Here is a 55,858-nt window from a genome sequence, read left to right as displayed (position 1 = left end):
CGACCTCGAAGGCTTGCGCGACGACAAGCTCGCCGCGAAGTGGGAGACGATCCGCAACGTCCGCCGCGTCGTCACCGGCGCGCTCGAGCTCGAACGCGCCGCCAAGAACATCGGCTCGTCGCTGGAGGCATCGCCGGTGATCTATGTCGCCGACCGCGACATGCTGGCGACGCTGTTCGACGTCGATCTCGCCGAAATCTGCATCACCTCGAATTACGAGGTGCGTGAGGGCGAGGCGCCGGCGGCCGCGTTCCGTCTCGATGCGGTGCCCGGTGTCGCGGTCGTCGTGGAAAAGGCGGTCGGCACCAAATGCGCCCGCTCCTGGAAGATCTCCCCGATGGTCGGCGAAGACGCTGAATACCCCGACGTCACCCCGCGGGACGCGAAGGCGCTGCGCGAATGGAAGGCGTTGGGCGTGGCGGTCTGATCCCCGGCATGACCCCGCTCGGCGCCGGCATCTTCGCGGCCGTGGTCACGCTCGTGGCCGATCAGGCCTCGAAGCTCTGGCTGCTGAACGTGTTCGACCTCGCCCGTCGCGGCGCGGTGAGGGTGACGCCGTTCTTCGACCTGGTGCTGGCCTGGAATATCGGCATCAGCTTCGGCTGGCTCCAGAACGACAGCCAGGCGGCGCAGCTCGCGCTGATGGCGGTCAAGACCCTTTCCGTGGTCGCGCTGGCGATCTGGATGGCGCGCTCGCACACCCTGCTTGCAACGATCGCACTGGGCCTGATCATCGGCGGCGCCATCGGCAACGGCATCGACCGCGTCGCCTACGGCGCGGTGGTCGATTTCGCCCTGTTCCACATCGAGATCGGCGGAAATACCTATAATTGGTATGTGTTTAACCTCGCGGACGTGGCCATCGTTGCTGGGGTGGCAGGGCTATTGTATGATTCCTTCCTGGGGGTACCCGCCGCAAAAGCGCCCTGATCCCGGCCGATACGGACCGGCAGGTGGAACCCGCGTTTTGCGAAGGTCAGGCCGCGTTTGAGCGGCAATCTGCCACAATATGGAACAGGTACAGCAATGCGCAGCTCGAAGACCAGCGGTTCGATGGTTCGAGACCCCCAACGGGGGTTCTGGCAGGCGTTGAAATTGTCCGCTGTCGCGCTCGGCATCGGTCTCGTCATGTCGGCTGGCGCGGCCCGCGCAGGTGACGACGACGATGAAGATGACGGGATGACCTTCGAAGAGAAGATCATCGACAATCTGATGTCGGGCATCGGCGCCAAGAGCATGGAGAAGAAGGGAATCGAATACCGCGAGCGCTCGCCGCTGGTCGTGCCGCCAAAGCTCGATCTGCCGCCCCCTGCGACCGAGGCCAAGGCTGTCCCGAACTGGCCCAAGGACCCCGAGGAAAAGCGCCGCAAGGAAGCCATTGCCGCGCGCAAGAAGGCGACCAAGGAAACGGAGAACTGGCAGGCGGCCCGGCAACTGACGCCGGCCGAGATGAAGGCCGGCCAGGTCGCCGCAGCTCCCCGGACGAGCAACGACCCGATCCAGCCGGGCACCAACGGCAACCCATCGCTCAGCCCGGCCGAGCTCGGCTTCTCCGGTGGTCTGTGGAACATGATGAAGGGCGGCAACGCCACCGAAGAGAAGAAATTCACCAGCGAGCCGCCGCGCCAGTCGCTGGTCGAACCGCCCCCGGGCTATCAGACGCCCTCGCCGAACTACTCCTATGGCGCCGGACCGGACAAATCGCGGCGGACTTATTTCGACATCATGTCGGGCAAGGACAAGGAACAATAGCGTTCCTGTCCTGCCGCGTTGTTCTGCAGAAGCGAACCGAGTGCCGCCGGGCTCGTGTCCGCACGATGCCGGTCATGATTGCTTATCAGTAACTTGCCTACGCGTTGAGTTCTCTGCTTCGTGACGCGAAGCCTCAGCCGCACGGTGTACCATGCCGTGCCTCCGAGCCGGACATCCGGACCTCGGCCTTTCACTAGGGATCATGATGTCCGCAAACCGATCGGCTGCCTGCCTCCTTGCCGCGCTGCTTTCGACCAGTGTTCTGACGGCGGGCGTGGCCCTTGCCCAGACCACGGTCACATCGGCCCCGCCCGCCAGCTTCACGCTCGCCAACGGCATGCAGGTCGTGGTGATCCCCGATCACCGCACGCCCGTGGTGACGGAGATGATCTGGTACAAGGTCGGCTCGGCCGACGAGACGCCGGGAAAGTCCGGCCTTGCCCACTTCCTCGAACACCTGATGTTCAAGGGCACCTCGAAGCATGCCGTCGGCGAATTCTCCCAGACCGTGCTTCGCGTCGGCGGCAACGAGAACGCCTCGACCTCGGTCGACTACACCAACTATTACCAGCGTGTGCCCAAGGAGCAGCTGCCCACCATGATGGAGTTCGAGGCCGACCGCATGACCGGCCTCATCCTCAAGGACGAGAACGTGCTGCCCGAGCGCGACGTCGTGCTCGAAGAATACAATATGCGCGTCGCCAACAATCCGGACGCGCGGCTGAACGAGCAGATCATGGCCGCGCTCTATCTCAATCATCCCTACGGTCGGCCCGTGATCGGGTGGCATCAGGAGATCGAGAAGCTCGATCGCGAGGATGCGCTCGCCTTCTATCGACGCTTCTATGCGCCGAACAACGCGATCCTGGTGATCGCCGGCGACGTCGACGCCGCCGATGTCCGCCCGCTGGTCGAGCGCAATTTCGGCTCGATCCCGGCGCAGCCCGCCATCCCCGCGCGGCGCGTCCGTCCGCAGGAGCCCGAGCCGGCTGCCCCCCGCACTGTCACGCTGGCCGACCCGCGCGTCGAGCAGCCGAGCATGCGGCGCTATTATCTCGCGCCCTCGGCGACCACGGCTGCGGCCGGTGAAAGCGCGGCCCTCGACGTGCTGGCCCAGCTGATGGGCAGCGGCAGCAATTCCTATCTCTACCGCGCCCTCGTCGTCGACAAGCCGCTCGCGGTGTCCGCCAACGCCAGTTATTCCAGCATCTCGCTCGACCCGACGCAGTTCGCGATCTCGGCCTCGCCGAAACCCGGCGTCGGCTTCGCCGAGGTCGAGCACGCGGTCGACGAGGTCATCGCCAAGGTCGCGCAGAACCCGATCCGCGCCGAGGATCTGGAACGCGTAAAGACCCAGCTCATCGCGGAAGCGATCTACGCCCAGGACAACCAGGCGGTGCTGGCACGCTGGTATGGCGGCGCGCTGACCACGGGCCTGTCGATCGAGGACATCAGAAGCTGGCCCGACCGCATCCGCGCGGTCACCGCCGAGCAGGTTCGCGCGGTCGCGCAGAAATGGCTCGAGAAGAAGCGCTCGGTGACCGGTTATCTGATCAAGGACACCGCGACTACCAAACGCGAGGAGAAGCGTTCGTGACCTATCCTTTCCTTCGACGCGTTGCTTTCTCCCTGGCCACCGGCGCGGCACTCGCGCTCGCCGCGGTCTCGCCCTCGCAGGCAGCCGCAAAGATCCAGCACCTGGTCTCGCCGGGCGGCATCGAGGCCTGGTTCGTGCAGGACGCAACCGTGCCGCTGATCGCGATGGAATATTTCTTCGCCGGCGGCTCGGCCCAGGATCCAAAGGACAAGCCGGGCGTCGCCAATCTGGTCGCCGACCTTCTCGACGAGGGCTCCGGCGATCTCGACTCCAAGACCTTCCATGAGCGGCTCGACCGCCGCGCCATCGAGCTCTCCTTCAGCGCCACCCGCGACACCTTCCGCGGCAGCCTGCGCATGCTGCGCGACAACAAGGACGAGGCCTTCGACCTCTTGCGGAGCGCGCTGACCTCGCCGCATTTCGACACCGCCGATGTCGAACGCATTCGCTCGCAGGTCATCTCGGGCCTGCGCCGCGAGACCACCAACCCGACATCGCTGGCAAGCCGCAATTTCCTGGAGGTCGCCTTTGGCGATCACCCTTACAGCCGGCAGAGCAACGGCAACCTCGATAGCGTGCCGACCATCACGGTTCCCGATATGAAGGATTATGTCGGCCGCGTGCTAGCGAAGGAGGGGCTGAAGATTGCAGTCGTGGGCGACGTCGACCCGGCGACCCTCGGCAAGCTGCTCGACCACACCTTTGGCTCCCTGCCCGCCAAATCCAACCTCACGCCGGTCCCGGACGTCGAGGCCGCCAAGCCGCCGCGACGCGCCTTCGTCACCCTCGACGTGCCTCAAACCGTCATCACGTTCGGCGGCCCCGGCGTGAAGCGCAGCGACCCGAACTTCATGGCGGCCTATGTCGTCAATCACATCCTCGGTGGCGGCGGTCTGTCGTCGCGGCTCTATCGCGAGGTGCGCGAGAAGCGCGGACTGGCCTATTCGGTGTTCGAATCGCTGCTCTGGATGGAGCATTCGGCGGTGTTCATCGGCAATACCGGCACGCGCGCCGACCGCGCCGGCGACACCATCGATGCGATCGAAAAGGAAGTGCGCCGCATCGCCGAGGAAGGCCCGACGCAGAAGGAGCTCGACGAGGCCAAGTCCTACCTGAAGGGCTCGCAGATGCTGGCGCTCGACACCTCCTCCAAGCTGGCGCAAGCGCTGCTGCAGTACCAGCAGGACAAGCTGCCGATCGACTATATCGAGAAGCGCAACGCCATCGTCGATGCCGTGACGCTGGACGACGCCAAAGCCGCCGCCAAGCGCCTCTGGGGCCAGGGGCTGCTGACCGTCGTCGTCGGCCGCGCCCCGCAGGCCGCGGCGCAGCCGGCCGCGGCTCCGGTGACGAAGTCGAACTGACGTTCCTCTCTCGTTTGCTGAAATGGCCGGGCACCCCGGCCATTTTGCGTTCCAGAAGCACCATTGCCGAACGCAGACGTCCGCGATATGTCCGGACATCACGAATGGTGCTGCCATGCTGCGGATATCCCGCGATCTCGTCATCGACGAGGACGACATCGAGATCGGCTTTGTCCGCGCCTCCGGTCCGGGCGGGCAGAACGTCAACAAGGTCGCGACCTCCGCGCAATTGCGCTTCGATACCCGGAAGCTGACGCTGCCGGAGGATGCCGCGTTGCGCCTTGCCCGGCTCGCAGGGCAACGCATGACCAAGGACGGCGTCATCGTAATCCAGGCCCAACGCTTCCGTACCCAGGAACGCAACCGCCAGGACGCCATCGACCGGCTTACGGAGATGCTCGGCGAAGCCATGGTCCGGCCGAAGCCGCGGCGCGCGACAAAGCCGACCTTTGGCTCCAAGCAGCGCCGGCTCGAGGGCAAGAAGCGCCGCAGCGACGTCAAGTCGAAGCGCGGCGGCGGCCGTGGCCTCGAGGACTGAGAGAGGCTGCCCGGTGGGCTCCGTATGTCATGTGGGTAGTTCGGACCTGGCCCATGCAATCGGCCGCTTGAGCGACTAGATTGGCCGCCTGAACGCCGCCTCGAGTCCCCTTCATGCCCGTCCGCCAATTGCCAGAACAGGTCGTCAACCGCATCGCCGCCGGCGAGGTGGTCGAGCGCCCGGCGAGTGTGGTGAAGGAACTGGTCGAGAACGCGATCGATGCCGGCGCCAGCCGGATCGACATCTTCACCGATGGCGGTGGGCGGCGGCGGATCGGCATCACTGACGACGGCGGCGGCATGACGGCGAAGGATCTCGCGCTCGCGGTCGAGCGTCACGCCACATCCAAGCTCGATGACGAGGATTTGCTGCAGATCCGCACCCTCGGGTTCCGCGGCGAGGCGCTGCCCTCGATCGGGTCGGTCGCGCGTCTCTCCATCACCACCCGCCATGCCAGCGAGCCGCACGCCTGGGCACTCTCAGTCGAGGGCGGCGAGAAATCCGAGATCATGCCGGCGGCGCTGGCGCACGGCACGCGGGTCGAGGCTGGCGACCTCTTCTATGCGACACCGGCACGGCTGAAATTCCTGAAGACCGACCGCACCGAGGCCGAGGCGATCCGCGAGGTGGTCCGGCGCCTCGCGATGGCGCGGCCCGATATCGCTTTCACGCTCGCGGGCGAGGAGCGCGCGCCGGTGACCTGGGCCGCCGCGCTGCCTGGCGCGGCGGGACGCCTGACGCGGCTCGGCGATATCCTGGGGGCAGAATTCCGCAGCCACGCCATCGAGGTCCATGCCGAGCGCGACGGCGTCGTCGTCGCCGGCTATGCCGCGGCCCCTGCGCTGACAAAGGCCAATGCACTCGGGCAATATCTCTTCGTCAACGGTCGCCCGGTGCGTGACAAGCTGATCTTGGGAGCCGTGCGCGCGGCCTATTCCGACTATTTGCCGCGCGACCGCCATCCTGTGCTGGCGCTGTTCGTCACGCTCGATCCGCGCGAGGTCGACGCCAACGTGCATCCGGCCAAGACCGAGGTGCGCTTCCGCAACGCGGGCCTGGTGCGCGCACTGATCGTGCACGGATTGAAGGACGCGCTCGCACGCGAGGGCCGGCGCACGGCCGCCAACAGCGGCGATAGCGCGCTGTCCGCATTCCGCCCTGCCTTCACGCCGCGTCCCGCGAGTTGGGACTGGCGGGCCTCGCCATCTGCCCCCGTCGCGCCGATGCCGTCCTTCGAAGGCGCCGCGGCGCCTGCCTTCGCCGAGCGCGCTCAAGCCGCCTTCGACGTCGGTGCGCCCAGTGCGGACGTACGGATCGAGTCGCAGCCCGCCAGCGATCTCCTCGACCGTCCGCTCGGCGCGGCGCGGACGCAGATCCACGAGACCTATATCGTGTCGCAGACCCGCGACGGGTTGATCATCGTCGACCAACACGCCGCACATGAGCGGATCGTCTATGAGCGGCTGAAGGCCTCGCTGGCCGCGAACGGCGTGCAGCGGCAGATCCTCCTCATTCCCGAGATCGTCGAGATGGACGAGGCCACGGTGGAACGCCTGCTGGAGCGTAGCGAGGAACTGGCGTCGTTCGGCCTCGCCATCGAATCCTTCGGCCCCGGTGCAGTCGCGGTGCGCGAGACCCCCTCACTGCTCGGCAAGACCAACGCGGGCGGGCTGCTTCGCGATCTCTCCGAGCACATGGCCGAGTGGGACGAGGCGCTGCCGCTGGAGCGTCGCCTGATGCACGTCGCCGCCACCATGGCCTGCCACGGCTCCGTGCGCGCCGGCCGCCGCTTGCGGCCCGAGGAGATGAACGCCCTGCTCCGCGAGATGGAGGACACCCCGAACTCCGGCCAGTGCAATCACGGCCGGCCGACCTATGTCGAGCTGAAGCTGTCGGATGTGGAGAAACTGTTCGGGCGGCGGTGACCTTCGAAATTACGGCCGCTTCAAAAACACGAACTCCGTGTCGTCATAAGCGCGACGCTCCAGTTCTTCGAAGCCTTCGGGCGTGACGAACTGCGCAATCTTAGCCTCTTCCACGATGAGCAGCGCCCCCGGCGTGAGCCAGCCGCCGTCGCGCAAGCTCGCCAGCGCCTTCTCCGCAAAGCCCTTGCCATAGGGTGGATCGAGGAACACCAGCGAGAAGGGCTCGACGGGATGCGCGGGGCCGAGATCGGTCGCATCGCGGCGATAGACTTTTGTGACGCCACCCAAGCCCAGCGTCTCGACATTGTTGCGCAGCAGCGCCCGGGCTTCTGCGCCATTGTCGACGAACAGCGTGAACTTCGCCCCGCGCGACGACGCTTCGATGCCGAGCGCACCGGTGCCTGCGAAGAGATCGAGCACGCGCGCATCTTCAATCGGATCGTCATAGGCATGCACGAGGATGTTGAACACGGACTCGCGCAAGCGGTCCGCCGTGGGGCGGATGTCGCGCGAGGACGGTGAGGCCAGATTGCGCCCCTTCAATCGACCGCCGACGACGCGCATCTAGATGTCTCCGTCATGCCCGGGCAAAAGCGCGAAGCGCGCCTTCGCGCAGATGTCCCGGGCATCCACGTTCTTGAGCGGTGAACGTGAGCAAGACGTGGATGGCCGGGTCAAGTCCGGCCATGACGATCTGCTGCGGAGCGTCAGGGTCGTTTCAACCATTCGACGTTACTCGCCGTCCTTCGGCGCCAGATCGCGCTTGCCGTGATAGCCGCGCTTGGGACGGCGCGGCGGGCCGTAGCCGCTGGCCTCGGACTCGTTACGCTCGCGCGCCTCTTCGCTACCGGTGCGTTGCACCAGCACGCGGCGGCCCTTGCGGTCGTTGATCACGCCGCGTTTGGTGGCAGGCTTCTTTTCGCGCGGCGGGTCGTCGCCTTCGGGCGAGAGCGATTTCTGCGGCACGTCGAACTGGGCACCCGACTTTTCGATGATCTTGTCGCCGAGCTGGTCGCGAAGCACTCGCGACTTGATCTCCTCGACCTGGCCTTCGGGGACCTCTCCGAGCTGGAACGGACCGTAGGACACCCGGATCAGCCGGTTCACCTCGAGCCCGAGATGGGCGCAGACATTGCGCACCTCGCGGTTCTTGCCTTCGCGGATCGCAAACACCAGCCAGACATTGGCGCCCTGGTCGCGCTCGAGCGTCGCTTCGATCGGACCGTATTTGACGCCCTCGACCTCGATGCCGTTCTGGAGCTCGTCGAGCTGGGCTTGGGTGACGTCGCCATGGGCGCGAACGCGGTAGCGGCGCAGCCAGCCGGTATCGGGCAGCTCGAGCGTGCGCGCGAGCCCGCCATCATTGGTGAGCAGCAACAGGCCTTCGGTGTTGAAGTCGAGCCGGCCGACGCTGATCAGCCGCGGCAGGCCTTCCGGCAGATTGTCGAACACGGTCGGACGTCCCTCGGGGTCGTCATGCGTGGTCATCAGCCCGCGCGGCTTGTGATAGAGGAACAACCGCGTGCGCTCGCGCTCCGGCAACGGCTTGCCGTCGACCATGACGACGTCGTTCTTGGTGATGTCGAGCGCGGGCGAGTTGATCACGCGGCCATTGACGGTGACGCGGCCCTGCGTGACCATTTCCTCGGCATCGCGGCGCGAGGCAAGCCCCGCACGCGCCAGCGCCTTGGCGATGCGCTCGCCGGCCTTCTTCGGCTTGGCCTCTTCTTCCCGGCGCGGACGCCGGTCGAAATCGCGATCGCGCTCGCGATAGGCGCCGCGGCCGCCGAACGCGGGACGTTTCTCGAAGATCCTGCTGTCGTCCTCGTTTTCGCGCCGCGGACGATCGCCGGAACGAGCGTCGCTGCGGGGATGCTCGTGCCAGTCGGAGCGACCCTCGGAGCGCTCGCGCGGACGATCGAACTTCGGACGGTCGCGGAACGGACGATCACCCGACGGACGGTCGTCGCGTGACCGCGAAACGCGCGGACGGTCCTCGCCGCGGCCACCATCGCGACGGTCGTCGCGCTTCTGCCAGGGCTTGTCCTCGCCTCGCTCACGACCACCAAAATCTTTGCGCGGCCCACGATCCGGTGCACCACGCGAAAACTTTCGCTCGCCATCGAACTTGCGCTCCGGCCGATCACTGCGCGGCGCGCGATCACCGCGATCGAAATTCGGACGGTCGCCGCGCGGCTTGAAGCTGCGCTCGCCACGATCCTCACGCGGCCCGCGATCAGGACCGCCCCGCGAAAACTTCCGCTCGCCGTCGAACTTGCGCTCCGGACGGTCGCCGCGCGGCGCATAGGGGCGCTTGTCGCCGAACTTCTTGTCGCCCGACCGGCCGGCGGGGCGGGACTCGTCACGATCGCGGCTGCGCGGCGGACGATCGTCGCGGCCAAAAGCCGGGCGATCCCCGCGCGGCTTGAACGGCCGCTTCTCGCCATCACGCGAGGAGCGATCGGAAAAGGGGCGGTCGCCACGGGGCTTGAACGGGCGCTTCTCGCCGTCGCGTGACGAACGATCGGAGAACGGACGGTCTTCACGCGGCTTGAAGGGACGGTCGCCACGCGGCTTGAAGCTGCGCTCGCCGCGGCCCTCACCACCACGGTCGTCGCGCTTGAATTTCGGACGCTCGCTGAAATCGCGGCGCGGGGCATCGCCCTCTTCGCGGCGGCGGAACGGACGATCGCCACGATCAGCGCGAGGCGGCGGGCGGCTGTCGCGGTCGCCACGAGGCGGGCGGGCGTCGCTCCTGCCCTCAGGGCCGCGCTTGGCGAATTTCTTCTCAGGGCCACGCGGCTTGCCGGACCGGCCCTTGGGCGGTCCCTTGTGCGGTCCCTTGGGAGGGCCTCGCCGGCCGCGGGAATCGTTGTCTTTGTCGCTGTCGCGAGGCATTGATAATCTCACTCAGGGGGTGGCCAGAAAGCATTGTGCGCGCTCGTTTCGAGCCGCATGCTCAGGCGAAATCGGTAAGCACTTCTGCTGAAGGCGCAGCTACTAGCAGGTTTCTGGCGATGATACGAGGCTTGAAAGCCCCCTCTTTCATGGATTTGGCGCTCAGAACGGCCGAAAACGCCGGAAAGGCGGGCGAAGTTCCGATCGGATGCATCGTGGTCCGCAATTTCGAGGTCATCGCCACCGCGGCGAACCGGACGCTGACCGACTACGACCCCACGGCTCATGCCGAGATCATTGCGCTGCGCGAAGCCGCCAAAAAGATCGGCAGCGAGCGTCTTGTCGACTGCGACCTCTACGTGACGCTGGAGCCCTGCACCATGTGTGCGGGCGCGATCTCGTTTGCAAGGGTGAGGCGCCTCTATTACGGCGCGGCCGATCCCAAGGGCGGCGCGGTGGAATCAGGCGTGCGGTTCTTTGCCTCGCCGACCTGCCATCACGCGCCGGATGTCTATTCCGGCGTCGGCGAGAGCGAGGCGGCGCGGCTGCTCAAGGAGTTCTTTCGGGAGCGGCGCTAATCCGCGAGGAAGAACTCGCGCAGCGCCCTTGCGGTGACGTCCGGATTCTCCTCGGTGAGGAAGTGGCCGGAATCCACCGGCATGCCCACGACGTTGGTCGCCCATTGCCGCCAGATATCGAGCGGCGTCGCGGCGGCTTGGGCCACGCCGGCATTGCCCCACAGCGCCAGCATCGGAATGGTGATCTTCTTGCCGGCTTCGAAATCGGCCTTGTCGAGGTCGTAGTCGAAATAGGCGCCGGCGCGGTAGTCCTCGCACATCGCATGCACCCGGGCGGGATCGCGAAACGGGGCGATGTAATGTTCGAGCGCGCGCTCGTCGATGGCGTCTAACGTCCTGAACTTGGTCTGGCTCGCCATCTTGAAGCGCAGGAAGAACTCGCCGTTGCTCGCGATCAGCGTCTCCGGCAGCGGATAGGGCTGCGCCAGGAAAGTCCAGTGATAGATCTTCAGCGCGTAGGCGCGGTTCATCCGCTCCCAGTAATTATAGGTCGGCAGGATATCGAGCACGGCGAGCTTCGACAGCCGGCCGGGATGGTCGAGCGCGAGGCGGTAGGAGACGCGGCCGCCGCGGTCGTGGCCGGCCAGGGCAAAGTGCACGTGGCCGAGGCGCTCCATCACTTCCACCATCGCCTTGGCCATCGCGCGCTTGCTGTAGGGGATGTGCAGCGCGTCGCTCTCGGGCATGTCGGACCAGCCATAGCCCGGCAGATCGGCGATGATCAGCGTGAACTTATCGGCCAGTTGCGGCGCCACCTGGTGCCACATCACATGGGTCTCGGAGAAGCCGTGCAGCAGGAGCAGCGGCGGCCCGCTGCCGCCGACGCGGGCGAAGATGCGGCCGAAGGAGGTGTTGATCCATTCGGAGGCAAAGCCCGGATAGAGGTCGGCGAAATCGGACATCTTTTTTGCATCCTTATTTGGTCGGTCCAAAGGTCGGCCCGACAACAAAATGTCGAAAACAACCCCATGCACAGTAGCGGTATTATCGACGGGGCGGCTAACCCCAACGGCTGGTTGCATATTCTGGAATGTGGATGTGGCGGCGCGGTGGCACCAATCCATTGAGATGTCGGATGGGCACGCCTTGCGCGCCGTCCGGGAGCACGGCTCAAGCCTTGTCAGGCCCAAGGCTTGTCAGACCCAAGCCTCGTCAGCCCAAGTCTTGTCAATCTAGGGGCTTGTCAGCCCTTGGCCTTCTCCGCCTCCACCGCCTGCCAGCCGATGTCGCGGCGGCAGAAGCCCTCCGGCCAGCTAATGCGGTCGACGGCCTGGTAGGCGCGCGCCTGCGCCTCCGTCACGGTCTTGCCCAGCGCGCAGACATTGAGCACGCGGCCGCCATTGGCGAGGATGGCGCCGTCCTTCTCAACGGTGCCGGCATGGAAGATCTCGACGGTGTCCACCTTCGCCGCGTCATCGAGCCCCTCGATCCGCGTGCCCTTCTGGTAGTCGCCGGGATAGCCGTTCGCCGCCATCACCACGGTGAGCGCGGAGTCCGGATGCCAGCGCAGATCGAAATTCTTCAGCTGCCCGTCGCAGGCGGCGAGGAAGGCGGGCACGATGTCGGACATCATGCGCAGCATCAGCACCTGGCACTCGGGATCGCCGAAGCGCACGTTGAACTCGAACAGCTTTGGGCCCTGCGTCGTCAGCATGATCCCCGCGTAGAGAATGCCGCGAAACGGCGTGCCGCGCTGCTTCATGCCCGCGACCGTCGGCAGAATGATCTTGGCCATGATCGCGTCGTGGACCGCAGGCGTGACCAGCGGCGTCGGCGAATAGGCGCCCATGCCACCGGTGTTCGGGCCGACGTCATGGTCGAACACGCGCTTGTGGTCCTGCGCAGACGCCAGCGGAATGGCGGTCTCGCCGTCGCACAGCGCGAAGAAGCTGATCTCGCGGCCCGGCAGAAACTCCTCGACCACGACTTCAGCGCCGGCCTCGCCGAAGGCGCCCTCGAACATCATGGCGATGGCGTCCTCGGCCTCGCGCACGGTCTTGGCGACGACGACGCCCTTGCCGGCGGCAAGGCCGTCGGCCTTGACCACAATCGGCGCGCCCTGGCTCTGGACGTAAGCACGCGCATCGGCAGCATTGGTGAATCGCTCATAGGCGCCTGTGGGAATGCCGAACTCGGTGCAGAGCGCCTTGGTAAAGCCCTTCGAGCTTTCGAGCTGGGCGGGGATCCTGTTCGGCCCGAACGCCTTGATGCCGGCGGCGGTGAGGTCATCGACGATACCGGCCGCCAGCGGCGTCTCCGGGCCGACCACGGCGAGATCGACCGCATTCTTTTTGCAGAAGTCGATCACGGCGGCATGGTTGGCAACGTCGAGCGCCACGCATTCCGCTTCGCGCGCGATCCCGGCATTGCCCGGCGCGCACCAGAATTTGGTCACCAGGGGAGAGGCTGCGATCTTCCACGCCAAGGCATGTTCGCGGCCACCGGAACCGAGCAGGAGAATGTGCATCGAGGGCTCGAAATGAGGGTTTCGCTGGGGCGGAGGTCGCATGAATCGGGGTGAGGCTCAAGGGGGCTGAACGCCGAACTCACTGCCATTCCCAGGGTGCGACAAACCCTTTTTCCTTCTCCATCTTATGGGGAAATCACAGGTGAAATAGCGTAGTATTTCCAACGTACCGGCGTGCCGGTGTATTGCAAATGACGAAAGGGAAATTCTGCAGGACGCCGCTGCGGGACGCGCTTTTCTGGCGCATGTTATCATTCCCCGACGAACGAACACTAGCAACCTTGGGGGAGCCAAACCTGGCCCTGCAGGGCTTTGCTTCCGAGCGCAGACCTCTTCGTGAGCAAATACTATGAATTTTGGACGTTTAGGCGCTTCAAGTTCTCCGCGAAAGGCGGTTCAGCCCGTGACAAAGTATCTCTTCATCGATGGAGCATGTCTCAGAACGACCATCGAGGAAATCGGAAAGCGATATGCTCCGGGTCAACTTCTGCGCGTAGATTATGATCGCTTGACGGGCGGTTACGACAAAGTCTTCTACTATGACGCTCTCCCCGCGAAACGCAGCGGCGAAACCGACGAGGATTTCAGCATTAGGCGGGACGCGGCGATTTCATTTCATGACCAACTGGGATCGCTTGATCGCTTCCATGTCTATGAGGGCGACACTCGAAGGAGCCCGTCTATTCGTAAACAGGAGCAGAAAAAAGTCGACGTTATGATAGCAGTCGACATGCTGACACATTCGTTCCGGCGCAACATGCAACACGCGAGCCTACTGACTGGCGACTTAGATTTTAAGCCATTGCTAGATGCATTGGTAATAGAAGGAATGTCGGTTACGCTGTGGTTTCCACCACATAAGACGAACAAGCAACTAATTGCTGCGGCGGATCAGCGACGCCAGCTAGACATCCAGTCGATTTATCCGGCCCTGCGACCCGCGAGTAAGGCTTTGTTTTACATTCCGTCCGGAAGTGGTGAGCCATCGCGCGGCGACATTGGACGAGTACTTCATGTATCGAACAGTGATAATGGAGAGTCAAAAATTGTTTGAATGCCAGGATCGCACCTATGTTTTAGCGACGCCTAATCCGAACCCGGGCTACTGCACCTATTGGACGCACCTCGATCTCACCATTCTGAAGCATTTTGCTTTCGATGTTTTGGGCCTCGCTGTCCCTGATGCGGTCACGTAAGCAAATTCTACCCTCTCTATGAACGCTCGCGCTGTTGAGTGGCGCAGCGTCAGCTCAACAACGACTCGGTGGCAAGTTTGGAAATTACGGTGACAGCGCACCCAAGGTCCAAAGGCAAAGCATCAGTTGACATGGTTTAGTGCACTGTCACCGTAGTCCTAATAGAATAGCCCTGCACTTTCAGAAAACCGATCGCTGCGCCGCAGTGTCCCAATTACTATGCCTGCTCAGGCGGCCCCGGCAAAATGCCGCCGAACATCTCTGCGATGGACTTCCGGGGTTTCTTCTTTTCAGCCTGGCGCTCCTTAAATTCTTCGTGGCGATCACTGAGGTCGTAGACATATTCCGTAATCGCATTCACGAAAACCTGCAGATCCTCAGCATCCTCGCGCGAAACGGTGATATCCTCTGGATGAGCGACCAAATTCCGAATCGCGTGAAGACTCTGGCTCCATTCGTAAAGTCGTTCATCGATGATTTTTCGATCATGCAATTGACGGACGCCCTCGCCGAGCATCAGGTATTTCTTCCGACTTGGGGTATGCCCAGCCGATTTTTCTGCCTTGTTGTCTTTCGGCTCTAGAACGTCACGGCACAGCGCTTCGAGAGCGCGTCCAAGCATCATGCAAGCAGCAATGTACGCACCCACTTGGAGCGATAGATCAGCTTCGAGCAAGGATTGGCGAAGCGTTCTTGGAATACGGTAGCTCGTAAACGCCTTTGGCGGGTTTGGGTGAACTCTGACAACATCGCCGAATACGTCATATTCGGATCCCTCGCACCCAATGAATTGGAGTTGCTCTGAGCGCCCCACCAAAATGATTTTACAATGCGGGCATTTGCCGACGGAGATCCGGTGACCATACGGCTCTCCTGCGTCATCATCGAAGTATGAACTATCGACGTGAACTCCGCCCTCGGCTCCTACTCTGGCTTTGCAGCGCGGGCAATCGATGATGAAAGTTGTCATGAGGTAATCAGTTTACCCTTCTTTGGTTGGGAGTGCCATCAAATCGAGAAGCGTGAGCTCGGCTGCAGGAGGCGAGGCCTTGACCGTCTTGATCGTGGATTTACGAGCAGGGCGTTGTGGCCTTGCCTTGCGCTCTAACTTTAGCGTCTTGGGATCATCGATCGATACCTTGCGCAGCTTCGCCTTGTCGTGCCAGCTAAGCGGAATATGCCAGAACGCGGGTGCTTTCCCTCTCTTGATGCGGTTCGCGATGTCTGGCCAGTGATGGATCAAAAGAGAGCACTTACGGAAGAAATCCCACTGACTCCATTTTCCGTCGAAAAAGAAAACGAGCATGCCTGCTTGAACTAGCGCGAGCCTCTCGTGCGGCACATATCTCATTTCCATATCGCCTGAGATAATCACACTGCCGCCGGCTTCGGCAAATCTCTTGATCCAAGGCGCATCATTCTTCTTCAGGTAGTCGGAATCGCTTGGCTTGGGGGTATACTGAGTCGCACTAGTTATCTCAAACGCTCCAATCCTCCTTTTCAATTGGCGCTCGTTGGCGAAAGTCTGGAAGACTTTGACCATTGCAATCGGAACGTTCTCGTCAAAAGCAATTTTCAAGCGGCCTTACGCAATTCTTTCTCAAATCTTACAGCTTCACGGACCTGTCGCTCGGGTACTTCAAAGATATCAGCTACAAAAGCGGCACTCCCTTCAACCTTTGCCGATTGGGCCAAGGTGGAGGTGGGAATACGGCTGGCTCTCAATATCGGCCGACCAAAAGAGAATCGCGGGTGGACAATGACGTTGGGAGCGATCTTTGGTCGTGGTCGCCACCATACGGCGTCGCCTTGAGGATCATAAGTAACGTCATCCTTCAACGACTTCATCACGACCGCCAGCATCTCAAAATTCTTCGTCCGGAGATCGTAGATGCTCACTCCATTGCGCCGGGCGATTTCGGCGACCACCTTCTTGCCGTCCGTCTTGAAGACTGTATGCGTTGCAAATGGGTGCGGGTGCTCCAGCGTCTCCTTCACCTCATCCATAATCTTGCGGATTTCGCGCAGGCCGACCCCGGCACTTGCGAAGGTCGCTACAAAGCGCAATTCCATCAGATTTGTGAAACTGACGGCAACCTTGCCGCCGACGCGGCCAAGTTGATTATCAATCACGGCCACTTGCTTTCCGGTGTGGCCCTCGACCCAGACGCGGACAACGTCCTGCGGCGCTTGCACAAGTTCAGCGACCTCGGGGATCGTATAGATGCCGGTTTCCAACAGGTCTGGTTCGGAGTTCTTCCTCATTGGCGAGATATGCACCCGATTGCGAGTAATTTTGTATGCACTAAATCTAACCTTGTTGGCAATTCAGCCTTAGGTCTGATGCAACCTAGCATGACGCTCTAGTGTACGCTGCGTCGTTTCACAAACCCAGGTCCGAACAAGCCTTTGAATTTGCTGGCGGGGGGTCAACCCTGCTTCCCCGCAATGATCGCCTGCAACGTCGCCACGTGCCGCGCGAACGCGCCGCGGCCGGCGGCGGTCGCGGTGACCGTAGTCTGCGGCTTCTTGCCGACGAAGGCTTTTTCCACCGAAACGTAGCCCGCCTTGGCCAGCGTCTCGATATGCGCGCCGAGATTGCCGTCGGTGGCGCCGGTGAGCTTTTTCAGCCGGGAGAACTCCAATGCGCCGGTGCCCGGCAGCGCGTTCAGGGCCGCCATGATCTTGAGCCGCAACGGCTGGTGAATGATATCGTCGAGCTCGGCCATCAGATCCGCCGCATCCAGAGCCCGCCGAGGATCAGGCCACCGCCGTTGACGAAGGCCATCCAGAGCGGAAACGCGTCGCCGATATAGAAGAAGCCGATCAGCGTCAGCGTGGAGATGCCGACACCGATCGCCATGAAGGCATAGCCGAACCAGAGACCCGCCAGCGTATAGAACAGCATGAAGTAGAGCGGCCAAAACGTGCCCAGCTGGCGCGGACCGAAATGGCCGATCACGCTGGTGCAGAGATAGCCGAAGGCGAAGAACAGCACGAACAGCAGCAGCAGCCTGACCTCGAAGCCGCGACCATGGGCGTGGCGCGGCGGATTGAGCAGGCGGAGCACAACCATACCGACGACGCCGACAACATCCACGGCAACCCAGGCGTAGACCGCATAGACCGGCCAGAGCCAGGTCACGAGATTGCCCGCGAACACCAATAGGCCCCACCAGACGGCAGCATAGCTCGCCAGCTCGTAGAGCTGGGATTGCTTCACGCGCTGGACGATGTCGTCGATATCGGCCAGCGCTGCGGAGGCCTCCTTGCTGTCGATCATGTCGTCCCTTTCAGTCCCTGGGCTATCTCGTATGACGCTCGGGTGAGACCTGAGCGCGCGCCTCGTCCTTCGAGACGACCGCTACGCGGTCTCCTCAGGATGAGGCTTCGAGACGACCGCTTCCAGCGGTCTCCTCAGGATGACGCTCGGCTGCATCAGTCCCCATTGGAGCGACCGCCGCAAACTCCGCCCTCATCCTGAGGGCCCGCCGCAGGCGGGCGTCTCGAAGGATGGCCGCGAGTTCGGTAACAGCTGAGCGAGCGCCTCGTCCTTCGAGACGACCGCTGCGCGGTCTCCTCAGGATGAGGCTCAGCTGCGCCACGGGGAAACCGCTCCCATCTGCGCTTGGCTTGCCATCAGCGGATCGCATCATGACTGCCCTGCCCCGCGCGTTGCCACATCATCGGCGATGATCGAAATCGCCTTCGGATTTGTCACGATGCCCATGTGGTTGATGCCGTCGATGATCTTGACGTCGACCGACGGCTTCACCGCCTGCACCACTTCCGCGTATTTGTCCGAGATCATCATCTCGTCCTCGGCGCCGCCGAAGATCGTGATCGGCCGTGTCGTCGCCGGAAGATCGAGGCGATAGCCGCGCGTCGCGAAATTGCGCGTCAGGCGGTCTGAATAGGTGGCGACGAGGTACTTTGCCGAACTCGCCGGCACGGCGAGAGCGAGCACCGGAAGCTGCGCGCAGCAATCGATGCCGAGCTTGCGCAACGCGGCGAGGCCGAGGAAGCGCGGCAGGTTGAAATTGGCCCAGCCGCCGGAATGCGGCTTGTTGGTCGGCGCGTCGTAGCCGAGATAGGGCGCCAGCAACACGGTGCGCACGAACATGTCCTGCATGATAGGGGTCGCGGCGAGGCGCAGCGAGAAGCCGGCACCGGCGGAATGGCCGATCAAGGTCAGCGGCAGCTCCGGCGCGGTCTTGCGGATTTGAGCGACGAAGTCGACGAGGTCGTCTTCGAGCTGACCGACATAGCCGATGTCGCCGCGCGTGCCGGAGCCGCCATGGCCGCGCACGTCGAGCGCCCAGGTCTCCACCCCACGCGAGGCGATCGCATGGGTCAGCGCATGGTTGACGGTGCCGCTGGAGCCGGAGGAGCCGTGGATGAAGATCGCGCCACGGCCGGTGGCGGGGCTCCCGGAGCCATTCCCGTTCCGAGGGGATCGGAACGGGGCTCCGGATTCTTGTTTTGACGCGTTTTCTTCACGCGAACCGGCTTCCACTTCGCTCGAAAACGCTTTGGCCGCGTAGTGGCGGAAACCGATCCAGGTGCCGTCGCGGGCCTGGAAGCGCTCGAGCGGGGGCAGCGTGGACCAGTCGATGCCCTTGGCGGAGTCCGAGACCGATCGCATCTCCGGCGGCCGCTCCAGCGGCGTTGCGATCATGGCCGCCAGGAGCAGCGCCACGGCGCCGACCGCACACAGGGCCCATTTCAGCCCGTTCAACACGCCGCGCAGCAACCGGATCGCCATGACGCACACTCCCATGGATCTACATCGATAGAGAACTCTATAGTACAGAGTACCCTTGTGGGCAAGCTCTGCGGGTTCGAGCTCGGATCACCTCTCCCGAAGGGAGAGGTCGGATCGCAGCGATGCGATCCGGGTGAGGGGTTCTGGTTTCACGGAGTGCCTTGCCCCCTCACCCGGATTGCCGGGCGCGCATTGCGCGCCCGGCAATCCGACCTCTCCCCGACGGGGAGAGGTGATCCACGAACCGCCGCCGAACATCATTTCATTGCGCTTTGAATGGCGCCGCGCCGCGAAAATCCTTAACGTCGGGTCTGACCCCAAAATGCCGAATCGTTTGCCGATGCCGCCTGCCGAACAACTGAACAACGCCCCCGAATTCACCGTGTCCGAGCTCTCGCAGTCCCTGAAGCGGACGGTTGAGGACACTTATGGCCATGTCCGGGTCCGCGGCGAGATCTCGGGCTTCCGCGGGGCTCATTCCTCCGGCCATTGCTATTTCGCGCTCAAGGACGAGAGCGCCAAGATCGAGGCGGTGATCTGGAAGGGCGTGCACGGCCGCATGCGCTTCAAGCCGCAGGAGGGGCTGGAGGTCATCGCCACCGGCAAGCTCACGACCTATCCGGGCTCCTCGAAATACCAGATCGTGATCGAGGCGCTGGAGCCGGCCGGCATCGGCGCCCTGATGGCGCTGATGGAAGAGCGCAAGAGGAAGCTCGCCGCCGAGGGCCTGTTCGACGAGGCGCGCAAGCAGCTGCTGCCGTGGCTGCCCGAGGTGATCGGCGTCGTGACCTCGCCGACCGGCGCCGTGATCCGCGACATCCTGCACCGGCTGGAGGACCGCTTTCCCCGCCACGTGCTGGTATGGCCCGTCAAGGTGCAGGGCGAAGGCTCGGCCGAGCAGGTCGCGGCCGCGATCCGCGGCTTCAGTGCGCTGCCGGAGGGCGGCAGGATTCCGCGCCCCGACGTCTTGATCGTCGCGCGCGGCGGCGGCTCGCTGGAGGATCTCTGGTCGTTCAACGAGGAGATCGTGGTTCGTGCCGCGGCCGAGAGCATGATCCCGCTGATCTCCGCGGTCGGACATGAGACCGACATCACGCTGATCGATTTCGTCGCCGACAAGCGCGCGCCGACGCCGACGGCGGCGGCCGAGATGGCGGTGCCGGTGCGCAGCGATCTCTTTGTCGAGGTCGCCGATCTCGGGCGCCGCACCCGCGCCTGTTGGCAGCGCGGCCATGAGAGCCGTCGCAGCGAGCTGCGTGCGGCCGCGCGCGCGCTGCCGGCCGCCGGGGATTTGCTGGCGATCCCGCGGCAACGGCTGGATTCGGCAGGTGCGTCCCTGCCCCGCTGCCTCAAGGCCAACACCCATGCGCATTTCCGCCGGTTTACCGCGGCGAGCGCCAAGCTGACATTGCGGGTGCTGCACGGCCAGATCTCGCAGGCCGATCATCGCCTCACCGTGTGCGGGGAGCGGCTCGGCCTGTCCGCGCGCTCGCTGCTGCGTCGGCGGCGCGACCGCTTTGCCGGGCTGGAGGTGCGCTTGCGCGCCTCGAAGCTCTCCAACGCACAGGCGCAGCGCAACGCCCTTGCCCGCCAGCGCGAACGCACGCATCGCCTTAGCGAGCGCGCCAGCCGCGCGCTTGTGACGTTGCTGCAGCGTTTCGATGCCCGCGTCGAGAACAGCGGCAAGCTGCTCTCCGCGCTGTCCTATCGCAGCGTGCTCGCGCGCGGCTTTGCGCTGGTGCGGGACGAAGCCGGCCATCCGCTGCATGCAGCCGCCAGCGTCGGGCCGAACGCGCGACTCGAGATCGAGTTTGCGGATGGACGTGTTGCGGCGACCGCGGATGCGGATCGGCCTGCGCCTGCGGCAAAGCGCGCGCCGTCGCAAGCCAGGCCAGCCGCGCAGGACGCCAAGCCCGCGCCGAAGCGCGTGGGCAAGCCGGTGGATCAGGGTAGTTTGTTTTAGACGCGAGGGCGGCTCAACACTCTCAGTGTCATTCCTCGCGAAAGCGAGGAATCCAGTACGCCGCAGCTCCTCAGTGAATCACTGACGTCTCGGCGTACCGGATCCCCCGTCAAGCCGGGCGATGACAGCGAATGTGTGGAACGAGCGATCCCATTCTCGCAATGACGGTGTGGAGACAGCGCCTTACCGGCAGGACAATCCCGCCTCGATCGTGGTCCAGAAGCCGCAATGTTCCGGCGCGCGTTGCGGCGCGCCGGCATGGGCTTCGAACAGGAAGATCGCGACGGTGAAGACGATCAGTGCGGAGGAGAACAGGACGATGGGGTTGCGCATGGAAGATGCGTTTAATCGACATCGTGGTCGAATCATGGCGCCGTCGGGGGCTGAAACCACCGCCGCGCACGATCCGTAGATTGACCGTCGGCCATTATCCGTGCAGGGCGGTGGTCGATGCGGGGCTGTCCGCTGTTGTTCCTGGGGCGGCCCCGCCTTCGCTCTATCGAGCTACGGCGCGGCGAGCCCGCTCATCCGAAGCTACGGTGCGGCGAGCCCGCTCATCCGAAGCTACGGCGCGGCGAGCCCGCTCATCCGAAGCTACGGCGCGGCGAGCCCGCTCATCCGAGGCTACGGCGCGGCGGGCCCGCTCATCCCAGGTTACCGCGCCAGCCACTCCGCGACTTCTTTCTGCGACTGCGCGCGTCCCTCTGCATCCGTGCCGAGATGGCCGCGCTCGGGCGCGGCGGCATCGTTGCTGCCGGCAGCAGCATGCAGCGGCGTGTTGGCGCGGTCGAAATCGTGATAGGCGCCGGGATAGACCACGATGCGCGCGAGCGCGCTGCGGCCGTGCGCGCCCTCGACCATCTGGCGGCACGCCGGCGGCGACGAGACGTCGTCATCGGCACCGATCAGCACCAGGGTCGGCACCCGCGTGCTCCAGCCGAGCCCGGCGGAAATTCGGCAGTCCGGATAGAATGCGATCGCAGCGCGAAAATCGGGCCCCGGATCGCGCGCCACGCTCTGCGGGCGCACGGCCCAGAGCAGCGTGCTCGCGCCATTGGCCCAGCCCATCAGGCTGACGCGATCGCGCGCCACCCAGGACTGCTTCATCAGCCAGGCGCGCGATGCTGCGACATCGGTGACGCGCTCCCGCCGCGCCTTGACGTGGGTCTCCTTGACGCGGCATTGCGGCCCGAGCTCGCGCGAGCCGTAGCTGTCGGGCAGCAGCACGGCATTGCCGGCCTTGAGCAGCCGCTCGGCCCAGTCGCGATAGCGCGGCAGAACGGGATCGGAATGGCCACTGAGCCCGCCGCAGCCATGCAACGCGATCACCGCCGGAAACGGCCCCGCACCTTCAGGCTTGTAGAGCTGCGCATGGAGGACGCCGGACGCCAGTGGAATATCGACCGGCTGCGGCGCGGGCGCGGCGCGCGCGGCCGAGATCAGCAGGGTCAGGAACAGGGCGGTCAATCGAAGGCGCATCGGACTCAGCCGTAGGAGGTACCGGAACCAGCGATCCTTCACGCAAGCACTATCACGCGGAAACGGCGGCAAAACATCACAAAGCGGTGGGTTTACCGGGCGGACAAGCCGCCCTATCTATGTTAGATCCCGTCCAACACATCGTGCCCTCCAGGGTTTCCCTGGAAGCGGCCTTCCACGGAGACTTTCGACCGTGCTGAACAAGTTCGGCCCCTCGGGCCATGGCGAAGCGCAGGTGCAGTATCTCGACGGCGACTTCCGCGTGATCTCGCCGGGGACCTTCGTGCGCTGTGCCATCACCGACACGCGGATTCCGCTCGACGAGCTGAAATACTGGAGCGTGGATTTGCAAGAGGCCTACGCCACCCCGGGCGCGGTGCTCGAGCGGCATTACCCCGGCGCGCCCAAGCCGCAAACGTGAGGCCGCAAGCGCGCGGTTACTGTTGCTCCGCGCCATCCGCGCCCACACACGTTTTGATGAAACTCTTCCTGGTCTCGCCGACGACCTTCTGATCGATCGCCTGCTTCAGGCAGTCGAGCCGCGCCTGCGCCAGGCAAAGCTGTAGCTGATCGCGCTTGTCCTGCCCTTTCAGATTCTGCGTCGAACTGAGGCACGTCACCCGCTTGGTCGCGGGAACCGGCACCGCCGCGCCTGGAGCAGCGGGCGGCGTCGTCTGTGCAAGCACGGGCGCAACAATCAGACACACAAGGCTGCCGGCAACGGCGGCGGACGGCAATTTCATCGGATTCTCCTCAGCGTCTGAAAACGATAGGAGCTTGCGATGAATGGCGCCTGAATATCCTCGTTGCCCTGGCGAAAGCCAGGACGACAGTGGGTTTTTAGCGGCTTGAAAAGCGCCGCTCGCGCGCCTTGTAGAGTTGATCGCTGATCAATTGCCGGAGCACAGCCGGCTCATCGAACTCGAGCTGGACGGCGAACGGCACGATGCCATCGGGCACGCCTTCGCGGCCGTGCAAACGTGCGAGGTCCTTTTCCGTCGTCACCAGCGTGAGCTGCTCGCGCCGGGCATCCGCTACGAGCGCAGCGATCTCCTCGCGCGAGAACATGTGGTGGTCGGCAAAGGGTCGTGTGCGCGCGACGTCGATGCCGCCGGCACGCAGGCTGCGAAAGAAGCGCTCGGGATCGCCGATGCCGGCGAACGCGAGAACGCGCTTGCCGAGCAGCTGCGACAGCGAGGCCGCATCCGGTTTCAGCCGCGCGCGCAGCTCCGGCTTGTCGCGCTTGGCAAGCTCTGCCGCAACTTCGTTGGCGGCACGACCATCGCCGATCAGCACCAGCGCATCGGTGCGCGCGAGCTGGGCCTTCAGCGGCGCGCGCAACGGACCGGCGGGAAATACCTCGCCATTGCCGAGGCCGCGCTCGCTGTCGATCACGATCAGCGAGGCGTCCTTGAGCAGGCGCGGGTTCTGGAAGCCGTCATCCATCAGGACCACGGTGGCGCCTTGCGACTTCGCCAGCGCAACGCCGTCGAGACGGTCCCGCGCGACCGCGACCGGGACGTCGCGCGCCATCATCAGGGGCTCGTCGCCGACATCGGCCGCGGTGTGGCGTGCGCGATCGACCATGACCGGGCCTTTCAGGTGTCCGCCATAGCCGCGGCTCAGCACCACCGGCGTCTCGCCGAGCTCGCGCAACAGCTTGGTCAGCGCCAGCACGGTCGGCGTCTTGCCGGCGCCTCCGACATGGTAGTTGCCGACACAGATCACGGGAATGCCGGCGTCCGCGCCTTTGCGCAGCATGCGCCGTTCGGTGAGCGCGCCGTAGAGCAGACCCAGCGGCTGTAACGCGTATGACGTGAGGGAGCGAGGCCGGTACCAGAAGGCCGGCTCACGCATTGGCGGCCCCCATCTCGATCCGCAATTGCAACAGATAGGGCTCGAGCGCGGTCATGGTGCGCTCCAGCGCGCCGCCGAGCTGCGCGACCACACCGGCGCCTGCGCCCTGCATCTTGTCGCGCATGACGGGATCGGCCAGCAACTGGCCGAGTTGCTTGACCAGCGCCTCCTGGGTGTCGGCCTGCCGCGCCCCGCCGCTGCCGTCGAGCGCCTCATAGACGTCGGCGAAGTTGAAGACGTGCGGGCCATGGACGATCGCAGCACCCAACTTGATCGCCTCGATCGGATTCTGCCCGCCATGATGGATCAGCGATCCACCCATGAACACGATGGGCGAGAGCCGATAGAACAGGCCGAGCTCACCCATGGTGTCGGCGACATAGACGTCCGTCGTCGCGGTCGGCAGCTCCTCGCGCGAACGCAACGCCGGCTTCAGGCCCGAGGCCGTGATCAAGCCTGATATCGAGGAGCCGCGATCGGGATGCCGCGGCACGATCACGGTGAGCAGCTGCGGGAAGAAACCGACCAGGCTGCGATGCGCCGCGACCAGCTTCTCGTCCTCGCCCGGATGGGTCGAGGCCGCGACGATGATCGGCCGCCCGCGCGTCACCGCCATCAGCCGCTCGAGCTTGGCGGGATCGGCGGGTGGTGCCGGCACGTCGAGCTTGAGATTACCGGTGGTGACGACGTCGCGGCCGCCGAGCGCGGAGAAGCGTTCGGCATCAATCTTCGACTGCGCCAGGCAAATGTCGAACCGCGACAGCAGCGCCGAGATGGTGCCGTGCATGCGCTGCCAGCGCGGGAAGGAGCGCTGCGACATCCGCCCGTTGATCAGCACCATCGGCACCCGCCGCGCTGCGCCGCCGAGAATCAGGTTCGGCCACAAATCGGATTCGATGAACAGCGCCAGCGACGGCTTCCAATGGTCAAGGAAGCGCGCGACATAGCGGGGGGAGTCATACGGCACGTATTGATGAATGACGTCGGCCGGAAAGCGCTTGGCGACCACGGCGGCGGACGTGACGGTCCCCGAGGTGAGCAGGATGCGCAAATTGAGGTCGCGCAAACGCTCGATCAGCGCCGCTGCGGCCAGCACCTCGCCGACACTGGCACCGTGGATCCAGACCAGCGGGCCATGCGGCCGCACGTCCCGGGACAGGCCCCGCCGCTCGCCGACGCGCGCGGGATCCTCCTTGCCCTGCTTGAGCCGACGCTTGATCAGCGCAGGCGCGAGCGGCACCAGGCCGGAGGCGAGGCGCCGGTACATCCGCAGCGTGATCGGCAGCGCAATGGGCAGCGATTTAGGCATCTTGGGGCCCCGGGCGGCCGAGTTGCGCGTAAGCGCGGCGGGTCGCCTCGTTCAACGTCTCTTCCAGCTCCAGCCGCAGCGCTTCCATCGTGGCGGCGTCGGCATCCGGTGGAACGTGGATTTCCTTGATGCCGACCAACGCGCCCCGCCCGAATGGCAGATTGATGGTGGTGCGGTCCCAGTTCTTCAGCCGGACGAAGCGGCTGGTCGCCATCGCGAAAGGCATGATCGGCCGCCCCGATTCCCGTGCCAGCATGATGATGCCGAGCCCTGCCACGCGCGCGCGCTTGGGGACATCGGCGGTCAGCGCGACATTACAGCCGTCCTGAAGCGTTCGCACCATTTCCTTGAAGGCGCCGACCCCGCCCTTGCGGTGGAACGCGCCGCCATGATCCCCGGAACCGCGGATCAGACCGATGCCGAGCCGCTCCACCGCGATGGCGTTGAACTCGCCGTCACGGTGACGGGAGATCAGCACCTTGGCCCGGTAGGCGTCCTTGTTCTTGATGAAGGGGGTGAGAAAATGCTGGCCGTGCCAGAAGGCGAAGATCGCCGGGATCTGCGGCTCGACGATGTCATAGACCTCAGGCGGATCGAACGTGAATTTGTTGGTGCGCCAGACCAGACGCAGATATTCGGCCGCCAGAACCCCGACGGCACGCTGAAACCAGCTGCTTCGCAGCGTATTGCGAAGCAGTTTTTTCAACGCGCCGGTTCTTGATTCGGGTCGAGCAGCCGGTGGAGATGGACGATGAAATAGCGCATCTGCGCGTTGTCGACCGTGCTCTGCGCCTTCGCCCGCCAGGCGGTGTGGGCGGTGGCATAATTCGGATAGAGGCCGACGATCTCGACGTCGTCGAGATTCTTGAAGATGTTGTGCTCGAGATCGACGAGCTCGCCGCCGATGACGAGGTGAAGCAGTTGTTGCTGGGCACTATCTGGCATGGCTTCTGTTCCTAACGGGCTGCCCGGCAAAGCAGTGTTCGACAAGCACGACGAAAGCGCCTTAGGCTATGGGACGTTTTCGAAAATGCGCGACAATGCCCGCATGACGATCGCGTCCCGCCGCCACCAGCACTCCGTGCGCCACTTCCCGGCGGTTATAGAGGATGGGTTCTCCGGAGAGATCGCTCATCCTACCACCCGCTTCCTGCACGATCAAATCGGCCGCCGCAAGGTCCCAATCATGGCTGTTGCCGCCCGCAAAAGCCGCATCCAGCGCGCCGTGGGCGACCCGGCACAGCCGCAGCGCAAGCGAACCGATTCGCGGATGCAGCTTGATCTCGCGGCCTGAGCTGTTGAGCCGCTCGACCATCGGTTTCGGGCCGGCGACGCGCGCGAAGTCCAGCTCGGATCCGGCCGAAGCCTGCACGGAAGTGCCGTTGAGCGTGGTGCCCTGGCCGTGTGCGGCGAAGAAGAACTCATTGCTCGTCGGCGCGAACACCGCGGCCAGCACTGGCGTGGCATCCTCGACCAGGGCGACGCTGACGCACCAATCCTGGTGGCCATTGAGATAATTGCGCGTGCCGTCGATGGGATCGACGATCCATGTCAGCCGACGCGACAGACGGGCCAAGTCGTCGGCGCTCTCCTCCGAGAGCCAGCCATAATCCGGCGTCGCCGCGCGCAGGCGTGCTTCGAGCAGGTCGTTGACGGCGATGTCGGCTTCCGACACCGGCGAAGAGGCGCCCTTGGTCCACTTCTTCAGCTCGGTGCGGAACATCGACTGCGCCAGCGCACCTGCTTCTCGCACCGTGTCTTGCAGCAGCGCCGCGTCGCGCGTCAGGATGGTTTGGCCCGGAGAGTTCGCCTCAACGTCCGCCAAGCGTCAAACCCTCGATGCGCACCGTCGGCGCGTTGATGCCGTAGCGGAACTCGAGATTGTTCGCCGGCTGCATCGACTTGAAGATCTCGAACAGATGGCCGGCGATCGTCACCTCGCTGACGGGATAGGTAAGCTCGCCGTTCTCGATCCAGAAGCCGGAGGCGCCGCGGCTGTAATCGCCGGTGACGCCGTTGACGCCGGAGCCGATGAGGTCGGTGACGTAGAAGCCTTGCTTGATGTCGGAGATCAGCTCGGCAGGGCTCGGTGTGCCGGGCTCGAGATGCAGATTGTAAGGCCCCGGTGACGGCGAGGACGAGACGCCGCGATGGGCGTGACCGGTGGTGGTGAGGCCGAGCTCGCGCGCGGTGGCGCAGTCGAGCAGCCAGGTCGTCAGCACGCCCTCGTCGATCAGCGCGATCTTCTTCACCGCGACGCCTTCGGCATCGAAGGTCTGCGAGCGCAGGCCGCGCTTGCGCAGGGGATCGTCGACGATGCGGATGTTCTTCGCAAACAGCTGCTGGCCGAGCTTGTCCTTCAGGAAGCTGGTCTTGCGCGCGATCGAGGCGCCGTTGATGGCGCCGACGACATGACCGACCAGGGAGCCGGCAACGCGCGGATCGAACACCACAGGCACCTTGCAGGTTTCGACCTTGCGCGGATTGGAGCGCGCCACCGTGCGCTCCCCGGCGGAGCGGCCGACGACCTCCGGTGACAGCAGATCGGCGCCGTGCGGCGCCGAGGTGAAATCGTAATCGCGCTCCATGCCGGTGCCTTCGCCCGAGATGGCGGTGGCCGAGATGCCCTGGCTGGAGCGCAAATAGGAGCCGTGGAAGCCGGTCGAGGTGACCAGCACCATGCCGCCGATGCCCGCGGACGCCGAAGCGCCGCCGGATTTGGTCACGCCCTTCACGGCGAGGGCCGCCGCCTCGGCTTCGAGCGCGCGGCGCTCGAGCTCACTGGTGGCGGGCACATCGGGATCGAGCAGGTCGAGATCGGGGAAGTCGCGTGCGAGCAGCGCGGGATCGGCGAGGCCGACATATTTGTCGTCGGGCGCCACGCGCGCCATCGCGACGGCGCGTTCGGCGAGCTTGGTCACGGCATCGCCGCTGACGTCGTTGGTCGAGACCACCGCCTGGCGCTGGCCAACCAGCACGCGCAGGCCGACATCGTCACCCTCCGAGCGCTCGGATTCCTCGACGCGGCCATCGCGCACCTCGACGCCTTGCGAGACGCCGCGCACCGCGACCGCATCGGCCGCGTCCGCGCCGGCGCGCTTGGCCGCCTCGACCAGCCGCTGCGCGAGATCGGAGAGCGCGGACTGGTCGAACAGGTCGCGACTGGCCTGCGACGATTTTTGGGACGAAAGCGTCGAGCTTGCGGATGGTGAAGAGTTCACGAACGAAATCCTGTTGGGGCGGGGTTCGGACCGGAACCCACAGATGTGCCCTAATGGCGCGGACTTCAAGCATTTTCAGCCTGCCAAAAGCTCAGATTCGCAGCTTGCGCGCAACGTCTCGTCAATCATGCGCGCCAAGCTCTTGTCAATCATGAGCAGCAGTGACGGTGGGTTAACCAGCCTTTTTAAGCGGTTTCGGAAAGCGGCGCGCTAAGGTCCTCGCATCGACCGGGAACATAATCCCGGCGGGGAGAACGAAAGCCGTGAGGCGTCAAACAGCAACATGCGGGGTCGCTCCCGCCGGGTCGAGCCGCTCTCTGCGGCTCGACCCACTTTCCCTTCCGGTCCGCTTCGATGCGCACGATCCGCGCGCCGACGGTCATGTCCGGCAGATCGAGCTTCATCGCGAACGTGTCGTGCTGCGCCGTGCCGTCCGCGGCATGCAGATGGCGATCAACGTCCGCGTCAGCGACTTCACCGGTGTCGCGTTGCGCGGCAATGACGAGGCGCAAGCCCTCGTCCTCGTGCATCGCGATCCCTCGCTCTCCGTGCCGCTGCTGGTCGGCGCCGACGGCGAAGAACTCTCGAAGGCCTGGGCGGTCTGGAGCGAGCTCTTCGCGCTGCCGCAGCTCGACGAAGGTGCGCGCAAGCCCGCGTCCCGCCGCCGCCGCGCCAATGCGATCCGCGCCCGCCGTCCGAAATTCCTGATGCGCCGCCGCGCCGGTATCGCGCGAGAGCTGCCGGTTCATCGCGAAGAACGCGAGATCATCGCACGGGATTGAGCGGGGTTAGACCGTCCGCATCACCGCGTCCGCGAGCAATCCCGCAAACAGCAACAGCCCCGCATCCCTGTTCGAATAGAACAGGCGCTTGCACAGCTTGGGATCGCCGATCCTCAGCCGCACGATCTGCGATGCCAAATGCGCGGCGAAAGCGGCGAGCCCGAGCCAGGCCGGCCAACCCGCATCGGCTGAGGCCAGCGCGACGCCGATCAGCATCACCGAAAGCCCGTAGAACAGGATCAGCGCCTGATGCGTATGCGCGCCGAACAGGCGCGCAGTGGACTTGATGCCGATCAGCGCGTCGTCCTCGGCGTCCTGATGCGCATAGATCGTGTCATAGCCGATCACCCAGGAGATCGCGCCGGCATAGAGCACCAGGGCGGTGACGTCGATGCGCCCGAAGGTGACGGCAAATCCCATCAAGGCGCCCCAGGAGAAGGCAAGCCCGAGCACGATCTGCGGCCACCAGGTGATGCGCTTCATGAAGGGGTAGATCGCGACGATCAGAAGCGAGGCGATGCCGGTCAGGACCGCGAAGCGGTTGAACTGCAGCAGCACCACGAGACCGATCAGCGCCTGTGCGATCATGAAGACCAGCGCCTGCCTCGTGGTCACCTGGCCCGAAGGCAGCGGCCGCGAGCGCGTACGTTGGACCTTGTCGTCGAGGTCGCGGTCGGTGATGTCGTTCCAGGTGCAGCCCGCGCCGCGCATCACGAAGGCGCCGATGAAGAACAGCACGATGGTGAGCGGCAGTCCGCGGACGTCATGCGCCATGCCGCTCGCGAGCGCCGCCGACCACCAGCATGGCATCAACAGCAGCCAGGAGCCGATCGGACGGTCGAAGCGGGACAAGCGGAGGTAAGGCCGCGACCACCGCGGCGCGAGCGTATCGACCCAGTTGCCGGTGGAATCGGCAACGCGGGCGGATGTATCGCTCATCGGGTCAGGACGTTGCCGTTGAGCGTGTCGAAGGTGCTGCCACCCTTCTTGCCGGCATTGGCCTCAGGCGCCGAGCCCGAACCCAGCACCTCGCTCAGCGACGGGCCGGCCGGACGCGCCTGCTGTTGCTGCATCTGCTGCGCAACGTTGCAAACCTTGGCCTGCATGGCCTCGGTGTTCTTGTGGCCATCCTTCATCTGCCCGCCGACCTGCGGCGGGATTCCGCACTTCGCGGCATTGGCCTCGATGTATTTGAGCATCTTCGCCTCTGCCTGGCTGAAACTGCGGATCAGCTTGCAGGCCTCGTCCGGCGGCGCGTGACGGTCGCTCGCGGCCTTGATCAGCTTGCCGCGCTTCTCGGCTTCTTCGCGCAGAGGCATGAACGCCTTCATGCAGTCCTCGCCGGGACCGGCTTGTGTCGGCGGAGCCGCACTGAACGCGCCAGCGCCGCCGACAGGCGCGGCGCCATTGACCGGAAAGGACGATTGCGGCGCCGTGCCGACCGAAGCGCTCGGCGCCGAGCCGTTCACCGGGGGAAACGCGGAACTGGCAGGGGCCTGGTTCGGCAGCGGCGCCGGGAAGGCGCTTTGCGCACACGCGCCCGCAGCGCTCAGGGTGACCATGGCGGCAGTGATTGGAACCATCAAATGACGGATCATCAAGATAGTCTCTCCGGCAGGAGCTTACGGGGTTCGACGTCTTCCCAATTGAAGCGCAACCAGCGTGCTCGCGATTTTACGATTCCCGCCGGCGCTTAACAACCCGTCGAATAGGGCAGGAGCGCGGCGCGCCGCCGCACCGGTTTGGCAATATTTACCCCCGATATGGCTGGTTTCGGCTAATAACGGCACCAAATCGGACTTTCGAACGATGCCCTCCCACGATTTTCGCGCTCCCCGCCTGTTCATCGATGCCGCCCTGGCCCAGGATGCCAGAGTCGTGCTCGACCGCGACCAGAGCAATTATCTCGGAAATGTGCTGCGGCTTGCCGCGGGGGCCGAGGTTTTGGCGTTCAACGGCCGCGACGGCGAGTGGCAGGCCGCTATTGAAGGCCGCAAGCGGCCGGACGGCCTCGTCATCCTCCAGCAGACCAGGCCGCAGGACCGGCTCGCCGACCTCGCTTACGTCTTCGCTCCGCTCAAGCACGCCCGGCTCGACTATATGGTCCAGAAGGCCATCGAAATGGGGGCCGCAGCGCTGCAACCGGTTCTGACCCGGTTCACCCAGGCCTCCCGGGTCAACACCGAGCGGATGCGCGCCAATGTCGTCGAGGCCGCCGAGCAATGCGGCATCCTCAGCATCGCCACTGTCGCCGAACCAGTGCCGCTGGAGCGCTTCCTCAGCCAGCGCCCAGCCGACCGCCTGCTGATCTTCTGCGACGAGGCGGCCGAGGTCCAAAATCCGGTTCAAAGCCTCCAAGCCGCGCGGGCGGCCGGACAGGGTATCGACGTCCTGATCGGCCCCGAAGGCGGCTTTGCCGAAGAAGAAAGAGCCCTGCTGCTGCGGCAGCCCAAGATCCTCCGGCTGGCGCTGGGCCCCCGGATCATGCGGGCCGACACCGCCGCCGTGGCGGCGCTGGCGCTGGTGCAGGCGGTGCTGGGCGATTGGGGCACGTGATTCCGGGCATTGCGCGCTCGTTAAGCGATTGATCCTTTGGAGGTCGAAACCGCTTTCGCGCCATGCTAAGGGCTGCGCCAATCTTGTCCTTATCCCTTGCCGGCCCGGTTCCACCGGGACAATGGACCCCCGTGATGACCGCGACTGCCACCTCAAATGCTGCCGGCTCCGCCGCCTGGGCGGATACGCTGCTGTTGTCGTTCGCGCAGGCCGGTTATGTCAGGGCCGAGCCCGCCATCCTGCAGCCGGCCGAGCCGTTCCTGGACCTCTCCGGCGAGGACATCCGCAAGAGTCTCTATTTGACGACGGATCTGTCCGGCGAGGAGCTGTGCCTGCGCCCGGACCTCACCATTCCCGTCGCCCGCGACTATCTCGCCTCCAGCTGCGCCGGCCAGCCGGCCGGGTTCAGCTATCTCGGCCCGGTGTTTCGTTACCGCAGCGGCCAGGCCAGCGAATTCCTCCAGGCCGGCATCGAATCGTTCGGCCGCCAGGACCGCGCCGCGGCCGACGCCGAGACGCTGGCGCTGGCGCTGGAGGCGACCGCGGCCTTTGGCGTCCGCGACGTGGAAATCCGCACTGGCGACGTGGCGCTGTTCAACGCGCTGCTCGACGCGCTCGACCTCTATCCGGTCTGGCGCCGCCGCCTGGTCAAGGATTTCAACCGCAAGATCAGCCTGGAGCAGGATCTGGAGCGGCTGGCGGCCGCGACTACCGCGACCCGCAGCGAATATCAGGGCGTGCTCGCCGCGCTCGCCGGCTCCGATCGCAAGGCGGCCCTCGCCTTCGTTACCGATCTGATGTCGATCGCCGGTACCACCAATGTCGGCGGGCGCACCACGGCCGAAATCGCCGACCGCTTCCTCGAGCAATCGACGCTGAAGGGCGGCGCGCTGCCGCGCGAGGCGATCACCGTGCTCAAGCGCTTCCTGTCGATATCAGGCAATCCCGACGATGCCATCGCCGAGCTGCGCGCGCTCATCGCCGACGCCAAGCTCGACCTTGCTGCGGCCATCGATCAGTTCGAGAGCCGGATCGGCTTCATGGCCGCGCGCGGCATCGACGTGAAGCAGACGCGCTTCTCGACCGCATTCGGACGCGGACTCGACTATTACACCGGCTTCGAATTCGAGCTGCATCACCGGGGCAACGGCGCCGAACCGCTGGTTGCGGGCGGCCGCTATGACGGGCTGATGACCCAGCTCGGTTCGGTCGAGCCGATCCCCGCGGTCGGCTTCTCGGTCTGGGTGGACGCGCTGACCCGGATCGGCCGCAAGGTGGGAGCTTAAGTCATGAGCGCGCCATTCGTTCTGGCCGTTCCCTCCAAGGGCCGCCTTCAGGAAAACACCGAAGCCTTCTTTGCCCGCGCCGGCCTCAAGCTATCGAAGGCCGGCGGCGCGCGCGACTATCGCGGCACCATCGCAGGCCTCGATAATGTCGAGGTCGCCTATCTCTCGGCGAGCGAGATCGCCTCGCAGCTGTCGCGCGGCTTGGCGCATCTCGGCGTCACCGGCGAGGACCTCGTGCGCGAGACCATCGCGGATGCTGATAACCGCGTGTCGTTGATCGAAGGGCTCGGCTTCGGTTATGCCGACGTCGTCGTCGCAGTGCCGCAGGCCTGGATCGACGTCCGCACCATGGCCGACCTCGACGACGTGACCACCGGCTTCCGCGAGCAGCATCATATGCGGATGCGGGTCGCGACCAAGTTCGTCAACCTCACCCGCGCCTTCTTCCAGAGCCACGGCATCACCGATTATCGCATCGTCGAAAGCGCAGGCGCAACCGAAGGCGCGCCGGCGGCCGGCAGCGCCGAGCTGATCGTCGACATCACGACGACGGGCGCGACGCTCGCCGCCAATGGCCTGCGGGTGCTCGACGACGGCGTGATCCTGCGCAGCCAGGCCAATCTCGTGGCGTCGAAGGAGGCCGACTGGTCACCGCAGGCGCGGGAGACGGCGCGCGTCATTCTCGATCACATCGCAGCGCGGGCGCGGGCCAACAAGTACCGGGAGGTCCGCACCCGCTTCCGGCAATGCGACGCCGCCCTGCTCGGCGAAGCCCACAGCCGGTACGGCGTAGAGACCCCGTTCGGCGGACCGACCTCTTCAGGCATGCTGACGTTGCACTGCCCACCGGGGCAGCTTTATGCGCTGGCAAGCTTCCTGCGCGCGCATGGCGCCGAGACCGTCTCGGTTGTTTCGCTCGACTATGTGTTCGACCGGGAGAACCCGCTGTTCGCCAAGCTCGAGGCGTTCCTGCGGCGGTGAGCCCCAGGTTCGTTCAGCTTGTCCGTTCAGCTTTGCGACAGCAAACGGCAGCTACCATATGCTGTTGAGATGACTTTGAACGCTTCTGGAACCTTGATCGATGACGCTGGGCTCTGACGTTTCCGGCATGACGACCACCGCGGCCAGCGCCGCCGCGAAGGGACTGTCGATAGTCGTCCCCGTCTACAACGAGGCTGCGGGGCTCACTGCCCTGCATCAGCGCATCTGCGATCTCGCGAAGACCTTGCGGGAGCGCTATCGGCTGGCTTGCGAGGTCGTTTATGTCGACGACGGCAGCAAGGACGCGACGCTCTCGATCGCACGTTCATTGCCGGCCGATTCGGTCGGCGTCCAGGTGGTGTCGCTGTCGCGTAATTTCGGCAAGGAAGCGGCGCTGATGGCCGGCCTCGATCATGCCCGGCTCGGCGCCGTCATGTTCATGGACGGCGACGGCCAGCATCCGCCGGCCCTGATCGAACAGCTGGTGCGGCATTGGATCGATGATGGCTACGACGTCGTCTACACAGCCAAGGCGCATCGCGACAACGAGACCTTCCTGCGCCGGCTCGCCGTGCACGGCTTCTACGCGCTGATCAACTGGGGCGCACGCCAGAAGATTCCCGAAGACGCCGGCGACTTCCGCCTGTTGTCGCCCCGCGCGGTCGCCGCCCTCAGGCAGCTGCCGGAACGCAACCGGTTCTTCAAGGGCCTCGCCAGCTGGATCGGCTTCCGCCAGATCCGCGTCGACTACGAGCCTTCGGCGCGAGTTCATGGCGTCACCACCTTCAACGCCGCAAGCCTGCTTGGCCTGTCGATCGAGGGCCTGACCTCGTTTTCCGTCGCCCCCTTGCGCTTCGCCAGCCTGCTCGGTGTCGTTCTCGCCGGAGGCGCCTTCCTGTTCGGTCTTTCGATCCTCTGGGAGGTGCTCACGACCGGCAAGCAGGTGCCCGGCTATCCCTCGCTCGTGATCGGCCTGATGACGATCGGCGGCGTGCAGCTCATCATGATCGGCATCGTCGGCGAATATATCGGCAAGATCCTCTCCGAGCTGAAGGCGCGTCCGATCTACTTCGTCGCCGAGCACAGTGAAAAGCAGTTCGAGGCCGACGACGTCGCGAAGCGGGCCGCGGCCGAATGAGCGCGGCCGCGGACCTGCGGCGGATCTGGCTCTGCGCGGACGATTACGGCATCAGCCCGGGCGTCAACCGCGCCATCCGCGACCTGATCGAACGCGGCCGCCTCAACGCCACCTCGGTGATGATGGTAGGCGCGGCGATCGAGCGCAGCGAGATCGAAGCGCTCCAGGCGTCCGCGGCGACGAGCCCGCGCTGCGCGATCGGATTGCACGTGACGCTGTCGGCGCCGTTCCGGCCGCTCACCATGTATTTTCGTCCGCTCGACGGCGACATGTTCATGCCGTTTCCAAAACTGCTGCGCGCCGGAGTGATGCGGCGACTTGACCCTGAATTCTTCCGCAACGAGGTGAAGGCGCAGCTCGCCGCCTTCGCGGAGGCGTTCGGTCGCGCGCCTGATTTCGTCGATGGCCATCAACACGTGCAGCTCTATCCGCAGGTGCGCGACGGCTTTGTCGATGCGGTCGCCGAGGCGGCGCCAAACGCCTGGGTGCGCCAGGGCGGCCGCGACCTGCCGCTCAAGCAGCGGCTGGCCTCGCCCAAGGCCATCGTGCTCGATATCCTCAGCGCGCAGTTCCGCCGCCGTGCCGGCAGCGCCGGCCTCAGCTTCAACCCCGGCTTCGCGGGCGCTTATGACTTCACGCGGACGGCCGATTTTGGCGAGCTGATGCGACAATTCCTGGAAGGCTTGCCGGATGGCGGCCTCGTGATGTGCCATCCCGGCTTCGTCGATGATGTCCTGGTCGGCCTCGACCCGATGACGGATGTCCGCGAACGCGAGCACGCGTATCTCTCAGGGGATGCCTTCGCGCGCCTGCTGGCGGACTGCGGCGCCACGCTGGGATGAAACCGGCGGACTGCAAGCCACGGGGCAGCTTGTCGCATACCGAAATTTAATCCGGCCGGCACTGTTGGGGCCACAATGGAACCCTACATCTCCTGCGCGCTTGGTTTTGCGCGCAGGAGACAGATCATGACGCCGCAGGAACGCCAGCTCGTCGACGACCTTTTCGACCGGCTTTCAAAGCTGGAAAATGCACCGCGCGATCCCGACGCGATCGCTGCGATCTCCGACGGGCTGCGCAAGGCCCCCGGCGCCGTGTACGCGCTGGTGCAGACCACGCTGTTGCAGGACGAAGCGCTGAAGCGTGCCCATCACCGCATCCAGGAGCTGGAAGCGGCCCATGCGCCCGAGCAGGCGCAGTCCGGCGGCTTTCTGGATACCATGCGCGATACACTGTTCGGCGGGAGCCCATCACGCGGCTCGGTGCCGACCGTGCAGCCGCGTGATTCGCGGCCGGTGTGGAATAGCGGCCAGGCGATGCAGCAGCCCCAGCCGGGCTACGGCCAGCCGCCCTACGGGCAGGCTTACGGCCAAGGACCAAATCAAGGACCGGGGCAAGGCTACGGCTCGCCGCCGATGGGCGGTGGCGGCGGCTCGTTCCTCGGCACGGCAGCGGCAGCTGCGGCCGGCGTTGTCGGCGGCTCGCTGCTGCTCTCAAGCATCCGCGGCATGATGGGCGGATCGCACCAGCAGGCCTTCGGCGACACCAACGCAATGGGCGACCGCAGCGCTGGTGGAGGCCCCTGGAGCGGCAGCGACCAGTCCGGCGGATCGCTCGCACGCGATGCCGGCTTGAACGATATCGGCGCGAACCACGACCGTGCCGGCGAATCCCGCCAGGGCTTCACGAATCAGGCTTCGAACGACGACCCGAATTACAGCGATCAGAGCGACAATGACGATCCAGTAGACCTGGCCGACAACAGCGACTTCGGCGGCGGAGACGATGGCGGAAGCGACTACGCCTGACGCTTCTTGTCTTGCTCCAAACGACAACGGCCGCCGATGAGGCGGCCGTTTTAGTTTCGAGCGCGATGCGCCTACATCACCACGACCTTGGTGCCGACATTGACGCGGCCGTAGAGGTCGATGACGTCCTCGTTGCGCATGCGGATGCAGCCGGAGGAGACGTTGGTGCCGATGGTCCAGGGCTCGTTGGAGCCGTGGATGCGGTATAGCGTCGAGCCGAGATACATCGCGCGGGCGCCGAGCGGGTTCTCCGGACCGCCTTCCATGTGTCGGGGAAGGTCGGGGCGGCGCGCGATCATTTCCGCCGGCGGGGTCCAGGCCGGCCATTCGCGCTTGGCGGTGATCGACTTCACGCCGGACCAGGTGAAGCCTGGACGACCCACGCCAATGCCGTAGCGCATCGCCCTGCCGTTGCCCTCGACGAGATAGAGGAACTTGTTCGGGGTATCGACCACGATCGTGCCGGGACTTTCCTTGCCGCTATAGTCAACAGATTGTTTTTCGAACCTCGGATCGAACGAACGTTGCCGCGGATCGACCGCCTCCTGCTGCAGCGTGCCTTGCTGATATCCGCCTTGTGGCTCGCCCATCGGCGGCAGGCGGCGCTGGTCGTAATAGCCGGGCTGCTGCTGGTACACCGGCTGCTGCGGCGCGTAGGCCGGGCCGCGGCCGTCACCGAACAGGAATTCGATGAAGCCGCCGCCCATGCTCGAATTGGATGCAACGCGCACGGGCGCCGGCGGCACCTGCGGCTGGTAGAGCACCGCAGGCGGATCGTTCGGCACCGAATTGTCGAAGGCGCTGGCACTATTTGCGCCGGCAATGAAGGTGCAAGCGCTGCCGAGCAGCGCAACAGACATTTTCTTGAACATCGACGTACTCTGTACTGTTTCGTCTCGATCACATGCGCCGTGGAGAGCTGATGGTTGGTCCGCGCCCCTCGACGTGGTCAATAAAAAGCAAAAGCCGCTTTGTTTGGTAAACGTATCGGGCGTTTGGATTCACCACGTGGTCAACCGAGGGGCAATTTGGCGATCAGCGTTTATTTTCGATGAACGCAGCGCGGCCATGGTTAATCGCTTCTTTGCGCGCCGTCGCGCGACGCCGCACAACAGTTCCTGCTGTGAACTTCGTGTTAAATCGCTTCTGACTACAAAGACGCGTGAGTGAGGTGGGGGGAGTATCCTGATGGCTGTTCACCGCAAACGTTTTCGCGTCGAGGATATCGCTGGTGGCGAGATGCCGATTTTGGACGTAACCGAAGAGGCAATGCCGATGCATAGCGAGATCATGACCGAGCTACGTGCGATCCGTGCACAGATGGCGAAGGGCAGCGTGCCCCTGTCAGGCAGCGCAGCCATGGCGGCAATCGACGCCTCCACCGCCCACGAGCTCTCCGAGGCTCGTACCATGCTCGATACGTACCGGGCGCAGATCGAGCAGTGCGAGAAGCTGAAGGTCGAGCTCGACCTCATCCACGACGCCATCGACCGTACCAAGCGCGAGATCGCGACGCTGCACGGCAAGAGCTTTGACGGCGGCGAAATGGCCAAGGTCAACGGCGAGCTCGGCGCGGTCGTCGGCGGCACCGAGCATGCGACCCAGCAAATCCTCGAAGCCGCCGAGTCGATCGACCAGGCGGCCAGCGCGATGTCCAAGGTGGACTCGGCCGATCAGCAGAAGCGGCTCGCCGACGACATCCAGGAGCGCGTCATCTCGATCTTCGAAGCCTGCAATTTCCAGGACCTGACCGGCCAGCGCATCAGCAAGGTCATGGGCACGATGAAGTTCATCGAGCAGCACATCAATGCGATGATGGAGATCTGGGGCGGCGTCGACGCGATCAAGTCCCACGTGCCGGCGCAGGTGGACAATCGCAGCGAGGACGAAAAGCTTCTCAACGGTCCGAAGCTCAACGGCGACGTCGGCCACGCCTCGCAGGACGACATCGACGCGCTGTTCGACTAAAGCGCGATGCGGTATACGGAAAAGCAAAACGCCGGCCCTGCGGCCGGCGTTTTTGTTTTTGCCTCCATCCAACCGTCATTCCGGGGCAGTCCGCAGGACCGAACCGGAATCTCGAGATTCCGGGTTCACGCTTGGCGTGCCCCGGAATGACAGTGGAAACTCACGCTTTCGGCGCGCAGCGGACGTAGACCATGTTGCCGTAGCGAATGGCGGCGTCCTTGTCGATGAAGCGGGTGATCAGGACCCGACCGTCGAAGGAGACGATCTCGCGGTCCTGGTCGCCCGGGGTCGGACCCGCCGGCCCGATGTAGTTCTTGCCGCTCGGCGAGCCCTTCAGCCGCAGCTCCTGGGGCGTGGCCTGGTCGGCCAGATGCATGATCACGCCACCGGAGGAGCCGGCGGTGATGACGTAGGGATTCTTGCACTGGGCCCGGGCGGCAGCCTCGGTGCGGGCGCGGTCGGCCGGATTCTGGAACGAGGCCAGACCCCAGCGGCCCACGATCTCGTCGGCGCGAATTGTCGCAGGCATTTCCGGGCCGGCGCCGGGCTCGGCTTCGGGCGGCGGCGAGGACGACGAGAAGGACGGCAGGCTCATGCCGCCACCGCAAGCGGCCAGCAGCAGCGCCAGACAAGAGGCGGCCGCCAGATTGGCAACCGTGCGCGCGTGAGCTGAACTGATCATGGCATTCCCCCGAACAAAACCATGGCCGCACCCCTCCCGCAGCCAAGCGCAAAAACGCTGCCGGAGCAATGACGTCCTTTGACACGCCGGCGCCCCGAACGAGTTTCCAATGCCACCATCCTATATCCGCCTCACCAATCGCTTAACCACCTTTGCTTGACAGGATCGCGGCCAAGCCATATTTCCGGGCCCACCATTAGCACTCGGAAAGCCCGATTGCTAAGCGCGCCGTTCGATCCTCTGGACAGGGGGTGGACGGCAGCCCCGCCCACCCATTTCACTTCACTTCCGAAGCGAGCCTCCAAAGGGAAACGCCATGGCTAAATCCAAACTTCGTCCGCTGCATGACCGTGTCGTGGTCAAACGTATCGACGCCGAGGAAAAGACCAGGGGCGGCATCATCATTCCGGACACCGCCAAGGAAAAGCCGTCCCAGGGCGAGATCGTCGCCGTCGGCCCCGGTGGCCGGGACGAGGCCGGCAAGCTGACCCCGATCGACCTCAAGGTCGGTGACCGCGTGCTGTTCGGCAAGTGGTCGGGCACCGAGGTCAAGATCGACAACGAAGATCTCCTGATCATGAAGGAGTCGGACATCATGGGCGTTCTGGCCTAAGGTCATCTGCCTGAACAGCCGCTGAATGTCTCATCGTCATGTGCCCGGGCCCTGACCCGGGCATCCATCATTTTTCAAGTGAAGATGGATTGCCGGGCCTACGCCTCGCCGAAGCGGCTTCGGCCGCGCAGGCGGGTCAGGCCCGGCAATGACGGAAAAAATTGCGGCAGACACATCACAAAACACGAGGGATTGCAGAAATGACTGCCAAAGAGGTCAAGTTTTCCGGAGACGCGCGCGATCGCATGCTGCGCGGCGTCGACATTCTCGCCAACGCGGTCAAGGTGACGCTCGGCCCGAAGGGCCGCAACGTCGTCATCGAGAAGTCGTTCGGCGCGCCCCGCATCACCAAGGACGGCGTCACCGTCGCCAAGGAGATCGAGCTCGAGGACAAATTCGAGAACATGGGCGCCCAGATGGTGCGTGAGGTCGCCTCCAAGACCAACGACCTCGCCGGCGACGGCACCACCACCGCGACCGTGCTGGCCCAGGCCATCGTGCGCGAAGGCGCCAAGTCGGTTGCCGCCGGCATGAACCCGATGGACCTCAAGCGCGGCATCGACATCGCCGTCGCGGCCGTCGTCAAGGACATCGAGAAGCGCGCCAAGCCGGTCGCCGCCTCGTCCGAGGTCGCCCAGGTCGGCACCATCTCGGCCAACGGCGATGCCGCCATCGGCAAGATGATCGCCCAGGCGATGCAGAAGGTCGGCAACGAGGGCGTCATCACTGTCGAGGAGAACAAGTCGCTCGACACCGAAGTCGACATCGTCGAGGGCATGAAGTTCGACCGCGGCTATCTCAGCCCCTACTTCGTGACCAACCCCGAGAAGATGACCGCCGAGCTCGAGGACGCCTACATCCTCCTGCACGAGAAGAAGCTCTCGGGCCTGCAGGCCATGCTGCCGGTGCTGGAAGCGGTGGTGCAGTCGGGCAAGCCGCTCGTCATCATCGCGGAGGACGTCGAGGGCGAGGCGCTGGCCACCCTGGTCGTCAACCGTCTGCGTGGCGGCCTCAAGGTCGCCGCCGTCAAGGCCCCGGGCTTTGGCGATCGCCGCAAGGCCATGCTCGAGGATCTTGCGATCCTGACCGGCGGCCAGCTCATCTCCGAAGACCTCGGCATGAAGCTCGAGAACGTCACCGTGAAGATGCTGGGCCGCGCCGGCAAAGTGGTGATCGACAAGGAGAACACCACGATCGTCAAGGGCGCCGGCAAGAAGCCGGACATCGAGGCCCGCGTCGGCCAGATCAAGGCCCAGATCGAGGAAACCACCTCGGACTACGACCGCGAGAAGCTCCAGGAGCGCCTCGCCAAGCTCGCGGGCGGCGTCGCGGTGATCCGCGTCGGCGGCGCGACCGAGGTCGAGGTCAAGGAGAAGAAGGACCGCGTCGAGGATGCCCTCAACGCGACCCGCGCCGCAGTGCAGGAAGGCATCGTCCCCGGCGGCGGCGTCGCGCTGCTCCGTGCCAAGAAGGCGGTGGGGCGTCTCACCAACGCCAATGCCGACGTCCAGGCCGGCATCAACATCGTGCTGAAGGCGCTGGAAGCCCCGATCCGCCAGATCTCCGAGAACGCCGGCGTGGAAGGCTCGATCGTCGTCGGCAAGATCCTGGAGAACAAGTCCGAGACCTTCGGCTTCGACGCCCAGAACGAGGACTATGTCGACATGGTCGAGAAGGGCATCATCGACCCCGCCAAGGTGGTGCGCACCGCGCTCCAGGACGCCGCCTCCATCGCCGGCCTGCTGGTCACCACCGAGGCCATGGTCGCCGAGGGGCCGAAGAAGGAAGCTGCGCCCGCCGGCGGCGGCATGGGCGGCTTCTGAGCAGATCCTTTCATTACAATGTTGCGAAGGCCGCCTCCGGGCGGCCTTCTTTTTTCCCGACCCTGCCGTCAGCTTTCCGATTCAACCGACGGCCAAAACCCACTACGGTGGCGCGCCGATTCGAATTGTTTGGGCATGATCCTCCTGGAAAACCGCTTCACACTTTTCCGGATCATGCCCGTTGCGCGAGGATGTCCGCCATGCGTGCGCTTCTGGTTTGTTCGACAGCCCTTGTGGTGGCTCTGCTCGCCGCTTCGCCACATTCCGCATCCGCCCAGATGAAGCTGTCACCCAAGGCCACGGCGCCCGGGGGCGTGGAGACGCGCTATTTCACCTCGATCGACGGGCTGATGGACGGCAATGCCGACGCGATCCTGAAGGAAACGCGCCAGGGCAAGACGGTCACGGCGGCCGTGCTCGACGTCTGCTATCCCATCGCCAAGAATTCCGCCCGCAAGGACCGCTTCGTCGTCAATCTTCAGGTCGCCGGCCAGACGCTGACGGGCACGACGCAGAGCATCACCGAAAAGGCGCCCGTCAACGTCAAGCTGCTGCGCAAGCAGAGCGGGGACAGCTTCGAATTCCGCGGCCAGATCAGCATCGGCCAAGTGGTGACGGAGGTGACCTCGCCCGACAATTCCGACCTCAGCGAGAAGGAATTTCAGGACAACCAGACCTCCGACGACGGCATCACGCCGCAGCCGAAGGATTTCACCGACGTCTCGCCCGAGGCGATCGCCGTCAAGGTCAAGCTGGATGCGGCGACCGACTTCCTGAGGGGCCTGAAGGGCCAGGAGGTTGAGGTGACGCTGGCGAGCCTCAATGTCGGCTGCGATGCGCTGCGCGCAGGCGAGCAGACCATCAACATGTCGGTCGATCCCGAGCGCGCCGGCGCGCTGCTGGCGAAATTCAAGGCGATGCCCGGCGTCACCGCCGCAGGCTGGACCGCCGGAATGACCGAGATGGACCGCACCATCCGCTTCGCGGCGGCCGACTGGCGCGAGGGCGACAAGATCAACCGCAACAAGCTCACGGCCGCCGTCTCGAACGTGTTGAGCCGAACGCTCGCGGCGAAGCCGGTCTCGCAGAGCTTCAATTCCGCCACGGGCAAGCTCAAGCTGGTGTTCAAGCGGCCAAACCAGGATTTTCCCGCGCTCGAGCTGACCGACACGATCGAGGTCGCAGGGCTCGTCTCGCCCGACAAGCCGGGCACGACCGACAAGCTCATGCTCTGGATCGGCAGTCCCGCGACGACGACTGCGGACGAGAGCAGCGGCGCCAAGCTCAATCTCTCCGACGACGCCTCGGTCGACGAGGAAGGCGAGCAGCCCGACGACAACGGTTCGATCGAGGCCCTCACCAAGGAGCTCAGGGGCCAGCGCTGGGATGCCGACAAGTCGGTGTGGAAATAGGTTTTGTGCCCCGGACGCGGCGCGAAGCGCTGCGAGGGGCCCAGAGGCGACACGCGAATTTGCCGATGGAATCTAGGTCCCGGCTCTGCGGCGCATCGCACCGGACGATGCTTCGCATCGCCGGGAGCGACGGGCCTTCTCCGGGACACGAGAGCCCTTAATTCCCCGTCGTGCGAAAGCGCAGCGGCTTGGGGCCGATCAGCGTCAGCACGTCGCCCTGGCGCTTCCAGGTCTCGACACTGGAGAGCGCTGCGACGAGTTCGTCGTCGGCCTGCGCTCTTGCCGGCGGACAGGAACGATCCTGGATCTGGCCGGGAACGAAGATCACGGTATTGCCGGCGACCGAAAACTGACCCTTGCCGGCCTTGCACCAGAGCTCCAGCACGACCTCGCCATGGTCGCCGATCTCGATGTTCGGAATCCGCTTGGAGCCGGCTAGCGGCAGCGCTTCCAGCGTCATTTCGGTACCGAACGGAAAACCGTCCTCCGCCCACGCGAACGTGGACATCGCGAGCATTGCAACCGCCGCACCCACCAACCGCTTGAGCGAAACCATGAGACCTCTCGTGAAACCCGATTTGCCGCACCTTCTATAAGACGGCGGCGCCATTGAGAAGGTTCGCTCAATCAGAATGCAAAAATCCCCGCGGGGCGAACCTCGCGGGGATCTGCGTCGAAACCGGACGTAGCCCGCTATTTCAGGACCAACGCCGTGAACGGCCAGACATAGGCCTGCAACGTCACGAACACACCGACGAGACAGGCCAGTACGATCGAGTGCCAGAACACGAAGCGCAGGATCGTGCCCTCGTGGCCGTACCAGTTGGTGGCCGTGGAGGCGACCACGATCGACTGCGCGTCGATCATCTTGCCCATCACGCCGCCGGACGAGTTCGCCGCGGCCATCAGGACCGGCGACAAGCCGAGCTGCTCGGATGTGATCTTCTGCAGATTGCCGAACAGCACGTTGGAGGCGGTGTCCGATCCCGTCAGCGCCACGCCCAGCCAGCCGAGCAGCGTACCGAAGAAGGGATAGAGCACGCCGGTTGCGGCAAACGCCAAACCAAGCGTCGCGTCGACGCCGGACAGGCGCGTCAGCGTACCGATCGCCAGCATCGCCGAGATCGTGATCAGCGAGATCGCGCACAGCCGGATGGTGCGGCCGTACTGGGTCAGGAGGTTGCCGGGACCGACGCCCATCAGGAAGCCTGAGATGATGGCCGCGATCAGCATGCCCGTGCCGGTGAACGACAGGTAGGTGAAGCCGAACACCGCGTTTTCCTTGGTCGGCCCTGGTGCGACCGGCGGCATCTTGTTGATCATCTGGTGCAGCTCGGGCACCGGATAGTTCCAGACGAAAATCGAATTCGCCCAGGTCTTGAAGGCGCCGTTGCCCCAGATCAGCATCACGATGCAGACGATGATCCACGGCAGCAGTGCGCTGAACATCTCGCTCTGCGTCAGCGGCGTCTTGTCCAGTGGCTTTGTCGCGGCCATGGTGGCGGCCGATTCATCATTGCCGCGCAACGCCGGCGACAGCCAGAGCTGCCTCGGCTGCCAGACCTTCAGGAACAGGATCAGCGCGCCCATCGAGATCAGCGACGCGCCGATGTCGACGATCCAGGGATTGATGAAGTTGGAGATCACGAATTGCGGGACCGCGAACGACACGCCGGTGACGAGGATCGCCGGCCAGACATCCTTCATGCCTTTCCAGCCCGCGAATGCCCACACCACCCAGAACGGAACGATCAGCGAAAAGACCGGCAATTGCCGCCCCACCATCGCACCGAGGATGTAGGGATCCAGCCCGGTGACCGAGGCGAGGCCCTGGATCGGCGTACCCAGCGCGCCATAGGCGACCGGCGCGGTGTTGGCGATCAGCGACAGCCCGGAGGCGGCGAGCGGCGAGAAGCCGAGGCCGATCAGAACTGCGCCGGTGATCGCGACCGGCGTGCCGAAGCCGGAAGCGCCCTCGAAGAATGCACCGAAGGAAAACGCGATCAGCAGCAATTGCAGCCGCCGGTCCTCGGTGACGCCGCCGACCGCGCGCTTGAGCAATTCGAAGCGCCCGGTAGTCACCGTCACCTGATAGAGGAAGATGACGTTGAGCACGATCCAGCCAATGGGGAAGAAGCCGGTGACGATGCCCAGCACCGAGGCGCGGATCGACATGTTCGCCGGCATCGTGAACACGAAGATCGTGATCAGATTGGCGACGATCACGGCGATGATCGCCGCGATATGCGCCTGGACGCGGCCGCTGGCGATCAGGACCAGCAGCGTGACGACCGGCACTGCCGCCGCAATCGTCGACAGCACCGGGCTGTGCAGCGGATCATAGACTTGATTCCACATGATCTTCCTCCCCACGCATGTTTGCGGCAGACGGCCCGCGTGGAGAGCCGATCCTGCTTGACGCTGGAAGCGATAACCCCCGAGCTGGACGCGAATTCCTCGCGGTTGCAGCGGTTCCCGTCCGCTCACAAGCTCGCGAAAATCCCGGAGCACCCCACCCCGCGCCGTCGAGCCCCATGCTAGGGTTGCAAGCTGCGACAAGCCAACGCAAATTGCAGAACTTGCGACTTTAGTCTAAGCGCGCCCATTTCCGCCATGGCCTCAAGTCCTTGGCTCCGGGTGGTTGTGCACATCCCCCTGGGAGACCCTGCTCTGTGAAGAACATCAGCGCCACGCTCGCGACCGTCTGGCGAATCGCCGCCCCTTATTTCTGGTCGGAGGACAAATGGGTTGGCCGCGGCCTGCTCGCCGTCGTCGTCGCGATGGAACTGGTGCTGGTCGCGATTAATGTGCTCCTCAATCAATGGCAGAACCGGTTCTACAGCGCGCTGCAGGCCTATGATCTGCCTGAGTTCGTCAAGGAGGTCTGGATCTTCCTTGGCCTTGCCTTCACCTTCGTCGCACTGGCCGTCTACAAGCTCTACCTGAACCAATGGCTCCAGATCCGCTGGCGGCAATGGCTGACGCGACATTATCTCGGCGAATGGCTGGACGGCGCCACGCATTACCGCATGCAGCTCAAGGGCGACGCCGCCGACAATCCGGACCAGCGCATCACCGAGGACGTCAAGAATTTCGTCGAACAAACGCTGACCATCGGCCTTGGCCTTTTGTCGTCCATCGTGACGCTGGCCTCGTTCGTCGTCATTCTCTGGGGGCTGTCCTACAAGACCCCTTTGTACATCTACGGCACCGATATCCTCATCCCCGGCTTTCTGGTTTGGTGCGCGCTGGTCTACGCGATTCTCGGGACCGGGCTGACGCACTGGATCGGCGCCCCGCTCATCAATCTCAATTTCGAGCAGCAGCGCTTTGAGGCCGACTTCCGCTTCAACCTGATCCGCGTGCGGGAAAATTCCGAGCAGGTCGCCCTTTTGAAGGGTGAGAACGCGGAGCGAGGCTATCTGCTGCGGCGCTTCGGCTTCGTCATCAGCAATTGGTACGAGATCATGAGCCGGACCAAGCGCCTGACCGCCTTCACGGCAAGCTACGGTCAGGCTGCAACGATCTTTCCCTATGTGGTGGTGGCGCCGGCCTACTTCGCCAAGCGCATCCAGCTCGGCGACATGATGCAGACCGGCTCGGCGTTCGGCAGCGTGCAGGATGCGCTGTCCTTCTTCGTCACCGCCTATCGCTCGCTCGCAGAGTGGCGCTCGGTGATCGCCCGCCTCGATGGCTTCGAGATGTCGGTCAGCTCCGCCCATGGCACGGCGCTCGAACCGAGCATCGAGGTCAAATCATCGAGCGGCAAGGCAATGGTGCTGGAGCAGTTGCTGGTCAGACTGCCGAACGGCGCACCTCTTGTGGCAGCCGATGCCTTTACGATCCAGCCGTCGGAGCGGGTGCTGGTGACCGGCTCGTCGGGCTCCGGCAAGTCGACACTGTTCCGGGCCATCGCCGGCATCTGGCCGTTCGGCTCCGGCACGATCGCCATTCCCGAGAAGTCGAAGCTGATGATGCTGCCGCAGCGGCCGTATTTCCCGATCGGCCCGCTGGGCGACGCCATCATCTACCCGGCCGAGCACGGCTCCATCCCGGCCGAGAAGGTCCGCGACGCCTTGATTGCAGTCGGCATGAAGCGGCTGGCGGAACGTCTCGACGAGGACGGACATTGGAACCGGACACTGTCGCTTGGCGAACAGCAACGCCTTGGGCTTGCCCGCGCGCTGCTGCACGTGCCGGACTATCTGTTCCTCGACGAGGCGACTGCCTCGCTGGACGAGCCGTCCGAGGACCGGCTTTATCGGCTGCTGACGGAGAAGCTGCCACAAGCCACCATCGTCTCGATCGGCCACCGCTCGACACTTGATGCCTTCCATACCCGCAAGGTGGCGTTGGTCGAGGACGGCGAGATCCACGTCCTCGGCAAAACCGGCGAGCCGGCCCGGCCGGAGCCGACCGCGGCGCGCTGAGGCCAGCCGGGGGCTCTTCATTCCGGCTTCGTCGTCGCGAGCGAGCATCTCAGCGCTCTCGCCCCGGACGCCTCACAGCGCGCCCCTAAAACAAAAGGGCGGCAGATTGCTCTGCCGCCCTCGTAGATGGTCTCGGGGAGAAATTTACTTCAGGTTGGTCATCGCCGTCAGGTCGAACGAGAGCTTGGCGATGCCGGCCGCGCCGCACCAGTTGGAGCCGACGCCGGTCGGATTGATGTTGCTGAAGCTGCCGTTGGCGACTGCCGTATAATCGCTGGTGAACGCGTTGCAGTTCGCCTTCGAAAGGTCGGTGTCGGAGTAGCGCAGATCGAGCGTGACGACCTTGTAGGTGAAGCCGATGCCGATATTCCAGGTGTTGTAGTCGGCATACTTGATGCCGTTCGGGAACGGACCGGCGAAGCCCGGCGCAGCGATGCCGGTGCCGTAGAACGAGTCGGACGTGCCCAGGAATTGGCGGCCGAATTCGCCCGAGACGTACATGCCGACGCCGCTGGAGCCGAAAATGGTGCTCGGCGCGGTGTACTTGGCGGTGATCGACACATAGTCGCCCCACGCACCGGAGTTCAGGAAGCTCGGCGTGTAGTACTCGTTGAGGCCGACGCTCCAGTTGTCGTTGATGGTGTAATTCACCTTGCCGTAGACTTCGAAGAAGCTGACGTCCTTCTTCATCACGTTGCCGTTGAGCAGGGCGTTCGCGGCGCACTGGGCGCTGAGCGGGTTGCCGGCGGTGTCGGTCGGCGCGCCGTAATAGCAGGTCCCACCAGGATACAGGTAACCCCAGACACCGATATCGAAGGCGAACGCACCGAAGGTCGGGCGGATACCGCCGTAGATGTCGATCTCGGCCGCGGCCCGGTTCGGGAAGGAAATGCTCTCACCGGCCACGCCGACATAGAGCTGCAGGTCCTTGGTGACGTTGTAGCGCGGCTCGAAATAGACGGCGACCGACGGCTTGTGGTTCGACTGGGTGATACCGCGGAAGATGTAGTCGCTCATGACGGCGCCGCCGAAGGCGATATCCCAGGGATCGAAGGCAGGCGGCGGCGGAGCCTTCAATGCCTTCAGGCGCATGTCTGCCGCGAAAGCCGAACCCGTCGTCACCATTGCCAGCGCCGTTGCCAACAAAGCCACTTTTTTCATTTCGATCCCCATCGCCAAGGTCTTACCAGTCGGATCCCGGAAGCCCCGGGGCAAACCGACCTGTGTGCAAAATTGCGTTACTGCGACAATCTGGATTGGGGGATGTGGGTCGTGAAGCAAAAATCACGGGCATCTGCCGACTTTTTGGGCGTTTTGACGATTCCACGGCAGGTTGTCAGCCCGTGTGTCTTCTCGACCACATCATCTGCACGCCAAAGTGCAAGGAGAAACCGTGCAATTACGGGAAGGCGGCCCGCGTAGCAGCCGGGCCCACGAATCAGACAGGCGCGGGAAAGGGCGGCTTCCGGCTGTCCCCTGTGGCGATGCAAAAAGGCCGCAGCGTCACCGCAGCGGCCTTCCCTAGTTGTCGATCGCGGTCGCCGGGCAGGACCTAGCTTTGCCCCTCAGCCGGTGCCGCTTCCGCAGAAGACGAAGGCATCGCCCAACTTGTCTCGGCTGCCGGCTCGGGAGCCGGAGCTGCCGCCGGTGCTGATGGCTTCGGTGCGGGAGCTGCCTTCGCCTTCTTCGGTGCCGCCTTCTTCGCGGCCTTCTTCGGTGCAGCCTTCTTGGCGGTGGTCTTCACAGCCTTCTTGGCGGCCTTTTTCGGGGCTGCCTTTTTCGAAGCTTTTTTGGCCGACTTCTTGGCCGATTTTTTTGCAGACTTCTTCGCGGATTTCTTCGCGGACTTCTTGGCTGCCTTCTTAGCGGATTTCTTCGCCGCTACAGCCTTCTTGGCCTTTTTGGCCTTCTTGCTTTTCTTCTTTTTCGCTTTCGCCATCGTGGTCCTCCTGTTGCCGCCAAACCATGATTGATCGGGCATCCTCAGTCGTCACCTGGGAGGAAAGTTCAGGCTCTGAAAGCTCAAACTTGCGCATTCAATGCCGGTCGCGACCCGCCCGTAGCCCAATCGAGAAGCTCAATCGTGTGTACGACCGGAACTGACGTGCCACTGGCAATCTGCACCATGCAGCCGATATTGCCCGCGGCAATCATGTCCGGCTTGACGCTCGCGATGTTGGCGACCTTGCGATCGCGCAACCGACCCGCAAGCTCGGGCTGGAGAATGTTGTAGGTCCCCGCCGAACCGCAACACAAATGGCTCTCCGGCACATCTTTCACCACGAATCCATTCTTGGAAAGCAATTCTTTCGGAAGCCCTGTGATTTTCTGTCCGTGCTGCAACGAACATGCTGAGTGATAGGCGACGACGATGTTGTCTTGTCGCGCGGTTGGTTCGAGTCCGAGACCGGCGACATATTCAGTGATGTCCTTGGCGAGCGCGGACACGTTCGCCGCGTCGGCGGCGAACGCAGCATCCTCGCGCAGGAGATAGCCATAATCCTTGATCACCGTGCCGCAGCCGGACGCGGTCACCAGGATGGCGTCGAGCCCCTCGCCGGCCGCTTCCTTCCGCCACGCCGTGACATTGGCCCGCGCCCGCGCCAATGCATCCTGGTCGTTGCCGAGGTGATGGGTCAGCGCGCCGCAGCACTGCTCGTCCCTAACAAGGACAACCTCGATGCCATGGCGGGTGAGAAGGCTGATGGCAGCCTGGTTGATGCGCGGCGCCAGCACTTGCTGCGCGCAGCCTTGCAGCAGCGCGACCCGGCCCCGCTTCTTGCCCAGCGCCGCGAACACGCTGCCGCCGGCGGGGCCCGGCGACGGCAACCGGCTGGGCGCCAGTGCCAGCATCGCCTTGAGGCGCTGGATCAGGCCCGGCGTGGCGGAGGGACGAGGCGTTGGCAGGAGCACCGCTAGCGGGCGGGCCAGCCTTGCCAACACCATGCTCATGCGAAAACGCCGTGGGTCCGGCAGCACGAACGCCAGCACCTGGCGCAACAGCCGTTCGGTGAGCGGGCGCTGGTAGCGCTGCTCGATCCTGACACGGGCCTGGTCGACGAGATGCATGTAGTTCACCCCCGAGGGGCAGGTCGTCATGCAGGCCAGGCACGACAGGCAGCGGTCGACATGCTTGACCACCTCGGCCGTCGGCGCCTGGTCTTTCTCCAGCATCTCCTTGATCAGATAGATGCGGCCGCGCGGGCTATCGAGCTCGTCGCCGAGCAGCACATAGGTCGGACAAGTTGCGGTGCAGAAGCCGCAATGGACGCAGGCGCGCAGGATCTTGTCGGCTTCCGCGATATCGGGGTCAGCGAGCTGCGCCAGTGAGAATTCGGTCTTCATGCCCCCGCGCCCCGCCTCAAGCGTCCTCGGTTGAGAATGGTTTTTGGATCGAAACTGGCGCGCACCCGCTCGCTCAGTGCAGCAATACCTGGAGCTTGCGGATGGAATACGTCGACATCGCGTCTGACATCCTCGGCCGCCCGGATCAGCGTGGCGTGTCCTCCGGCCGCGTTCGCACGCGCGCGCACCGCCGGGGCATGCGCGTCCGGCCTCGGCGGGAGCGCCGCCCAGATCAGGCCGCCGCCCCAATCGTAGATGACATCGCCTCCCGTCTCGCGTGCCAATTGCGCCCCGAGCATGGCGCCCGAGGCCGGCGGACAGACGATGCGCCAGACCGGCCAAGCGCCGAGCGCGGCGCTGGCCGCGAACGGCAGCACGTCGCGGATCGTGGCCCACAGCGCCGCGGACGCCACGTCCTCGATCAGCGTCGCGGTTCCGAACGGCGCCAGCAATTCGCGCAGCGATCCGGCACGGTGGGCGGCGGAAGCCGTGATGCCCTCGAGCCGCAGCACGGTCAGCGCCTCCCCCTGGCCGGCGAAATCGCCAAGCCCCTCGGTCTTGGCGGGGAATGCCGATTTCGGCAGATGCGCGGCACCGGAGACGTCGAAGGGCGAGCCGAGCGCAGCGGTCATGGCCTTGTTGGCGGCGGCATCGTCGAGCCCGCGCAGCAGCAGCGTCCGCTCGGCCTCAGGCTTAGGCATCACCTTCAGCGTGACCTCGGTCATCACCGACAGCGTGCCCCAGGACCCTGCGAGAAGCTTGCAGAGGTCGTAGCCGGTGACATTCTTCACGACCTTGCCGCCGGTCTTGAAGCTGTCGCCGAAACCGGACACGGCATGCGCCCCGAGCAGGTGATCGCGCGCCCCGCCCGCCCTGATGCGCCGCGGGCCGGCGAGCCCGGCCGCGATCATGCCGCCGATCGTGCCAAGCGCCGGCGTGCCGAGCAGCGGCGCGGTGTTGACAGGTTCGAAGGCGAATTGCTGGTTCTTGGCATCGATCAGCGACAGCACGTCGCTAAGCGGCGCACCGGCCTGGAGCGTGATGATCAGCTCGTTCGGCTCGTAGGCGGTGACGGCATTGAGCGCGGAGACGTCGAGCACGGCATTGGTCGCCATGGCATGGCCGATGCCGCGCTTGGAGCCATGACCGATGATCTCGAGCGGCTGCTCATTGGCAATCGCCGCGCGCACCACCTCTTCGACGTCTTTGGCGTCTCTGACCTTAAGCGTATCCACGATTGAGCCGGTATCGAAGTTTACAAGGGAAAGCAAATTTGGCGCATTGCAGTGAAGGCACAGCGACCGACGCCGACGCTAGAACCGCGGGATGTCCGGGAACGCCAGCTTGCCCGCATGCACATGCACGCGGCCGAGCTCGGCGCAGCGATGCAGGGTCGGGAACACCTTTCCGGGATTGAGCAGGCCCTGCGCGTCGAAGGCGCATTTCAGCCGCTGCTGCTGGTTGAGGTCGATCTCGCTGAACATCTCCGGCATCAGGTCGCGCTTCTCGATGCCGACGCCATGCTCGCCGGTAAGGACGCCGCCGAACTCGACGCAGGCACGCAGGATGTCGGCGCCGAAGGCCTCGGCGCGCTCGATCTCGCCGGGCTTGTTGGCATCGTACAGGATCAGCGGGTGCAGATTGCCGTCACCGGCGTGGAACACATTGGCGCAGCCGAGCTGGTATTTTTCGCCGAGTTCGCGGATGCGCGCCAGCGCCTTCGGCAGCGCGCCGCGCGGGATAGTGCCGTCCATGCAGAGATAGTCCGGCGAGATGCGGCCGACGGCCGGGAACGCGGCCTTGCGGCCCGCCCAGAACAGGTTTCGCTCGGCCTCGGAATTGGAGATCTGCAGCGTCACCGAGCCACAGCCTCTTGCGATACTCTCGACGCGCGTGATCAGCTCGTCGACCTCGATCTTCGGACCGTCGAGCTCGATGATGAGCAGCGCTTCCACGTCGAGCGGATAGCCGGCGTGGACGAAGGCTTCCGCGGCGTGGATCGCGGGCTTGTCCATCATCTCCATGCCGCCGGGGATGATACCGGCGCCGATGATGCGCGCCACGCATTCGCCGGCGGGCTCGACCTCGGCAAATCCGACCATCAGCGCGCGCGCCGTCTCCGGCTTCTGCAGGATGCGTACCGTGATCTCGGTGATGACGCCAAGCAGGCCTTCGGAGCCGGTGATGACACCCATCAGATCGTAGCCCGCGTTCTCCGCCGATTTGCCGCCAATGCGCAGGATTTCGCCGCTCATCAGCACGATCTCGCAGCCGAGCACGTTATTGGTGGTCATGCCGTATTTGAGGCAGTGCACGCCGCCGGAATTTTCCGCGACATTGCCGCCGATCGAGCAGGCTATCTGGGAGGACGGATCAGGGGCATAGTAGAAGCCGGCATGGGCGACCGCCTGGCTGATCGCCAGATTGGTGACGCCGGGCTCGGTGACGACGACGCGGTTGTCGAAATCGATCTCGCGGATGCGCTTGAACTTGCCGAGGCCGAGGAGCACGCCGTCTTCGAGCGGCAGTGCGCCGCCCGATAGCGACGTGCCGGAGCCGCGCGGCACCACCTTGATGCCTTGCCCTGCACAATATTTCAGGATGAGCGAGACCTGCTCGGTCGTATCGGGCAGCACCACGACCATCGGCGGCTGCCGATAGGCGGTCAGGCCGTCGGATTCGTAGGCCCGCATCTCGGCAGGCGTATCGATCACGCCCTCGCCAGGCACGATTGCGCGCAACGCGGCAACGATCTCCGCGCGGCGCGCAAGCACCGTCTGGTCGCTTGCAGGCATCATGATGGCCATTTCAAATCCTTCACGACATACCCTTCCGGCTCATGGCCCACGATCAATTTGTCTCGGCAAATCAATCACGTCCGCGCCTGTTTGGGTAGGGCATCCGAAAGTCGGATCGACGATCTCAAGCGAGTTCGCTCTGGGACAAGTAGGAAATCGTGAAACCTGTCATGGTTTCGTGGCTTGTCCAAGCCGAGCAGGCCTGCCAAAACCGGCATGTCGGGCGATTGCGATCAGGCTAGACTGACCAGACCAGACCCACCAGGGAAGAGACGAAGAGCAACCGATGACAAAATTGACCTTTGGCGCACTGACCATCCTCACCGTGATTGCCACCGCTGCCGCCGCGATGGCGCAGGATGTCGCAGCCGGAAAGACATCGTTCAACAAATGCCTGGCCTGCCACGCGATCGGCGAAGGCGCCAAGAACAAGGTCGGTCCCGAGCTCAACGGTCTCAACGGCCGCAAGTCGGGCACCGCCGAGGGCTACAATTATTCGGATGCGAACAAGAATTCCGGCATTACCTGGGACGAGGCCACGTTCAAGGAATACATCAAGGATCCCAAGGCCAAGATTCCCGGCACCAAGATGGCGTTCGCCGGCATCAAGAACGAGACCGAAATCAACAATCTCTGGTCCTTCATCTCCCAGTTCGACAAGGACGGGAAGATCAAGCAGTAAGCTCGCATAAGGCGGCGGCAACAAGCTTCGGTTCTGATTGAATCAGGACCGAAGCCGCAGCTTTTTGTTTTGAGGCGTTTTCTTCGCCCGACGCGGCATTGCGGCGCGCAGCAGATTCGCTCTCTCAAATCGCCCTTGAATTTCAGACACACCTTCGCATCCTCGCGGCTGATTTCGCCCGAGCTTTGCTTGGTCGCTCCGCCCTCAAACCCAAGCGGGCGCAGGGAAGGCCGGGTGCCAGCTCGCACCCGCGGTCCGCTGCGCGAATTGCACACGCAGGAAGAACCGCACAGCAGCATACAGGTGTTGCCGATCACTCGGCCTTCCCTGCGCGGTGGTCGGACGGCTTATGCCGTGCTCTCCCGGGAGCCGAGTTCCCTCTGGGCCTCCCTCGCCTTTTGAATTGACGATGCCGTCCGCCCGGTTGGGCTCGCGCGCATCTTCGAAAGGCTGGACCGTAGCAACGACGGCCAGGACCACACGGTTTTGCCGTACGCGCGTTCGCTGGTCACCACATTATCTCCCGGCCTTGTCGACGTTGCCGCAAGAATGTGGCGAGACGAACTGAACAGCGCCGCTCGTCCGCACGCGGGTTTCGGGCTCACAGGGACTACCCGCCCTGCCCGCGCGCCCCATCTCGTGCCG

The 55,858-nt window shown here is 64.6% G+C and carries 54 protein-coding genes (1 of these 54 cut by a window edge); 24 read left to right on the top strand and 30 right to left on the bottom strand.

Annotated elements, in window-relative coordinates:
• The 7 genes from ileS to mutL form a co-directional block, all read left to right on the top strand.
• Positions 1–427: the 3' end of an isoleucine--tRNA ligase gene (gene ileS, locus IVB28_RS27800; RefSeq protein WP_247530506.1), read on the top strand. The gene continues 2,582 nt to the left of window position 1, outside the view; the window shows 427 of its 3,009 coding nt (coding positions 2,583–3,009); the start codon falls outside the window, past its left edge; it ends in the stop codon at positions 425–427.
• Between the two features lie 8 nt (positions 428–435).
• Complete coding sequence (gene lspA / locus IVB28_RS27795; protein ID WP_247530914.1) at positions 436–930, top strand: signal peptidase II; 495 nt, start codon at positions 436–438, stop codon at positions 928–930.
• Between the two features lie 96 nt (positions 931–1,026).
• Positions 1,027–1,752 (top strand): hypothetical protein, encoded by a 726-nt coding sequence (locus tag IVB28_RS27790; protein ID WP_247530504.1) that lies wholly within the window; start codon positions 1,027–1,029, stop codon positions 1,750–1,752.
• Positions 1,753–1,957: 205 nt separating this feature from the next.
• The gene (locus IVB28_RS27785; protein ID WP_247530503.1) at positions 1,958–3,349 is read left to right on the top strand and encodes a pitrilysin family protein; all 1,392 of its coding nucleotides are present in this window, start codon (positions 1,958–1,960) and stop codon (positions 3,347–3,349) included.
• The gene (locus tag IVB28_RS27780; RefSeq protein WP_247530501.1) at positions 3,346–4,713 is read left to right on the top strand and encodes a pitrilysin family protein; all 1,368 of its coding nucleotides are present in this window, start codon (positions 3,346–3,348) and stop codon (positions 4,711–4,713) included. The genes IVB28_RS27785 and IVB28_RS27780 overlap by 4 nt, the downstream gene beginning before the upstream one ends.
• 115 nt (positions 4,714–4,828) lie before the next feature.
• Positions 4,829–5,251 carry an alternative ribosome rescue aminoacyl-tRNA hydrolase ArfB gene (gene arfB, locus IVB28_RS27775; protein ID WP_247530500.1) on the top strand — a complete coding sequence of 141 codons (423 nt, stop codon included), beginning with the start codon at positions 4,829–4,831 and terminating at the stop codon, positions 5,249–5,251.
• 113 nt (positions 5,252–5,364) lie between these two features.
• Entirely contained in the window at positions 5,365–7,176 is a 1,812-nt protein-coding gene (mutL, locus tag IVB28_RS27770; RefSeq protein ID WP_247530498.1) for a DNA mismatch repair endonuclease MutL, read from the top strand.
• Between the two features lie 9 nt (positions 7,177–7,185).
• On the opposite strand, the gene rsmD is transcribed toward mutL, so the two are convergent.
• Both rsmD and IVB28_RS27760 read right to left on the bottom strand, forming a co-directional pair.
• On the bottom strand, positions 7,186–7,740 hold the full coding sequence (gene rsmD / locus IVB28_RS27765) for a 16S rRNA (guanine(966)-N(2))-methyltransferase RsmD (protein ID WP_247530496.1): 555 nt from the start codon (positions 7,738–7,740) through the stop codon (positions 7,186–7,188).
• A gap of 168 nt (positions 7,741–7,908) precedes the next feature.
• A complete protein-coding gene (locus IVB28_RS27760) occupies positions 7,909–10,074 on the bottom strand; it encodes a pseudouridine synthase (RefSeq protein WP_247530494.1) in 2,166 nt (721 codons plus the stop codon).
• A 119-nt stretch (positions 10,075–10,193) separates the two neighbouring features.
• On the opposite strand from IVB28_RS27760, the gene IVB28_RS27755 reads away from it, so the two are divergent.
• The gene (locus tag IVB28_RS27755; RefSeq protein WP_247530493.1) at positions 10,194–10,652 is read left to right on the top strand and encodes a nucleoside deaminase; all 459 of its coding nucleotides are present in this window, start codon (positions 10,194–10,196) and stop codon (positions 10,650–10,652) included.
• Here the strand turns inward: IVB28_RS27755 and IVB28_RS27750 are convergent.
• Entirely contained in the window at positions 10,649–11,554 is a 906-nt protein-coding gene (locus tag IVB28_RS27750) for an alpha/beta hydrolase (RefSeq protein ID WP_247530491.1), read from the bottom strand. The genes IVB28_RS27755 and IVB28_RS27750 overlap by 4 nt on opposite strands.
• A 281-nt stretch (positions 11,555–11,835) precedes the next feature.
• Complete coding sequence (gene purD / locus IVB28_RS27745; RefSeq protein ID WP_247530489.1) at positions 11,836–13,119, bottom strand: phosphoribosylamine--glycine ligase; 1,284 nt, start codon at positions 13,117–13,119, stop codon at positions 11,836–11,838.
• A gap of 403 nt (positions 13,120–13,522) precedes the next feature.
• Here purD and IVB28_RS27740 point away from each other — a divergent pair, with 403 nt between their 5' ends.
• Positions 13,523–14,173, top strand: coding sequence for an NYN domain-containing protein (locus IVB28_RS27740; RefSeq protein WP_247530487.1), 651 nt, complete (start codon positions 13,523–13,525; stop codon positions 14,171–14,173).
• Between the two features lie 359 nt (positions 14,174–14,532).
• Here IVB28_RS27740 and IVB28_RS27735 read toward each other — a convergent pair whose 3' ends face one another.
• The 6 genes from IVB28_RS27735 to IVB28_RS27710 all read right to left on the bottom strand — a co-directional run bounded on the left by IVB28_RS27735 (position 14,533) and on the right by IVB28_RS27710 (position 19,080).
• Complete coding sequence (locus tag IVB28_RS27735) at positions 14,533–15,285, bottom strand: DUF4145 domain-containing protein (RefSeq protein ID WP_247530485.1); 753 nt, start codon at positions 15,283–15,285, stop codon at positions 14,533–14,535.
• Between the two features lie 12 nt (positions 15,286–15,297).
• Positions 15,298–15,894: a hypothetical protein gene (locus IVB28_RS27730; RefSeq protein ID WP_247530483.1), complete on the bottom strand. Its 597-nt coding sequence runs from the start codon at positions 15,892–15,894 to the stop codon at positions 15,298–15,300.
• Positions 15,891–16,580 (bottom strand): hypothetical protein, encoded by a 690-nt coding sequence (locus IVB28_RS27725; RefSeq protein ID WP_247530481.1) that lies wholly within the window; start codon positions 16,578–16,580, stop codon positions 15,891–15,893. The genes IVB28_RS27730 and IVB28_RS27725 overlap by 4 nt, the downstream gene beginning before the upstream one ends.
• A gap of 164 nt (positions 16,581–16,744) precedes the next feature.
• Positions 16,745–17,044, bottom strand: a complete 300-nt coding sequence (locus IVB28_RS27720) for a transcriptional regulator (protein WP_247530479.1) — start codon at positions 17,042–17,044, stop codon at positions 16,745–16,747.
• A complete protein-coding gene (locus IVB28_RS27715; protein WP_247530477.1) occupies positions 17,044–17,598 on the bottom strand; it encodes a hypothetical protein in 555 nt (184 codons plus the stop codon). The genes IVB28_RS27720 and IVB28_RS27715 overlap by 1 nt, the downstream gene beginning before the upstream one ends.
• A gap of 369 nt (positions 17,599–17,967) precedes the next feature.
• The gene (locus tag IVB28_RS27710) at positions 17,968–19,080 is read right to left on the bottom strand and encodes an alpha/beta fold hydrolase (protein ID WP_247530475.1); all 1,113 of its coding nucleotides are present in this window, start codon (positions 19,078–19,080) and stop codon (positions 17,968–17,970) included.
• A 322-nt stretch (positions 19,081–19,402) separates the two neighbouring features.
• Between IVB28_RS27710 and xseA the strand changes: the two genes are divergently transcribed.
• On the top strand, positions 19,403–21,043 hold the full coding sequence (gene xseA, locus IVB28_RS27705) for an exodeoxyribonuclease VII large subunit (RefSeq protein WP_247530472.1): 1,641 nt from the start codon (positions 19,403–19,405) through the stop codon (positions 21,041–21,043).
• A 183-nt stretch (positions 21,044–21,226) separates the two neighbouring features.
• Here the strand turns inward: xseA and IVB28_RS27700 are convergent, their stop codons facing one another.
• Together IVB28_RS27700 and IVB28_RS27695 are read right to left on the bottom strand one after the other, a co-directional pair.
• The gene (locus IVB28_RS27700; protein WP_247530470.1) at positions 21,227–21,376 is read right to left on the bottom strand and encodes a hypothetical protein; all 150 of its coding nucleotides are present in this window, start codon (positions 21,374–21,376) and stop codon (positions 21,227–21,229) included.
• 321 nt (positions 21,377–21,697) lie between these two features.
• Positions 21,698–22,522 carry a dienelactone hydrolase family protein gene (locus IVB28_RS27695; protein ID WP_247530468.1) on the bottom strand — a complete coding sequence of 275 codons (825 nt, stop codon included), beginning with the start codon at positions 22,520–22,522 and terminating at the stop codon, positions 21,698–21,700.
• Between the two features lie 193 nt (positions 22,523–22,715).
• On the opposite strand from IVB28_RS27695, the gene IVB28_RS27690 reads away from it, so the two are divergent.
• A complete protein-coding gene (locus IVB28_RS27690; protein WP_247530466.1) occupies positions 22,716–22,943 on the top strand; it encodes a DUF2093 domain-containing protein in 228 nt (75 codons plus the stop codon).
• Between the two features lie 16 nt (positions 22,944–22,959).
• On the opposite strand, the gene IVB28_RS27685 is transcribed toward IVB28_RS27690, so the two are convergent.
• The 7 genes from IVB28_RS27685 to IVB28_RS27655 all read right to left on the bottom strand — a co-directional run bounded on the left by IVB28_RS27685 (position 22,960) and on the right by IVB28_RS27655 (position 28,909).
• The gene (locus tag IVB28_RS27685) at positions 22,960–23,265 is read right to left on the bottom strand and encodes a hypothetical protein (protein ID WP_247530464.1); all 306 of its coding nucleotides are present in this window, start codon (positions 23,263–23,265) and stop codon (positions 22,960–22,962) included.
• Positions 23,266–23,362: 97 nt separating this feature from the next.
• Positions 23,363–24,379, bottom strand: a complete 1,017-nt coding sequence (lpxK, locus tag IVB28_RS27680; protein WP_247530462.1) for a tetraacyldisaccharide 4'-kinase — start codon at positions 24,377–24,379, stop codon at positions 23,363–23,365.
• Positions 24,372–25,688, bottom strand: coding sequence for a 3-deoxy-D-manno-octulosonic acid transferase (locus tag IVB28_RS27675; protein WP_247530460.1), 1,317 nt, complete (start codon positions 25,686–25,688; stop codon positions 24,372–24,374). Before IVB28_RS27675 ends, lpxK begins: the two co-directional genes overlap by 8 nt.
• Positions 25,681–26,394, bottom strand: a complete 714-nt coding sequence (locus IVB28_RS27670; protein ID WP_247530458.1) for a lysophospholipid acyltransferase family protein — start codon at positions 26,392–26,394, stop codon at positions 25,681–25,683. Before IVB28_RS27670 ends, IVB28_RS27675 begins: the two co-directional genes overlap by 8 nt.
• On the bottom strand, positions 26,391–26,633 hold the full coding sequence (locus IVB28_RS27665) for a DUF4170 domain-containing protein (RefSeq protein WP_247530457.1): 243 nt from the start codon (positions 26,631–26,633) through the stop codon (positions 26,391–26,393). Before IVB28_RS27665 ends, IVB28_RS27670 begins: the two co-directional genes overlap by 4 nt.
• Positions 26,634–26,694: 61 nt before the next feature.
• On the bottom strand, positions 26,695–27,513 hold the full coding sequence (locus tag IVB28_RS27660) for a 3'(2'),5'-bisphosphate nucleotidase CysQ (RefSeq protein ID WP_247530455.1): 819 nt from the start codon (positions 27,511–27,513) through the stop codon (positions 26,695–26,697).
• A complete protein-coding gene (locus IVB28_RS27655) occupies positions 27,500–28,909 on the bottom strand; it encodes a TldD/PmbA family protein (protein ID WP_247530453.1) in 1,410 nt (469 codons plus the stop codon). The genes IVB28_RS27660 and IVB28_RS27655 overlap by 14 nt, the downstream gene beginning before the upstream one ends.
• A gap of 263 nt (positions 28,910–29,172) precedes the next feature.
• Between IVB28_RS27655 and IVB28_RS27650 the strand changes: the two genes are divergently transcribed.
• Positions 29,173–29,691, top strand: coding sequence for a DUF6101 family protein (locus tag IVB28_RS27650; protein WP_247530451.1), 519 nt, complete (start codon positions 29,173–29,175; stop codon positions 29,689–29,691).
• 6 nt (positions 29,692–29,697) lie between these two features.
• Here the strand turns inward: IVB28_RS27650 and ubiA are convergent, their stop codons facing one another.
• Positions 29,698–30,630 (bottom strand): 4-hydroxybenzoate octaprenyltransferase, encoded by a 933-nt coding sequence (ubiA, locus tag IVB28_RS27645; protein ID WP_247530449.1) that lies wholly within the window; start codon positions 30,628–30,630, stop codon positions 29,698–29,700.
• Positions 30,627–31,289 carry a hypothetical protein gene (locus IVB28_RS27640; RefSeq protein ID WP_247530447.1) on the bottom strand — a complete coding sequence of 221 codons (663 nt, stop codon included), beginning with the start codon at positions 31,287–31,289 and terminating at the stop codon, positions 30,627–30,629. Before IVB28_RS27640 ends, ubiA begins: the two co-directional genes overlap by 4 nt.
• Positions 31,290–31,500: 211 nt before the next feature.
• Here IVB28_RS27640 and IVB28_RS27635 point away from each other — a divergent pair, with 211 nt between their 5' ends.
• The 6 genes from IVB28_RS27635 to IVB28_RS27610 all read left to right on the top strand — a co-directional run bounded on the left by IVB28_RS27635 (position 31,501) and on the right by IVB28_RS27610 (position 37,460).
• Entirely contained in the window at positions 31,501–32,247 is a 747-nt protein-coding gene (locus IVB28_RS27635; protein WP_247530444.1) for a 16S rRNA (uracil(1498)-N(3))-methyltransferase, read from the top strand.
• 134 nt (positions 32,248–32,381) lie between these two features.
• Positions 32,382–33,533: an ATP phosphoribosyltransferase regulatory subunit gene (locus tag IVB28_RS27630; RefSeq protein ID WP_247530443.1), complete on the top strand. Its 1,152-nt coding sequence runs from the start codon at positions 32,382–32,384 to the stop codon at positions 33,531–33,533.
• A 3-nt stretch (positions 33,534–33,536) separates the two neighbouring features.
• Complete coding sequence (gene hisG, locus IVB28_RS27625) at positions 33,537–34,514, top strand: ATP phosphoribosyltransferase (protein ID WP_247530441.1); 978 nt, start codon at positions 33,537–33,539, stop codon at positions 34,512–34,514.
• 100 nt (positions 34,515–34,614) lie between these two features.
• On the top strand, positions 34,615–35,652 hold the full coding sequence (locus tag IVB28_RS27620; RefSeq protein WP_247530440.1) for a glycosyltransferase family 2 protein: 1,038 nt from the start codon (positions 34,615–34,617) through the stop codon (positions 35,650–35,652).
• A complete protein-coding gene (locus tag IVB28_RS27615; RefSeq protein WP_247530439.1) occupies positions 35,649–36,494 on the top strand; it encodes a ChbG/HpnK family deacetylase in 846 nt (281 codons plus the stop codon). The genes IVB28_RS27620 and IVB28_RS27615 overlap by 4 nt, the downstream gene beginning before the upstream one ends.
• A 126-nt stretch (positions 36,495–36,620) precedes the next feature.
• The gene (locus tag IVB28_RS27610; RefSeq protein WP_247530437.1) at positions 36,621–37,460 is read left to right on the top strand and encodes a DUF2076 domain-containing protein; all 840 of its coding nucleotides are present in this window, start codon (positions 36,621–36,623) and stop codon (positions 37,458–37,460) included.
• A 71-nt stretch (positions 37,461–37,531) separates the two neighbouring features.
• On the opposite strand, the gene IVB28_RS27605 is transcribed toward IVB28_RS27610, so the two are convergent.
• A complete protein-coding gene (locus IVB28_RS27605) occupies positions 37,532–38,332 on the bottom strand; it encodes a L,D-transpeptidase (protein ID WP_247530435.1) in 801 nt (266 codons plus the stop codon).
• 316 nt (positions 38,333–38,648) lie between these two features.
• Here IVB28_RS27605 and IVB28_RS27600 point away from each other — a divergent pair, with 316 nt between their 5' ends.
• Positions 38,649–39,428 (top strand): protein phosphatase CheZ, encoded by a 780-nt coding sequence (locus tag IVB28_RS27600; protein WP_247530434.1) that lies wholly within the window; start codon positions 38,649–38,651, stop codon positions 39,426–39,428.
• Between the two features lie 160 nt (positions 39,429–39,588).
• Here the strand turns inward: IVB28_RS27600 and IVB28_RS27595 are convergent, their stop codons facing one another.
• Complete coding sequence (locus IVB28_RS27595) at positions 39,589–40,110, bottom strand: hypothetical protein (protein ID WP_247530432.1); 522 nt, start codon at positions 40,108–40,110, stop codon at positions 39,589–39,591.
• A 316-nt stretch (positions 40,111–40,426) separates the two neighbouring features.
• On the opposite strand from IVB28_RS27595, the gene IVB28_RS27590 reads away from it, so the two are divergent.
• The 3 genes from IVB28_RS27590 to IVB28_RS27580 all read left to right on the top strand — a co-directional run bounded on the left by IVB28_RS27590 (position 40,427) and on the right by IVB28_RS27580 (position 43,958).
• Positions 40,427–40,723: a co-chaperone GroES gene (locus IVB28_RS27590; RefSeq protein ID WP_247530430.1), complete on the top strand. Its 297-nt coding sequence runs from the start codon at positions 40,427–40,429 to the stop codon at positions 40,721–40,723.
• A gap of 200 nt (positions 40,724–40,923) precedes the next feature.
• Positions 40,924–42,546, top strand: a complete 1,623-nt coding sequence (groL, locus tag IVB28_RS27585; RefSeq protein WP_247530428.1) for a chaperonin GroEL — start codon at positions 40,924–40,926, stop codon at positions 42,544–42,546.
• Between the two features lie 200 nt (positions 42,547–42,746).
• Positions 42,747–43,958 (top strand): hypothetical protein, encoded by a 1,212-nt coding sequence (locus IVB28_RS27580; protein WP_247530426.1) that lies wholly within the window; start codon positions 42,747–42,749, stop codon positions 43,956–43,958.
• A gap of 157 nt (positions 43,959–44,115) precedes the next feature.
• Here IVB28_RS27580 and IVB28_RS27575 read toward each other — a convergent pair whose 3' ends face one another.
• Positions 44,116–44,514, bottom strand: a complete 399-nt coding sequence (locus IVB28_RS27575) for an META domain-containing protein (RefSeq protein ID WP_247530424.1) — start codon at positions 44,512–44,514, stop codon at positions 44,116–44,118.
• A 137-nt stretch (positions 44,515–44,651) separates the two neighbouring features.
• Positions 44,652–46,316 carry an L-lactate permease gene (locus tag IVB28_RS27570; RefSeq protein WP_247530423.1) on the bottom strand — a complete coding sequence of 555 codons (1,665 nt, stop codon included), beginning with the start codon at positions 46,314–46,316 and terminating at the stop codon, positions 44,652–44,654.
• Between the two features lie 314 nt (positions 46,317–46,630).
• Between IVB28_RS27570 and IVB28_RS27565 the strand changes: the two genes are divergently transcribed.
• A complete protein-coding gene (locus IVB28_RS27565; protein WP_247530422.1) occupies positions 46,631–48,388 on the top strand; it encodes an ABC transporter ATP-binding protein/permease in 1,758 nt (585 codons plus the stop codon).
• A 144-nt stretch (positions 48,389–48,532) separates the two neighbouring features.
• On the opposite strand, the gene IVB28_RS27560 is transcribed toward IVB28_RS27565, so the two are convergent.
• The 5 genes from IVB28_RS27560 to IVB28_RS27540 form a co-directional block, all read right to left on the bottom strand.
• A complete protein-coding gene (locus IVB28_RS27560; RefSeq protein ID WP_247530420.1) occupies positions 48,533–49,549 on the bottom strand; it encodes a TorF family putative porin in 1,017 nt (338 codons plus the stop codon).
• Between the two features lie 391 nt (positions 49,550–49,940).
• A complete protein-coding gene (locus IVB28_RS27555; protein ID WP_247530418.1) occupies positions 49,941–50,327 on the bottom strand; it encodes a hypothetical protein in 387 nt (128 codons plus the stop codon).
• An 83-nt stretch (positions 50,328–50,410) separates the two neighbouring features.
• Entirely contained in the window at positions 50,411–51,733 is a 1,323-nt protein-coding gene (glcF, locus tag IVB28_RS27550; RefSeq protein WP_247530416.1) for a glycolate oxidase subunit GlcF, read from the bottom strand.
• Positions 51,730–52,968: an FAD-binding protein gene (locus IVB28_RS27545; protein ID WP_247530415.1), complete on the bottom strand. Its 1,239-nt coding sequence runs from the start codon at positions 52,966–52,968 to the stop codon at positions 51,730–51,732. The genes glcF and IVB28_RS27545 overlap by 4 nt, the downstream gene beginning before the upstream one ends.
• Positions 52,969–53,046: 78 nt before the next feature.
• Complete coding sequence (locus IVB28_RS27540) at positions 53,047–54,540, bottom strand: FAD-linked oxidase C-terminal domain-containing protein (protein ID WP_247530413.1); 1,494 nt, start codon at positions 54,538–54,540, stop codon at positions 53,047–53,049.
• 277 nt (positions 54,541–54,817) lie between these two features.
• On the opposite strand from IVB28_RS27540, the gene cycA reads away from it, so the two are divergent.
• Positions 54,818–55,213, top strand: a complete 396-nt coding sequence (cycA, locus tag IVB28_RS27535; protein WP_247530411.1) for a cytochrome c-550 CycA — start codon at positions 54,818–54,820, stop codon at positions 55,211–55,213.
• Positions 55,214–55,858 lie beyond the last annotated feature (645 nt).

This window comes from Bradyrhizobium sp. 199 (genome assembly GCF_023073355.1).
Taxonomy (GTDB): Bacteria; Pseudomonadota; Alphaproteobacteria; order Rhizobiales; family Xanthobacteraceae; genus Bradyrhizobium.
This window is presented reverse-complemented; position numbering and strand designations above follow the sequence as displayed.

What these genes read in the sequence shown, in the direction of transcription:
- IVB28_RS27675 (WP_247530460.1), bottom strand. Translation starts at nt 25,688, where the DNA reads ATGCCTAAATCGCTGCCCATTGCGCTGCCGATCACGCTGCGGATGTAC.
- ubiA (WP_247530449.1), bottom strand. Translation starts at nt 30,630, where the DNA reads ATGAGCGATACATCCGCCCGCGTTGCCGATTCCACCGGCAACTGGGTC.
- IVB28_RS27610 (WP_247530437.1), top strand. Translation starts at nt 36,621, where the DNA reads ATGACGCCGCAGGAACGCCAGCTCGTCGACGACCTTTTCGACCGGCTT.
- mutL (WP_247530498.1), top strand. Translation starts at nt 5,365, where the DNA reads ATGCCCGTCCGCCAATTGCCAGAACAGGTCGTCAACCGCATCGCCGCC.
- IVB28_RS27630 (WP_247530443.1), top strand. Translation starts at nt 32,382, where the DNA reads ATGACCGCGACTGCCACCTCAAATGCTGCCGGCTCCGCCGCCTGGGCG.
- IVB28_RS27720 (WP_247530479.1), bottom strand. Translation starts at nt 17,044, where the DNA reads ATGGCCGAGCTCGACGATATCATTCACCAGCCGTTGCGGCTCAAGATC.
- IVB28_RS27760 (WP_247530494.1), bottom strand. Translation starts at nt 10,074, where the DNA reads ATGCCTCGCGACAGCGACAAAGACAACGATTCCCGCGGCCGGCGAGGC.
- IVB28_RS27560 (WP_247530420.1), bottom strand. Translation starts at nt 49,549, where the DNA reads ATGAAAAAAGTGGCTTTGTTGGCAACGGCGCTGGCAATGGTGACGACG.
- IVB28_RS27755 (WP_247530493.1), top strand. Translation starts at nt 10,194, where the DNA reads ATGATACGAGGCTTGAAAGCCCCCTCTTTCATGGATTTGGCGCTCAGA.
- lspA (WP_247530914.1), top strand. Translation starts at nt 436, where the DNA reads ATGACCCCGCTCGGCGCCGGCATCTTCGCGGCCGTGGTCACGCTCGTG.
- IVB28_RS27685 (WP_247530464.1), bottom strand. Translation starts at nt 23,265, where the DNA reads ATGAAATTGCCGTCCGCCGCCGTTGCCGGCAGCCTTGTGTGTCTGATT.
- IVB28_RS27570 (WP_247530423.1), bottom strand. Translation starts at nt 46,316, where the DNA reads ATGTGGAATCAAGTCTATGATCCGCTGCACAGCCCGGTGCTGTCGACG.
- purD (WP_247530489.1), bottom strand. Translation starts at nt 13,119, where the DNA reads ATGCACATTCTCCTGCTCGGTTCCGGTGGCCGCGAACATGCCTTGGCG.
- IVB28_RS27635 (WP_247530444.1), top strand. Translation starts at nt 31,501, where the DNA reads ATGCCCTCCCACGATTTTCGCGCTCCCCGCCTGTTCATCGATGCCGCC.
- arfB (WP_247530500.1), top strand. Translation starts at nt 4,829, where the DNA reads ATGCTGCGGATATCCCGCGATCTCGTCATCGACGAGGACGACATCGAG.
- IVB28_RS27540 (WP_247530413.1), bottom strand. Translation starts at nt 54,540, where the DNA reads ATGGCCATCATGATGCCTGCAAGCGACCAGACGGTGCTTGCGCGCCGC.
- IVB28_RS27555 (WP_247530418.1), bottom strand. Translation starts at nt 50,327, where the DNA reads ATGGCGAAAGCGAAAAAGAAGAAAAGCAAGAAGGCCAAAAAGGCCAAG.
- IVB28_RS27715 (WP_247530477.1), bottom strand. Translation starts at nt 17,598, where the DNA reads ATGATCGACAGCAAGGAGGCCTCCGCAGCGCTGGCCGATATCGACGAC.
- IVB28_RS27595 (WP_247530432.1), bottom strand. Translation starts at nt 40,110, where the DNA reads ATGATCAGTTCAGCTCACGCGCGCACGGTTGCCAATCTGGCGGCCGCC.
- IVB28_RS27575 (WP_247530424.1), bottom strand. Translation starts at nt 44,514, where the DNA reads ATGGTTTCGCTCAAGCGGTTGGTGGGTGCGGCGGTTGCAATGCTCGCG.
- xseA (WP_247530472.1), top strand. Translation starts at nt 19,403, where the DNA reads ATGCCGAATCGTTTGCCGATGCCGCCTGCCGAACAACTGAACAACGCC.
- IVB28_RS27700 (WP_247530470.1), bottom strand. Translation starts at nt 21,376, where the DNA reads ATGCGCAACCCCATCGTCCTGTTCTCCTCCGCACTGATCGTCTTCACC.
- IVB28_RS27790 (WP_247530504.1), top strand. Translation starts at nt 1,027, where the DNA reads ATGCGCAGCTCGAAGACCAGCGGTTCGATGGTTCGAGACCCCCAACGG.
- IVB28_RS27640 (WP_247530447.1), bottom strand. Translation starts at nt 31,289, where the DNA reads ATGATCCGTCATTTGATGGTTCCAATCACTGCCGCCATGGTCACCCTG.
- glcF (WP_247530416.1), bottom strand. Translation starts at nt 51,733, where the DNA reads ATGAAGACCGAATTCTCACTGGCGCAGCTCGCTGACCCCGATATCGCG.
- IVB28_RS27665 (WP_247530457.1), bottom strand. Translation starts at nt 26,633, where the DNA reads ATGCCAGATAGTGCCCAGCAACAACTGCTTCACCTCGTCATCGGCGGC.
- IVB28_RS27735 (WP_247530485.1), bottom strand. Translation starts at nt 15,285, where the DNA reads ATGACAACTTTCATCATCGATTGCCCGCGCTGCAAAGCCAGAGTAGGA.
- IVB28_RS27590 (WP_247530430.1), top strand. Translation starts at nt 40,427, where the DNA reads ATGGCTAAATCCAAACTTCGTCCGCTGCATGACCGTGTCGTGGTCAAA.
- IVB28_RS27785 (WP_247530503.1), top strand. Translation starts at nt 1,958, where the DNA reads ATGTCCGCAAACCGATCGGCTGCCTGCCTCCTTGCCGCGCTGCTTTCG.
- IVB28_RS27750 (WP_247530491.1), bottom strand. Translation starts at nt 11,554, where the DNA reads ATGTCCGATTTCGCCGACCTCTATCCGGGCTTTGCCTCCGAATGGATC.
- IVB28_RS27580 (WP_247530426.1), top strand. Translation starts at nt 42,747, where the DNA reads ATGCGTGCGCTTCTGGTTTGTTCGACAGCCCTTGTGGTGGCTCTGCTC.
- cycA (WP_247530411.1), top strand. Translation starts at nt 54,818, where the DNA reads ATGACAAAATTGACCTTTGGCGCACTGACCATCCTCACCGTGATTGCC.
- rsmD (WP_247530496.1), bottom strand. Translation starts at nt 7,740, where the DNA reads ATGCGCGTCGTCGGCGGTCGATTGAAGGGGCGCAATCTGGCCTCACCG.
- IVB28_RS27710 (WP_247530475.1), bottom strand. Translation starts at nt 19,080, where the DNA reads ATGGCGATCCGGTTGCTGCGCGGCGTGTTGAACGGGCTGAAATGGGCC.
- lpxK (WP_247530462.1), bottom strand. Translation starts at nt 24,379, where the DNA reads ATGCGTGAGCCGGCCTTCTGGTACCGGCCTCGCTCCCTCACGTCATAC.
- IVB28_RS27615 (WP_247530439.1), top strand. Translation starts at nt 35,649, where the DNA reads ATGAGCGCGGCCGCGGACCTGCGGCGGATCTGGCTCTGCGCGGACGAT.
- IVB28_RS27725 (WP_247530481.1), bottom strand. Translation starts at nt 16,580, where the DNA reads ATGAGGAAGAACTCCGAACCAGACCTGTTGGAAACCGGCATCTATACG.
- groL (WP_247530428.1), top strand. Translation starts at nt 40,924, where the DNA reads ATGACTGCCAAAGAGGTCAAGTTTTCCGGAGACGCGCGCGATCGCATG.
- IVB28_RS27620 (WP_247530440.1), top strand. Translation starts at nt 34,615, where the DNA reads ATGACGCTGGGCTCTGACGTTTCCGGCATGACGACCACCGCGGCCAGC.
- IVB28_RS27600 (WP_247530434.1), top strand. Translation starts at nt 38,649, where the DNA reads ATGGCTGTTCACCGCAAACGTTTTCGCGTCGAGGATATCGCTGGTGGC.
- IVB28_RS27695 (WP_247530468.1), bottom strand. Translation starts at nt 22,522, where the DNA reads ATGCGCCTTCGATTGACCGCCCTGTTCCTGACCCTGCTGATCTCGGCC.
- hisG (WP_247530441.1), top strand. Translation starts at nt 33,537, where the DNA reads ATGAGCGCGCCATTCGTTCTGGCCGTTCCCTCCAAGGGCCGCCTTCAG.
- IVB28_RS27605 (WP_247530435.1), bottom strand. Translation starts at nt 38,332, where the DNA reads ATGTTCAAGAAAATGTCTGTTGCGCTGCTCGGCAGCGCTTGCACCTTC.